Annotated in this window: 53 protein-coding genes and 5 pseudogenes (1 of these 58 running past the window's edge); 27 read left to right on the top strand and 31 right to left on the bottom strand. The window is 71.7% G+C overall.

Annotated features, from left to right (window positions below; translation table 11 throughout):
* The 4 genes and pseudogenes from ACH4E7_RS25220 to ACH4E7_RS25205 all read left to right on the top strand — a co-directional run.
* A pseudogene (locus ACH4E7_RS25220) lies at positions 1-2102 on the top strand (DUF6531 domain-containing protein) (its annotated part extends 79 nt beyond the left edge of the window); the annotation flags it as partial.
* A 220-nt stretch (positions 2103-2322) separates the two neighbouring features.
* Positions 2323-2901 (top strand): annotated as a pseudogene (locus ACH4E7_RS25215) (RHS repeat protein); the annotation flags it as partial.
* 207 nt (positions 2902-3108) lie between these two features.
* Entirely contained in the window at positions 3109-3795 is a 687-nt protein-coding gene (locus ACH4E7_RS25210) for an RHS repeat-associated core domain-containing protein (RefSeq protein ID WP_396251304.1), read from the top strand.
* Positions 3792-4238: a hypothetical protein gene (locus ACH4E7_RS25205; protein WP_396251303.1), complete on the top strand. Its 447-nt coding sequence runs from the start codon at positions 3792-3794 to the stop codon at positions 4236-4238. The genes ACH4E7_RS25210 and ACH4E7_RS25205 overlap by 4 nt, the downstream gene beginning before the upstream one ends.
* A 55-nt stretch (positions 4239-4293) precedes the next feature.
* Here ACH4E7_RS25205 and ACH4E7_RS25200 read toward each other — a convergent pair.
* Positions 4294-4407, bottom strand: a pseudogene (locus tag ACH4E7_RS25200) (LLM class flavin-dependent oxidoreductase); the annotation flags it as partial.
* A gap of 83 nt (positions 4408-4490) precedes the next feature.
* Between ACH4E7_RS25200 and ACH4E7_RS25195 the strand changes: the two are divergent.
* Positions 4491-4706 (top strand): hypothetical protein, encoded by a 216-nt coding sequence (locus tag ACH4E7_RS25195; protein WP_396251302.1) that lies wholly within the window; start codon positions 4491-4493, stop codon positions 4704-4706.
* A 120-nt stretch (positions 4707-4826) separates the two neighbouring features.
* On the opposite strand, the gene ACH4E7_RS25190 is transcribed toward ACH4E7_RS25195, so the two are convergent.
* Positions 4827-7028, bottom strand: a complete 2202-nt coding sequence (locus ACH4E7_RS25190; protein WP_396251301.1) for a hypothetical protein — start codon at positions 7026-7028, stop codon at positions 4827-4829.
* 163 nt (positions 7029-7191) lie between these two features.
* Positions 7192-7962, bottom strand: a complete 771-nt coding sequence (locus ACH4E7_RS25185) for a hypothetical protein (RefSeq protein ID WP_396251300.1) — start codon at positions 7960-7962, stop codon at positions 7192-7194.
* Positions 7963-8264: 302 nt separating this feature from the next.
* Here ACH4E7_RS25185 and ACH4E7_RS25180 point away from each other — a divergent pair, with 302 nt between their 5' ends.
* A complete protein-coding gene (locus ACH4E7_RS25180) occupies positions 8265-8621 on the top strand; it encodes a hypothetical protein (protein WP_396251299.1) in 357 nt (118 codons plus the stop codon).
* 83 nt (positions 8622-8704) lie between these two features.
* On the opposite strand, the gene ACH4E7_RS25175 is transcribed toward ACH4E7_RS25180, so the two are convergent.
* The 7 genes from ACH4E7_RS25175 to ACH4E7_RS25145 form a co-directional block, all read right to left on the bottom strand.
* Entirely contained in the window at positions 8705-9760 is a 1056-nt protein-coding gene (locus ACH4E7_RS25175) for a CorA family divalent cation transporter (RefSeq protein WP_396251298.1), read from the bottom strand.
* Positions 9761-10232: 472 nt separating this feature from the next.
* Positions 10233-10931 (bottom strand): formyltransferase family protein, encoded by a 699-nt coding sequence (locus ACH4E7_RS25170; RefSeq protein WP_396251297.1) that lies wholly within the window; start codon positions 10929-10931, stop codon positions 10233-10235.
* Positions 10928-14068 carry a non-ribosomal peptide synthetase gene (locus tag ACH4E7_RS25165; RefSeq protein WP_396251296.1) on the bottom strand — a complete coding sequence of 1047 codons (3141 nt, stop codon included), beginning with the start codon at positions 14066-14068 and terminating at the stop codon, positions 10928-10930. The genes ACH4E7_RS25170 and ACH4E7_RS25165 overlap by 4 nt, the downstream gene beginning before the upstream one ends.
* 2 nt (positions 14069-14070) lie before the next feature.
* Entirely contained in the window at positions 14071-15108 is a 1038-nt protein-coding gene (locus tag ACH4E7_RS25160; protein WP_396251295.1) for an NAD-dependent epimerase/dehydratase family protein, read from the bottom strand.
* Positions 15105-17075: a fatty acid CoA ligase family protein gene (locus ACH4E7_RS25155; RefSeq protein WP_396251294.1), complete on the bottom strand. Its 1971-nt coding sequence runs from the start codon at positions 17073-17075 to the stop codon at positions 15105-15107. Before ACH4E7_RS25155 ends, ACH4E7_RS25160 begins: the two co-directional genes overlap by 4 nt.
* Positions 17072-18058 carry a 3-oxoacyl-[acyl-carrier-protein] synthase III C-terminal domain-containing protein gene (locus tag ACH4E7_RS25150; protein ID WP_396251293.1) on the bottom strand — a complete coding sequence of 329 codons (987 nt, stop codon included), beginning with the start codon at positions 18056-18058 and terminating at the stop codon, positions 17072-17074. The genes ACH4E7_RS25155 and ACH4E7_RS25150 overlap by 4 nt, the downstream gene beginning before the upstream one ends.
* 2 nt (positions 18059-18060) lie before the next feature.
* Positions 18061-19110, bottom strand: coding sequence for a 3-oxoacyl-ACP synthase III family protein (locus tag ACH4E7_RS25145; RefSeq protein WP_396251292.1), 1050 nt, complete (start codon positions 19108-19110; stop codon positions 18061-18063).
* A gap of 823 nt (positions 19111-19933) precedes the next feature.
* Between ACH4E7_RS25145 and ACH4E7_RS25140 the strand changes: the two genes are divergently transcribed.
* The 3 genes from ACH4E7_RS25140 (at position 19934) to ACH4E7_RS25130 (ending at position 22352) form a co-directional block, all read left to right on the top strand.
* On the top strand, positions 19934-20608 hold the full coding sequence (locus ACH4E7_RS25140; RefSeq protein ID WP_396251291.1) for a DedA family protein: 675 nt from the start codon (positions 19934-19936) through the stop codon (positions 20606-20608).
* Between the two features lie 136 nt (positions 20609-20744).
* Entirely contained in the window at positions 20745-21425 is a 681-nt protein-coding gene (locus ACH4E7_RS25135) for an O-methyltransferase (protein ID WP_396251290.1), read from the top strand.
* Positions 21426-21452: 27 nt separating this feature from the next.
* The gene (locus ACH4E7_RS25130; RefSeq protein WP_396251289.1) at positions 21453-22352 is read left to right on the top strand and encodes a Gfo/Idh/MocA family protein; all 900 of its coding nucleotides are present in this window, start codon (positions 21453-21455) and stop codon (positions 22350-22352) included.
* A gap of 107 nt (positions 22353-22459) precedes the next feature.
* Here ACH4E7_RS25130 and ACH4E7_RS25125 read toward each other — a convergent pair whose 3' ends face one another.
* Complete coding sequence (locus tag ACH4E7_RS25125) at positions 22460-23572, bottom strand: hypothetical protein (protein ID WP_396251288.1); 1113 nt, start codon at positions 23570-23572, stop codon at positions 22460-22462.
* A gap of 177 nt (positions 23573-23749) precedes the next feature.
* Between ACH4E7_RS25125 and ACH4E7_RS25120 the strand changes: the two genes are divergently transcribed.
* On the top strand, positions 23750-25753 hold the full coding sequence (locus ACH4E7_RS25120; RefSeq protein WP_396251287.1) for a transglycosylase domain-containing protein: 2004 nt from the start codon (positions 23750-23752) through the stop codon (positions 25751-25753).
* A 105-nt stretch (positions 25754-25858) separates the two neighbouring features.
* Here the strand turns inward: ACH4E7_RS25120 and ACH4E7_RS25115 are convergent, their stop codons facing one another.
* The 5 genes from ACH4E7_RS25115 to sigJ all read right to left on the bottom strand — a co-directional run bounded on the left by ACH4E7_RS25115 (position 25859) and on the right by sigJ (position 29069).
* Positions 25859-26347: a hypothetical protein gene (locus ACH4E7_RS25115; RefSeq protein ID WP_396251286.1), complete on the bottom strand. Its 489-nt coding sequence runs from the start codon at positions 26345-26347 to the stop codon at positions 25859-25861.
* On the bottom strand, positions 26347-26739 hold the full coding sequence (locus ACH4E7_RS25110; RefSeq protein ID WP_396251285.1) for a hypothetical protein: 393 nt from the start codon (positions 26737-26739) through the stop codon (positions 26347-26349). The genes ACH4E7_RS25115 and ACH4E7_RS25110 overlap by 1 nt, the downstream gene beginning before the upstream one ends.
* The gene (locus tag ACH4E7_RS25105; protein WP_396251284.1) at positions 26736-27821 is read right to left on the bottom strand and encodes a hypothetical protein; all 1086 of its coding nucleotides are present in this window, start codon (positions 27819-27821) and stop codon (positions 26736-26738) included. The genes ACH4E7_RS25110 and ACH4E7_RS25105 overlap by 4 nt, the downstream gene beginning before the upstream one ends.
* The gene (locus ACH4E7_RS25100) at positions 27818-28021 is read right to left on the bottom strand and encodes a hypothetical protein (RefSeq protein WP_396251283.1); all 204 of its coding nucleotides are present in this window, start codon (positions 28019-28021) and stop codon (positions 27818-27820) included. The genes ACH4E7_RS25105 and ACH4E7_RS25100 overlap by 4 nt, the downstream gene beginning before the upstream one ends.
* Before the next feature lie 154 nt (positions 28022-28175).
* Positions 28176-29069: an RNA polymerase sigma factor SigJ gene (gene sigJ, locus ACH4E7_RS25095; protein WP_396251282.1), complete on the bottom strand. Its 894-nt coding sequence runs from the start codon at positions 29067-29069 to the stop codon at positions 28176-28178.
* A 103-nt stretch (positions 29070-29172) separates the two neighbouring features.
* On the opposite strand from sigJ, the gene ACH4E7_RS25090 reads away from it, so the two are divergent.
* On the top strand, positions 29173-29538 hold the full coding sequence (locus ACH4E7_RS25090) for a hypothetical protein (RefSeq protein ID WP_396251281.1): 366 nt from the start codon (positions 29173-29175) through the stop codon (positions 29536-29538).
* A 765-nt stretch (positions 29539-30303) separates the two neighbouring features.
* On the opposite strand, the gene ACH4E7_RS25085 is transcribed toward ACH4E7_RS25090, so the two are convergent.
* From ACH4E7_RS25085 to ACH4E7_RS25070, 4 genes are all read right to left on the bottom strand, one after another.
* Complete coding sequence (locus ACH4E7_RS25085) at positions 30304-30558, bottom strand: hypothetical protein (protein ID WP_396251280.1); 255 nt, start codon at positions 30556-30558, stop codon at positions 30304-30306.
* A gap of 233 nt (positions 30559-30791) precedes the next feature.
* Positions 30792-32030 (bottom strand): hypothetical protein, encoded by a 1239-nt coding sequence (locus ACH4E7_RS25080; RefSeq protein WP_396251279.1) that lies wholly within the window; start codon positions 32028-32030, stop codon positions 30792-30794.
* Between the two features lie 114 nt (positions 32031-32144).
* Positions 32145-32513: a hypothetical protein gene (locus ACH4E7_RS25075; protein WP_396251278.1), complete on the bottom strand. Its 369-nt coding sequence runs from the start codon at positions 32511-32513 to the stop codon at positions 32145-32147.
* Positions 32510-32848 carry a recombinase family protein gene (locus ACH4E7_RS25070; protein WP_396251277.1) on the bottom strand — a complete coding sequence of 113 codons (339 nt, stop codon included), beginning with the start codon at positions 32846-32848 and terminating at the stop codon, positions 32510-32512. Before ACH4E7_RS25070 ends, ACH4E7_RS25075 begins: the two co-directional genes overlap by 4 nt.
* A 137-nt stretch (positions 32849-32985) precedes the next feature.
* Between ACH4E7_RS25070 and ACH4E7_RS25065 the strand changes: the two genes are divergently transcribed.
* The 7 genes from ACH4E7_RS25065 (at position 32986) to ACH4E7_RS25035 (ending at position 39802) form a co-directional block, all read left to right on the top strand.
* Positions 32986-33819: a helix-turn-helix domain-containing protein gene (locus ACH4E7_RS25065; protein ID WP_396251276.1), complete on the top strand. Its 834-nt coding sequence runs from the start codon at positions 32986-32988 to the stop codon at positions 33817-33819.
* Positions 33816-34034, top strand: a complete 219-nt coding sequence (locus ACH4E7_RS25060) for a DUF397 domain-containing protein (protein WP_396251275.1) — start codon at positions 33816-33818, stop codon at positions 34032-34034. Before ACH4E7_RS25065 ends, ACH4E7_RS25060 begins: the two co-directional genes overlap by 4 nt.
* 326 nt (positions 34035-34360) lie before the next feature.
* A complete protein-coding gene (locus ACH4E7_RS25055; protein WP_396251274.1) occupies positions 34361-34876 on the top strand; it encodes a DinB family protein in 516 nt (171 codons plus the stop codon).
* Between the two features lie 266 nt (positions 34877-35142).
* On the top strand, positions 35143-36171 hold the full coding sequence (locus ACH4E7_RS25050; RefSeq protein ID WP_396251273.1) for a phosphotransferase family protein: 1029 nt from the start codon (positions 35143-35145) through the stop codon (positions 36169-36171).
* Between the two features lie 6 nt (positions 36172-36177).
* Positions 36178-37407: an acyl-CoA dehydrogenase family protein gene (locus ACH4E7_RS25045; RefSeq protein WP_396251272.1), complete on the top strand. Its 1230-nt coding sequence runs from the start codon at positions 36178-36180 to the stop codon at positions 37405-37407.
* A gap of 147 nt (positions 37408-37554) precedes the next feature.
* Complete coding sequence (locus ACH4E7_RS25040) at positions 37555-38832, top strand: alpha/beta hydrolase family protein (protein ID WP_396251271.1); 1278 nt, start codon at positions 37555-37557, stop codon at positions 38830-38832.
* 196 nt (positions 38833-39028) lie between these two features.
* Positions 39029-39802, top strand: coding sequence for a polysaccharide deacetylase family protein (locus tag ACH4E7_RS25035; protein ID WP_396251270.1), 774 nt, complete (start codon positions 39029-39031; stop codon positions 39800-39802).
* Positions 39803-40001: 199 nt separating this feature from the next.
* On the opposite strand, the gene ACH4E7_RS25030 is transcribed toward ACH4E7_RS25035, so the two are convergent.
* From ACH4E7_RS25030 to ACH4E7_RS25020, 3 genes are all read right to left on the bottom strand, one after another.
* Entirely contained in the window at positions 40002-40544 is a 543-nt protein-coding gene (locus ACH4E7_RS25030) for a hypothetical protein (protein WP_396251269.1), read from the bottom strand.
* 216 nt (positions 40545-40760) lie between these two features.
* Positions 40761-41240 (bottom strand): ricin-type beta-trefoil lectin domain protein, encoded by a 480-nt coding sequence (locus ACH4E7_RS25025; protein WP_396251268.1) that lies wholly within the window; start codon positions 41238-41240, stop codon positions 40761-40763.
* Between the two features lie 296 nt (positions 41241-41536).
* Positions 41537-41950: a winged helix-turn-helix transcriptional regulator gene (locus ACH4E7_RS25020; RefSeq protein ID WP_396251267.1), complete on the bottom strand. Its 414-nt coding sequence runs from the start codon at positions 41948-41950 to the stop codon at positions 41537-41539.
* 81 nt (positions 41951-42031) lie between these two features.
* On the opposite strand from ACH4E7_RS25020, the gene ACH4E7_RS25015 reads away from it, so the two are divergent.
* Positions 42032-42850, top strand: a complete 819-nt coding sequence (locus tag ACH4E7_RS25015) for an NAD(P)H-binding protein (protein WP_396251266.1) — start codon at positions 42032-42034, stop codon at positions 42848-42850.
* On the opposite strand, the gene ACH4E7_RS25010 is transcribed toward ACH4E7_RS25015, so the two are convergent.
* Together ACH4E7_RS25010 and ACH4E7_RS25005 are read right to left on the bottom strand one after the other, a co-directional pair.
* Positions 42834-43775 carry an ADP-ribosylglycohydrolase family protein gene (locus ACH4E7_RS25010; RefSeq protein ID WP_396251265.1) on the bottom strand — a complete coding sequence of 314 codons (942 nt, stop codon included), beginning with the start codon at positions 43773-43775 and terminating at the stop codon, positions 42834-42836. The two genes, ACH4E7_RS25015 and ACH4E7_RS25010, sit on opposite strands and share 17 nt — an antisense overlap.
* Positions 43776-43828: 53 nt before the next feature.
* Positions 43829-44233 carry a DUF3291 domain-containing protein gene (locus ACH4E7_RS25005; RefSeq protein ID WP_396251264.1) on the bottom strand — a complete coding sequence of 135 codons (405 nt, stop codon included), beginning with the start codon at positions 44231-44233 and terminating at the stop codon, positions 43829-43831.
* A gap of 152 nt (positions 44234-44385) precedes the next feature.
* Between ACH4E7_RS25005 and ACH4E7_RS25000 the strand changes: the two genes are divergently transcribed.
* Positions 44386-45003, top strand: coding sequence for a MerR family transcriptional regulator (locus ACH4E7_RS25000; protein ID WP_396251263.1), 618 nt, complete (start codon positions 44386-44388; stop codon positions 45001-45003).
* 11 nt (positions 45004-45014) lie between these two features.
* Here the strand turns inward: ACH4E7_RS25000 and ACH4E7_RS24995 are convergent, their stop codons facing one another.
* Genes ACH4E7_RS24995 through ACH4E7_RS24985 form a run of 3 tightly spaced genes read right to left on the bottom strand, consistent with a single transcriptional unit; the run spans position 45015 to position 47523 of the window.
* Positions 45015-45986, bottom strand: coding sequence for an NADPH:quinone oxidoreductase family protein (locus ACH4E7_RS24995; protein WP_396251262.1), 972 nt, complete (start codon positions 45984-45986; stop codon positions 45015-45017).
* Complete coding sequence (locus ACH4E7_RS24990; protein WP_396251261.1) at positions 45983-46768, bottom strand: SDR family NAD(P)-dependent oxidoreductase; 786 nt, start codon at positions 46766-46768, stop codon at positions 45983-45985. The genes ACH4E7_RS24995 and ACH4E7_RS24990 overlap by 4 nt, the downstream gene beginning before the upstream one ends.
* The gene (locus ACH4E7_RS24985) at positions 46765-47523 is read right to left on the bottom strand and encodes an SDR family oxidoreductase (RefSeq protein ID WP_396251260.1); all 759 of its coding nucleotides are present in this window, start codon (positions 47521-47523) and stop codon (positions 46765-46767) included. The genes ACH4E7_RS24990 and ACH4E7_RS24985 overlap by 4 nt, the downstream gene beginning before the upstream one ends.
* Before the next feature lie 220 nt (positions 47524-47743).
* Between ACH4E7_RS24985 and ACH4E7_RS24980 the strand changes: the two genes are divergently transcribed.
* The 4 genes from ACH4E7_RS24980 (at position 47744) to ACH4E7_RS24965 (ending at position 51174) form a co-directional block, all read left to right on the top strand.
* On the top strand, positions 47744-48370 hold the full coding sequence (locus ACH4E7_RS24980) for a TetR/AcrR family transcriptional regulator (protein ID WP_396251259.1): 627 nt from the start codon (positions 47744-47746) through the stop codon (positions 48368-48370).
* A gap of 353 nt (positions 48371-48723) precedes the next feature.
* Entirely contained in the window at positions 48724-48987 is a 264-nt protein-coding gene (locus ACH4E7_RS24975) for an ABC transporter permease (protein ID WP_396251258.1), read from the top strand.
* Positions 48988-49005: 18 nt separating this feature from the next.
* Positions 49006-49779 carry a hypothetical protein gene (locus ACH4E7_RS24970; protein WP_396251257.1) on the top strand — a complete coding sequence of 258 codons (774 nt, stop codon included), beginning with the start codon at positions 49006-49008 and terminating at the stop codon, positions 49777-49779.
* Positions 49780-49785: 6 nt separating this feature from the next.
* Entirely contained in the window at positions 49786-51174 is a 1389-nt protein-coding gene (locus tag ACH4E7_RS24965; RefSeq protein WP_396251256.1) for a hypothetical protein, read from the top strand.
* Positions 51175-51567: 393 nt separating this feature from the next.
* Here the strand turns inward: ACH4E7_RS24965 and ACH4E7_RS24960 are convergent, their stop codons facing one another.
* Positions 51568-52290, bottom strand: coding sequence for a TetR/AcrR family transcriptional regulator (locus ACH4E7_RS24960; RefSeq protein ID WP_396251255.1), 723 nt, complete (start codon positions 52288-52290; stop codon positions 51568-51570).
* A gap of 228 nt (positions 52291-52518) precedes the next feature.
* Positions 52519-53142 carry a LysE family transporter gene (locus ACH4E7_RS24955; RefSeq protein WP_396251254.1) on the bottom strand — a complete coding sequence of 208 codons (624 nt, stop codon included), beginning with the start codon at positions 53140-53142 and terminating at the stop codon, positions 52519-52521.
* A gap of 201 nt (positions 53143-53343) precedes the next feature.
* Between ACH4E7_RS24955 and ACH4E7_RS24950 the strand changes: the two genes are divergently transcribed.
* Together ACH4E7_RS24950 and ACH4E7_RS24945 are read left to right on the top strand one after the other, a co-directional pair.
* Positions 53344-53973: a maleylpyruvate isomerase N-terminal domain-containing protein gene (locus ACH4E7_RS24950; protein ID WP_396251253.1), complete on the top strand. Its 630-nt coding sequence runs from the start codon at positions 53344-53346 to the stop codon at positions 53971-53973.
* A 73-nt stretch (positions 53974-54046) separates the two neighbouring features.
* Complete coding sequence (locus ACH4E7_RS24945; protein WP_396251252.1) at positions 54047-54418, top strand: hypothetical protein; 372 nt, start codon at positions 54047-54049, stop codon at positions 54416-54418.
* 119 nt (positions 54419-54537) lie between these two features.
* On the opposite strand, the pseudogene ACH4E7_RS24940 reads toward ACH4E7_RS24945, so the two are convergent.
* Positions 54538-54867, bottom strand: a pseudogene (locus ACH4E7_RS24940) (GH25 family lysozyme); the annotation flags it as partial.
* Positions 54868-54936: 69 nt separating this feature from the next.
* Between ACH4E7_RS24940 and ACH4E7_RS24935 the strand changes: the two are divergent.
* Positions 54937-55055: pseudogene (locus ACH4E7_RS24935) on the top strand (IS607 family transposase); the annotation flags it as partial.

The following is a 55055-nucleotide window of genomic DNA, read 5'->3' as shown; positions in this document are numbered from 1 at the left end:
CGGTGAAGGACTTCTACCGTAAGACCGGCGACAACCTGAAGAAGGTCGCCCACCACACCCGCCAGGCCGAAGCCCAGCACGCCCGCGAGATGGACAAGATCCTCAAGGGCGCAGGTGGAAAGGACGTGCCTCGCCCGCGTTCCGGAGGCGGCGGCGCCCGATCCGGCCGCGGCGGTCGTCGGCCCCGTCTGCGGGACGGTGCGGCCGAGCCGCGGAGGACCGCGGTGCCGTTCGGCAGCCGCAAGTGCCGCAGCGATCCGATCGACATCGCCACCGGCGAGATGGTGCTGTCACAGCAGGACGTGCGCCTGGAGGGCGCACTGCCGCTGGTGCTCTCGCGCACCCATGTGTCCTCGTACCGGTGCGGGGGCTGGTTCGGGCGTTCCTGGGCCTCCACCCTCGACCAACGGGTGGAACTCGACGGCGCCGGAGTGGTGTTCGCGACCGAGGACGGGATGCTCCTGTCGTACCCGGTTCCGGAGCCGGGCCTCGCGGTGCTGCCGGTGGAGGGCCCTCGCTGGCCGTTGGAGTGGGATCCGGCGGTCGGTTCCGAGATACGGATCACCGATCCGGTCGAGGGCGTGACCTGGCACTTCGACGGGCTGAGCACGGCGGCGGGCGCTGCCGGGCGACCGGCGGGCGTGCTGCAACTGCCGCTGGTGGCGATCAGTGACCGGAGCGATCGTCGGATCGACATCCTGTACTCCGAGCAGGGAGCTCCCGTGGAGGTGCGCCACCACGGGGGCTACAGCGTCCTGGTGGACACCGCCGGGTCCCGGGTCACCGGGCTCCGACTGGTCGGGGAAGGGCCCGAGTACGGGGCCCGGCCCCGGCGGCCCGAACGGACAGTGGACCATCTCGGGGACACTGATCCTCTCGGGAGTGCGAAACAGTCGACGGTCGGCCTGGTCGACTTCGGGTACGACGAGAACGGCGACCTCGTCGAGGTGGTGAACTCCTCCGGCCTGGCCCTGAGGTTCACGTACGACGAGGACACGCGGATCACCACCTGGACCGACCGCAACCAGCGCCGCTACCGCTACCTGTACGACCGCGCCGGCCGGTGCGTGCAGACCAGGGGAGACGGTGGCTTCCTGGACGCGGTCTTCTCCTACGACAGCGAGCGGCTGACCACCAAGGTCGCGGACGCACTGGGCCAGGTGACGCTATATCAGCTGAACGAACTCGGCCAGACCACCGCGGAGACCGACCCCCTGGGCCGCACCACCCGCTACACGTGGGACCGTTACGACCGCCTGACCACCAGGACGGACGCCCTGGGCCGGGTCACCGCCTACGAGTACGACCCGGACGGCAATATCGCCGCCTTCACCCGCCCGGACGGAGCCGTGACCAGGGCGTCGTACAACGCCCTGCACCGGATGACCACGGTGACGGAGCCGGACGGCGCCCTCTGGCGCTACGACTACGACCGGCGTGGAAACCCGGTCACCACCACCGACCCGCTCGGGGCGGTGACGCGCTACGGGCACGACGAGTCGGGCTTCCTGGTCTCAGTGGAGGATCCCAACGGCGACCGGACCGTCTTCGGCAACGATCCGGCGGGCCTGCCCCTTTCGGTCACCGATCCGCTCGGTGCCACGACCTCGTGCGTGCGCGACGGGTTCGGTCGCCTGGTGCGGGTCACCGACCCGCTCGGCGGCACGACCACCTACGGCTGGTCCGTCGAGGGGGACCAGCTCTGGCGGACGGCACCCGACGGCGCGACCGAGTCGTGGCGGTACGACGGCGAGGGGAACTGCCTGGAGCACACGGACGCCATCGGTGGGACCAGCTGCTTCGAGTACACCTACTTCGATCTGGTCTCGGTCCGTACCGACCCCTCCGGCGCCCGCCACGCATACGTCTACGACGAGGAGCTGCGGCTCACCCAGGTCGTCAACCCACAAGGGCTGACCTGGACCTACACCTACGACGCGGTCGGTGGTCTGGTCTCGGAGACCGACTTCAACGACCGCACACTCGACTACCGGCGCGACCCGCTGGGCCGACTGACCGGTCGCACCAACGGCGCCGGGCAGACGGTGGGTTACGTGCTGGACGCGATCGGCCGGACGGTGGAGCAGCATTCCGACGGCCAGGTCACCAGGTTCGCCTACGACGCCGGGGACCGGCTCAGCCACGCCGTGGGCCCGGATGCCGAACTGCGCTTCAGCTACGACGCGGTCGGCAGACTGCTGTCCGAGAGCTGCAACGGCAGCGTTCTGACACACATGTACGACGCCGTCGGCCAGGCGTTGTTCCGGCGGACGCCGTCGGGGGGTCGAGAGCAGGTGGACGTACGACCGCGCCGGGAGGCCGCTGGCCCTCGCCTGCGGCGGCGAGCCGATCCGGTTCGGTCACGACCCGGCAGGTCACGAGACCGAGCGCCGGTTCGGTGCGGGCACGGTGGCGCAAGCCTGGGACGCCGCAGGCCGGTTGACCGGCCAGATCCTGGCGCGGGCAGCCGCCGGCGCAGGGCATGCGCAGAGTCCCCTCCAGCACCGGGAGTTCGGCTACCGGCCGGACGGCTTCCTGGCATCCGTCGAGGAGCCGGACGGCGAGGGCGTCGCCTACGTGCTGGACGAGCTGGGGCGTGTCACCGGGGTGTCGGGCCCGGCCCGGTCGGAGCGCTACGCGTACGACCCGGCGGGCAACATCGTCCGTGCCGACCGACCCGCCACGACAGGCTCCGCGGAAGCCGAGCACCAGGGCGAACGCCTCTACGAGGGGACCCTGGTCAGGCGGGCGGGCCGGGTCACCTACGGCTACGACGGCCAGAGGCGGATGGTCACGCAACGCCGAAGGCTGCTGTCCGGCGGCAGCAGGGAGTGGCGGTACAGCTGGGATTCCGAGGACCGTCTCGTCGAGGTGGCCACCCCGGACGGTACGGTCTGGCGGTACCTGTACGACCCGATCGGGCGGCGGATCGCCAAACGGCGACTGCACGGCGACTGGAGCACCGTGGCGGAGAGCGTCACGTTCACCTGGGACGGCGCCCTGCTCGTCGAGCAGGTGCACACCGCGGGCGACGAGGACCTGTCGAGAACCACCACGTGGGACTACGAACCCGGCTCGCACCGTCCGGTCTTCCAGACGGTGCGAGCCGTGCGCCGGGACGGCTCGCGTGAGGGGACCGTCGACGAGCGGTTCCATGCGATCGTGACCGATCGGGTGGGCGCGCCGACCGAACTGGTCGATGCGGCCGGGCAGATTTCCTGGCGGTCCGTCAGCACGCTCTGGGGGAGCCGGTACCACGACACGGGGGCGGAGCCGGTCGACTGTCCGATCAGCTTCCCGGGCCAGTACCGCGACGCCGAGACCGGGCTCCACTACAACCTCTACCGCTACTACGACCCCGAGACGGCCCGCTACGTCAGCCTCGACCCCCTCGGGCTCGGAGGAGGCTCCAACTCGTCCTGGTACGTGCCGAACCCGACGGAGTGGACGGACCCGCTCGGGCTCGCACTCTGCCGGACGACGCCCCGCCTGGAGACGGGGGACCTGAGGAAGGGCTGGATCCACATCGATGCTCGCCACATCACCGGGAACCACCCGAAGGGCCCGGGCGACCTGCTGCCGCCGAGCACCACGAGGGATCATGTGCTGGAAGCCGCCGAGAAGATCGTGGCCAAGGGGAAGCGCGTGTCCGACAATCCGAACGGCAGAATTCAGACCTTTGACAAGAGGATGAAGGTGAACGGGATGCGCGCGGTCTTCCGAGTCAGCGTAGACACGCACGACGGCAACAACATCATCACCTTCTTCCCGGTGGGAAAGAGCTGGAAGCCGTGATCTCTTTTCGTTTCACCCGCAGTCCCGGCCAGGAGCCCGAGAGCGGGTTCGACCTGGGCGACATGGAGATCGACGGGGACCAGGGCAGCCTCACCTCGATCGGGCACTCGCCGGACCAGGGGATGATGATCTTCCTGTCCCTCGCGCTGCTGCTCGGCGGCCTGGCGCGCCTGGAGACCAAGCATCGGGGCTCCTTCTCGTTCGGGGCGGTCGACTCCTCGTTCCAGGTCGACTTTCGGGTGAAGAAGGGAGCCGTCGCGGTCTCCCAGGGGCGGAGGACGGTGGGCCGGCCGCCCCTGACGGAGCTCTACCGCGCAGTGCTGGCGGCGGCCGAGGAGTTCGCCGCCCGGGAGCTGCCCAAGACCCCGATGGACGCGGGGCGGGAGGACCTGGAGCTGTCCCTGTCGGAGTTCCGGCAGTTCCTCGCCGCCCGCGAAGGCTGACTCCGAGACTGCCGCAGCGCGCCCGCGCAGTGCGGGCCCGCTCCGGCCGTAGCCGTCAACCCAGCTGGGCGAGACCCTCGGTGGCGATCTTCTCGAAGACGGCGAGGTCGTTCTCGAAGATCGAGTCCGGGACCGGCCAGTGGATCACCAGCTCGGTGATGCCCAGCTCCACGCGGTTCTCCGCTCACCAGGTGACCCGGCGCCTGCTGACCGAGGAGATCGACGAGAGGACCCTGGAGCAGGCCCCGGGCCGTGTCCCGGCCGTTCTTGGCCGACTACCGGAGGCACCGGGACGCGATGGCGGCTGGCGCCGGCAAGCTCGGCTACCTGTTCGGCCAGCCGACCACCGGGGAGGACCGGGTGAAGGAGACGCTGGAGGCATTCGTCGGGGAGCTGGCGGGCGTGTCCGGCCTGGTCCGGAAGGCCGTCGCGGCGGCCGAAGCCGGCCGGCTCCCCAGGGCCGTCTGAACTCCTGGCGGCCCAAGCCCACGACCAGCCTCGGTCAACCCGAGAAAGTCCTCGGTCACGCTCCCGGGCGGCCGAGCAGCGGGCCGCCCGGACGGCGTCCGGGTACGCCTTCATACCAGGTCAGGCCGTCGGCCATTCCCAGACCTTGGCCTGCAGATCGGTCCTGCGCAGGCCCTTGAGCCGGACGTCCGACACGGGCTCCAGGTCGAGCTTGGTCAACGGGTCGCTGATCAGGGTCAGGACCGGTTTCCCTCCGCTGCCCTCGTTGAGGTGTTCGGCGATGACCAGGACGTAGTTCTCTCCCTGTTCCCACGCACGCTTGTACTCCGCGGCAGTGAGGGTGACGTCGCTCGGTCGGGCGCCGCCGTGTGCCTTGATCTCGTAGTAGCGGCCAGCGCTGTCGACCGCGTCGGCTCCGACGTTCTGCTTTCCGCGCTGGTCGAGGCTGTCCGTGTCCTCCCCGAGCACGGCGGCGAGGGTTCGGATGACGAGGGCCTCCTTGGAACTGCTGTCCTGGTACCCGTGCCGGGTGGACTGCCCACGGGGCACGGCCCCGCCCGGCCTGGGGGTCGACAAGCCGCTTGCTCGGGTACGGGACGGACGCTGCGGCTGAGTCGGGGCCGGTCCCCCAGTGGTGCCGGTAGCCGGCCCGGTCCGGCGGACGGTGGGTTGGCCGAGCCGGTCGAGGCCGACCAGCCGTGGTGGGTCGGGCACGGCGGCGTTGCGCGGCTTCGGCAGTGCTGGCGTGGGTGTTGCCGCTGCTCTGCCGTCGGGGGCCGACCGGGGCGCAGGCACCGGTGCTGCGGGCTTCGCCAGGGTACGGCCCGTCTTCCTCGCCGGCTTCGGGGAGGGGCCGGGCTTCGCGGGCGCCGGCGCGGCCCGCAAGGAGCGGTCGCGCAGCAGTTCTTCCCGTCGCTGTCGTTCCTCGAAGTCACGCTGGCCTGCTGTGGTGAGGGGTACAGCGTGACCGGTGGCGACAGCGTCCTCCTCCCAGAAATCGCGCCAGTGGCGGGCCACCCGGCCGCGGGAGCCTGCGAAGTGGCAGGCCACGGCGGCCCCGGTGCCCAGTCGGGCGGACAGTTCAGCCGGGGCGGAGAGGACCAGGGCCTTGGCGGTCCGGTCGATGTGGGCACCGACGGGGATCTCCAGCGGCTCGCGGTCCTTGCCCGGGTCCAGCCGGACGCGCAGACCCGGTAGGACGCGCACGTCCAGGCCTGCGAGCCACGCCCAGTCCGTGAAGGACTCGGCGGCCGTCGGCTCGTCCCGGACCAGGCGGTCTTGCAGGGCGGTGACGGCCCGTCGGAAACTCTCGGTGAGGCCGGGATCGGATACCGCCGTGTCGGGTTCGACGGCCTCGGCCGAGGCTAGGTCCAACTGCTGCACGCCGAGCGAGCCCAGCAGCCCGGCGAACTGCTCCGCGTCGCCGCCAGGCTGCCAGAGCGGGACGCGGGCGGCCAGGGCCACCTCGACCGACCGGTGGGCGGCCACGGCGTAGACCGGACGCTGTTTGATCCACCCGGCACTGGTCCACAGCGGCAGCCAGCGCAGCTTCGACCTCAGGCCCGGCGTGACGGTCGCGCCCGTACCGCCAACCAGCCTGTTCAGCGACCGCAGCGCCTCCAGCATCAGCCGCTCCCGGTCCCCTCCCGGAGGGGAGCCGTCGGCCGCGAGCTCCTTGAGGGCCTGGACCAGGTCCTCCGGACTCGGCTCCTCGATTCCCAGGACCTGCCAGAGCGGCAGCAGCTCCGGCCCGGGCGGAACGAACGCGCGCATGCCGTACAGGATGGCGGTGCCCCGGAAACAGTCATCGGCACGGCGCCAGCCGAGGTCGGTGAGGACCAGCGCGTCATCGCCCCGCAGCGCCGCCGCGACCCGCTTCTCGACGTGCGCGCGAGGGGTTTCGGCCGGGCGTTCCGTCAGGCGCCGGGCAAGCGCCCGGTAGACCAGGTAGACCTCGGTCTTCAGCTCCTCCGCCTCGGCCCCCGTGCCCAGCGGCCGCTTTCGCAGCTGCCGGGGGCGGCCGATCAGCTGGGGGATGTCGGGGTCGCCCGCCACGCCGAGTGCTGCCAGCACGTCGGACCGGTGGGAGAGCGCGTGCTGAAGCTCCGCGTGCAGGTAGTTCGGTTCGTCCTGTCCGAAGAGCGCCTCGGCGTCGGGGGTGCGCTGCTGGAGCCGGCCGGGCCGACGCAGGACGCCTTTCTCGTCCTCCAGCCAGGCGCTGTCGCGCAGTTTCCAGATCCAGAACGCGGGTACTGGGCCGCGCTCGATCCAGGTGCGTTTGCCCACGGCGGCCTGGACCGTCGCCTCGGGGCCCGTGGTCATGCCTGACCTGCCCAGGGATTGGAGTAGCGCGGCCGTACGCCGCCTCCGCTCGGAGACGTCCCGCTCTGCGGTGATGTTCTTGACGACTCGGTCGAGGTCGAGCGAGGTCTGATCGTTCAGCGTGTGCGTGGCTCCGAGCCGTGCCAGCGCCAGTCAGCGATTCTCAGGAGCCAGCCGCACGTCGCGGGGCAGCCCCACCCGCGTGTCGCGGGACCGCTTGTACGTCTTCCCCTGCAGGAGCGAGAACAGCCGGGGGGTGTCCGTCACGCCCAGCAGGCGGAGGAATGCCGTGGGGCTCAGACCACCGCTCTGCGAGACGGGCAGGAGCGCCTTGGCGTAGGAGCGGTGGGCCCAGAGGAGTGCCGTCGGTCGCCACCGTGACCTGTTCGAGGTCGCGCAGGAAGAGCAGGGAACTGTCCTGCCAGTTCTCGAACCAGGCAAGGAGCTCCTCGGCGGAGAGGACCCCGGGGTCGAGCGGGATGCGGAAGACCGTCCACTCCCGCCCGGAGATGTCCGCCGGCAGGTGCGGCGGGTCGGCCGGGGCCAGGGTGACGTCGGCGAACCGTACGTGGTACGGGTGCCCGTGCACCTCCCAGGAGGTCGAGAGCATCCGGAGCGTCGTCAGGCCGATACCGAATCGACCGGTGCTCCCGGAGTCCAGGCTCTTGCCACTGACCCACGGCAGCCCGAGCCGTGGGATGTCGGCCAGGCGCAGGCCGCTGCCGTTGTGCGCGACCAGGAGCTCGGTCGTCCCCGGCCGGCTCCTGAGGTCGTCGGCGATGGAGCGGGTCGCCCGGGTGTGTCCCTGGTCGGTGAGCACGGTGGCCACGTCCGCGAGGGTGGTGATCAGCGCGCCCAAGTCGGTGAGCGTGTCGGCGAGATCGAACGCTTCGTCGTCGGCGCCCTGTTTCGCGAGGAAGGGTGCCAGGCGCATGATCGGTCCTTCCCGCTCGTCGGGGTCGGACACGGTCGTGAGGATGGCGCAGGCGCGGTGGGCGAGGGCGCCGTCTCGGTCGCCGGCCTGTGCGAGGGTGGCGGCCAGGCCTTCCAGGACGTGGACGCTGCACCGAGGGGCCGGAGGTGTACCTCCTGGGCGTCGCGCCGTCGCCGGTGACCCCGCTCCGGGCCATGCGTCCGGCGTCGGCGGCAGTGCCGCGCCAGGTCCCACGACTCGGTGGTCTCCTGCAAGCCCTCGGCTGGCACGATCAGCTCCTTGGAGCCGCGCAAGGCTTGTTGATGTATCTCCCGCCGGCCCGGGTGCGAGCCCTGATCGCAGGCTGCGCGGAGCGGTTCCCGGGCGGCTCGCTGGTGCTGGACGCCGTGCCGCGCTGGTTCAGCCGACTCACCCTGACCGGGAAGGTGCGTGCCCACGGCTACCAGGCGCCGCCGATGCCGTGGGCGATGGACCCGAGTGAGCGGGACAAGCTCCGCACCGCCAGTCCGGCGGTGGCGGCGGTACGGGACGTCCGGCCGACCGGCGGACGCGGGCTCGTCGGTGCCCTGCTGCCACTTGCACTGACCACTCCGCCACTGGTCACTCGCCGTCCCTCCGTCACCGTCCTGAACATCGCCGAGCGGCCCGAGCAGTCGTAGCCGGGCTTGACGCCCCGACCAGACCACCCGCCCGCCGTCCCGCAGGAGCGATCCGGCTGAGCCCGTGGGGGGATGCGACGGCCTTACTCCGTGGAGGCTCTCGGCGTGCGCCGTACGACGTCGTTCACCCCGGGCACGGGCGGTGCCGTCTGGCCGCGTCGGCGGCGCAGCCAGAGGTAGAGCACCAGGCACGGCAGCAGCAGCCCGACGGCGCTGAGGACGAGAAACGCCGTCAGGCTGCTGATGTGGCTGACCAGCCAGTCGAAGTTCTGCCCGAAGAAGCCGACCACGAAGGACAGCGGGAGGAACACGGTCGCGATGATCGTGAGCCGTTCCATCGTGGCGCTCTGCCTGAGATTGATCTTGTTCTGCTCCACGGAGATCACCGCGATGTTCGCTTCCAGAACGGTGGCCAGCAGATCACGCTGGGCGGCGACCTCCTCGTTGACCAGCAGCAGATGGTCGTGAACGTCGCGGAAGTACGGCAGGAGCTCGCCCGGAGACTGGCCGGGCAGCAGCCGCCGAGCGAGTACGGCGAGCAGCGGGTGTACGGCGCGGTAGAAGTCGGTGGCCTCGCGGCGCAGGAAGTAGATCCGTTCGGTCGGGGCGACTGCGCCGGAGAACACCGTGGCCTCGATCTGCTCGATGTCGCGTTCGAGTTCGGCGACGACGGGCGCATAGCTGTCGACCACCTGGTCGAGGATCGCCCACAGCGTCGAGGCGCTCCCGGTCCGCAGCAGTTCGGGGCGGCGCTCGAGCCGGCTGCGGGCGCCGGCCAGCTCGCTGGCGATGCCCTGGCGAACGGTGATCACGAAGTGTTCGGCGAGGAAGATGCTGATCTCGCCGGTATCGATCTCCTCGCGCTCGTCGTCGTAGCGCGCGGTGCGCAGGATGATCAGCTCCGTGCCGTCCTCGTACTGCTCGGCCTTCGGCCGCAGGTGGAACGCCTGGGCGTCCTCGACGGCGAGCTCGTGCAGCCCGAAGCTCTCGCGTACCTTGGCCAGTTCCTCGGGGGCCGGTTCGAACATGCCGAGCCAGACGAATCCGCCCTGGGTGCAGCGCGCGGCCGCCTCCTCCAGCGGGATCGGGCCCTCGTGCTGCCGGCGTCCGGCGCGGTAGTGCGCGCAGTCGACGATCATGGTCTTCCTCCTTGCGCCCAGCCGGTTGCGCCGCGTGTCGCCCACCGGCGGCGGAGCACGCCGTAGACGGATCACAGCAGTGGACACCCCTCTGATTGACTTGACTCGCCGACACTGCTGAGACGTTCCTCGGCCACGAGGAACGCGAGATCCTCGCCCTGTCCCAGCCCGCAGTGGCGGGTCCTGCGCGCCGAGCCATCGGTTCCGCGTCACGGGTGTCGGGATTCCGCCTGGGTCGTGCCGTGCCGCTCGAGGATCGATGCCCGCCCGGGGCTGATGGCGGGCCTCGGGCACGAGAGTAGTCTGTTCTGTCCGAGCAGGGGATCGCCACCGCGCGCCGGGGCAGCCCGGTCGTCGGTCCGGAGACCACCTCGCAGGTGGTCTGCCCGTCGACCGAGGCGCGGACGACTTTCGCGGTGCAGGCCGACCTCCCGGGTCCGCCGGGCTGTACGGCGCGCCGTGGGGCCGGTCGTCACGCCAGGGCTTCCGCGAGCTCGGGGAGGTATGCGGCGAGGAAGCCCAGGTCGGTGGCGCGGGCGAACCTGGGGTGTTCCCGGTACCGGGGGAGCCGGCCCAGTGCCGTGCGGCCGAAGTAGCCGCCGCTCCGCGCCTCCGGGGAGACACCCGGGGAGGGGGCCGGGTCGCCGGGCCAGTCGGGGTCGGCTGCCACGAGCGGCAGGCACCGCTCGAAGAGCCGGTGACAGACGTGCAGTCCCCGGCGCATCACCACGTGGTACGGCTCCTCGGCACCGATCGGATAGGGCTCGGAGGCCAGGACGGGACCGGTGTCGATGCCCTCGTCGACGCGGTGGAGCGTGGCGGCGAACTCCCGCTCGCCGCCCAGCACGGCGTACACCAGGGCGACTTCGGGCATCCCGCGGTAGGCCGGAAGGGGGCCGTGGTGGACGTTGAGGACACGCAGCCCGGTGGACAGCACCGGAGCACGGAAGATCATCCGGTTATTGACCGACCAGACCAGCCCGTCCGTGCAGGCCGCCGCCAGCTCGCTCGCGACCGCGTTGACGTCCGTAGTGCCCAGGAAGCGGACGCCGGACGGCACCGCGACGGCGCCGTCCGCATCCGGGCCGCAGACCAGGTCCACCGGCAGCCCGCTGTCCAGCGTGTGCCGTACGGCGCGCCACAGCAGCGCGCCCTCACCGACGAAGATCATGCCTCGCTCCGTACGACGTCGACGGCAGCGACGACGCGGCCCAGGGTCAGCCCGCCGCTCAGCGGTCCGAGCCGGTCCAGCAGCCGCCGCTCGGCCGACCCGCCGAGCAGCTCCTCGCCGAGGACCGACAGCATTTCCAGCACGGCGAGCGAATCGCCCCCCAGCGCGTGGAAGTCGGACGAGGCGTCGAGGCCTGCGGCCTCGCAACGCAGAACACGCGACCAGATCTCCGCGGTCACGGCCGCCACGGCGCGATCGGCGCATGCACCGGAGCTCACCCCGCGCCGCTCCGACCCGCCCGGTGAGGCGCCCGCACCCGCCGTGGCGGCGTCGAAGGGATCCGGCAGCGCCTTGCGGTCGGTCTTGCCGCTGGTGGTCTCCGGCAACGCCGGGAGAACGCGTACCACCGTGGGCACCAGGTGCGGCGGCAGCGACCGGGCCAGCTCGGCCCGTACGGCGGCCTCGTCGAAGGCGGTGACGCCCTGGGCGAGGACGACGAACGCGCACAGGGCCCGCACTTCCTCGGTCCGGCCGCGGGCGACCACGGCGGCCTGCGCGATGTCCGGCATCCCGGTCAGCGCCGCTTCGACCTCGGCCGGCTCCACCCGGTGGCCGCGGATCTTCACCTGGTCGTCGACGCGTCCCGCGTACTCCAGCTGTCCGTCGGGCAGCCGCAGCACCAGGTCCCCGGTCCGGTAGGCACGGCGGCCGTCCGGCAGGAGGACGAACCGTTCGCCGGTCAGGTCGGGGCGGCCCAGGTAACCGCGGGCCAGCTGCACGCCGGTGACGTACAGCTCGCCGGGCCGGCCGTCCGGGACCTCGCGCCGCCGCTCGTCCAGCACGCTCACCCCGGTGCGGTGCACCGGAACGCCGATCGGCGCCGATCCGCGCGAGATGCCGTCCTCGACGACGGCGACCGTACAGGCCAGCGTGGCCTCGGTGGGGCCGTAGGCGTTGACGATGAGACAGTTCGCTCCGAAGTCCTCGCGCGCCCGCCGGGCGGTGGCCGCGGTGAGGTTCTCACCGCCCAGCTGCAGCGCGCGGATGCCCGTCGGACGGACGCCGAGCCGTGCCGCGAGGTCGAGATGGGTCGGGGTGAGCGACAGGGTGTTGGCGAGCCGGCCCGAGAACATGTCGCGGAGCTTGAGGTGGTCGAGCTCGCCGGGCACCGGCACGACCGCTCCGCCGTGCAGCAGCGGGGGGAAGATCTGCATCAGCGACAGGTCGAAGCCGGGCGAGAAGGAGTATGCGGCACGGGTCCTCGCGTCGCACCGCATGAGCGGGGCCAGCCAGCCGACGGCGTTGACCAGGCTCCGGTGCTCCACCTGCACGCCCTTGGGCCGGCCGGTGGACCCCGAGGTGTAGATGACGTACGCCAGGTCGTCCGGGTCCGGCGCGGCGGTGGCGAGTGCCTCCCGCGTCCGCGCGTCGAGCGGACCGTCGACGGCGGCGACGTCCTCCAGGAGGACCGTCGTACCGTCGAACTCCCCGGCGAGAGCGGCCCAGGCGGTCTCCGCCAGGCAGAACCGGGCCTGTGCGTCACGCAGCAGCTCCGCGACACGCCGCGCCGGATTGCGGACGTCGATGGGCAGGAACGCCGCGCCAGCCTTGAGGACGCCCCAGACGCCCGCGAGCCCGTACGCCGTTCGGTCGGCGATGACCCCGACGACCTCGCCGCGCCGCACGCCCCTGGCGAGCAGTTCGGCGCAGACGGCGTCGGAGCGCCGGTCCAATTCGCGGTACGACCAGTGCGCGGCGCCGCCGGTCACCGCGGGGGCCTGCGGGGATCGGGCGGCCTGCGCGCGGAACAGCTGGACGGCCGTGGTGTCCAGCGGCGGCAGCCCCTCGGACCCCGGAGCGAGGAGCCGCTCGGCGGCGCCGGGCTCGCGCGGTCGCCGCAACTCCCGCGAACCTGCTGCCCGCAACCCCCTGGAACCCGCCGTCGGTGCGCCCGTCACGAGCGCCCCGGCGATCCGGTCGATCAGCGCGTCGCAGCGCTCACCCACGTCTGCGGCCCCTCGGGCGGAGACCACCAGCTCGGTGTGGCCGGGCAGTTCGAGCAACACGACGCTGAAGGGCACCAGGGGGGCGTGGACGGGCAGGGCGTAGGCCGTCGTCGCGGCGAACCCGTCGGTGCTGAACTCCGCGGGGTCCAGCCGGCCGGCGTGCGAGACGATCGCCGAGGCGAGGTGGCGGTGCTGTGCCAGGCCCGCGGCCCTGGAGGCGCGGACGAGGGCCGCGGCCACGGGCAGCGGAAGCCCGGCGAGCAACGCCTCGGCGCCGGCCGCCAGTTCCCGCCGGTCCGCGAGCGCGTTCAGCAACCGCCGGTGGACGGCGTCCGGGCCCTGGCCGGGTGGCACGTCGAGGAACACGGGCAGGGTGAGGTTCGCCGTGGCGGACGAGGCACGTGCGTGCCGTCGCAGGTCGACCGGCACCATGATCCGGGCCGGGGAGCCGACGGCTTCGGCGAGCGCCGCCGACACCCTCGCGGTCGCTGCCGCCGGCCGGCCGGGCACGGTCCGCCGCCGCCACACGGCGGCCGGGCCCGACCTGCCGCCCAGCGGAGAGCGCTGGTCGAGCCCGAGGCGGGGGCGCTGCCCGGTCCTGCCGAGCGCGGCCAGGAGCCGGTGGTCCGTCAGCGTGTCCGCGGCGTCCTGCGGCGGCTCGCCCCTGAGGGCGCGGAAGACCTCGGCGGCCCAGGTCCGCAGGCCCTTGAGGTCCATCACCGCGTGCGCGGCGCGGAAGACCACGGTGGACGGCTGCCCGGTGAGCAGCAGGACCTCGCACGCCGGCCGGTCCTCGGCCTGCGCCAAGTGGCCGGTCAGCTCCGGCAGCCCGGTCAGCGCGGTGCGGTCGAAGGAGCCGGCGTCCACGACCACGACCCTGGCCGGCACCCCGCTGTCGGTCCACGTCCGGCCGCGGCGCACGACCCGGGAACCGGGGCAGGACCGGGAGGCCTGCGTCACGGCGCGGGCCAGCGACCGGGCACCGATCTCCCCGGCACCTTCGACCACGAGCTGGATCACCATCAGCTCGCCGAGCCTGGCGGCGGCGAGGTAGGACCACTCGGTGGGCGAGACGGGCCGCCGGAACACGCGGGCGCCCGCACTGACGGACCCGGTGGTTGTGTCGTGCATGGTCAAGGCTTCACCTTCCGGATGAACTCGCCGACTCCGCCGATCTCGTCGATCCAGGCCGCCAGCCGGGCCATCCCGGTCTCGTGGTCCACCGCCGGCGCGCCGAGGTCGCGGCGCGCCGCCGAGGTGTCGTACGTGGCCGACCGGGTCAGTAGCGCCAGTGAGTAGCGGGACAGGGACGGGGACGTGTGCCTGGCGAGCGGGGGCAGCTTGCGCGCCATGTCCGCCGCGAAGGCGGCGGCACGCAGCGGTCCGAGGGGGACCCGCCTGGTCGGGGGCGTGCCGCCGAAGCGCTCGGCGAGGTCGGCCAGGGTGCTCCACACCTCCACCGGCTGCGGGTCCGCGATGAAGTAGGCCCGGCCGCCCACTCCTTGGGCCCGGGCAGCCCGGACACTCGCCTCGGCGGCGTTGTCGCAGTGGCACAGCGAGGCGTGGACGGGCCTGCCTCCGGAGAGGTCGGGCAGGCGCGCGGTCATCATCTTCGCCAGCAGGCGCGGCATGAACCCGGAATGGTCGCGGGGGCCCCACACGGCGCGCGGTCGCAGCGCGACCGTGGTGAAGTCCGGCCGGTCGGCGGCCAGGACGAGACGTTCCGCGGCGGCCTTGGTCTCCGAGTACAGGTTGAGGAAGCGCTTCGGGTAGGGCTCGCTCTCGTCGATGCCGAGCCGGTCGCCGTCGCGCACGCCCATCAGCGCGCTGGGACTGCCGATGAAGACGAACCGCCGTGCCCCGGCGTCCCTGGCCGCCGTCATCAGCCGCCGGGTGCCGTCGACGTTCTCGTCGCGGAACTGGGCCCGGGTGCCCCGGTCGGTGACCCGGCCGGCGCTGTGGTGCACCGCGTCGATCCCCTCCGCCGCCGCCTTCAGCGACGCCGGGTCCCGCAGGTCGCCGTAGGCGAACTCGATGCCCGCCACGGTGCGCAGACGGCTGAGGTCGCTCCCCTCGCGCACCAGCACGCGGACCTCGTCGCCGGCCCGCAGACAGGCGTCGACGATGTGGCTGCCCAGGAATCCGGACGCGCCCGTCACCAGGACCTTCACGGCGAAACACCCGACCTGGTGCCGCGGGCCGTCCGCCACCACGTCGCCCCGAAGAGCATCGTGAGGGCGGCGGTGGCCCACGGCCTGCGGCCGGTGGCGAGCTCCTGCTCGGCACGCAGCGCGGCCGGTATCTGCGCCGCGTGGACGACGACGCTGAGGAAGCCGTCGAGCCACCACAGCGCGGTGAGCAGCGGATGGTCCCAGGGCAGCAGCGGCCAGGCGGCCAGGTACGCCCAGCCGGCCAGCGGCACGGCGCGCAGCGCCAGGCCCGCGGCCGTCGGACGCCGGCTCCCGGTGAGCCGGTCCTCGGCCCAGCCGGCCAGCAGCTCCCGGCGGATCTTGGCGTTGTGGCGCACGTCCACCGGGAACGCCGGGTGCGGCAGGAAGTCCGAGATCGGCTTCGTCATGGGGTTGTCCGCACCGAGGGCGCGCAACTCGTCCGAGATGCGCGGCCATTGGTCCCGGCCGATGCCCGGCGACAGCTCCACGCACAGCACCGGCCGCTGCCGCCCGCGCGGCCCGACGCCGACCAGGGCGGTGCGCCTGACCTGCGGATGGGCGTTGAAGACGCTTTCGCAGCGCACCGTGTGCAGGTCGCCTTCGGACGTGCGGACCCGCTGGCTCTTGCGCCCGCAGAACCAGATCCGGCCCGCCTCGTCGATCCATCCGACGTCGCCGGTACGGTGCCAGCGGGTGACACCGTCCTGGATCTTGTGGTCGGCGTCGGCCTGCGCCGTCCGGAAGTAGCGGGGGCTGACGGCCCGCCCGCTCACCACGATCTCGCCCGGCTCACCGGGCGGTACGGCCAGGCCCGGCGCCCACCGGGGCACTGGCCCGTCACTGATCGCGACGGTGCGCACCGCCATGCCCGGCGCCGGGCGGCCCAGGCAGACACCGAGCCCGGCGGCCGGGCCGTCGGCGGGCCCGGACAGCGCCTCACGGCTCTCCAACAGCGCCATGGGCAGGGCCTCGGTCGCCCCGTAGGTGCTGAACACGAGTGCCTCGTCGGGCAGTACGGCGCGCAGTTCGCCCATCAGAGCGGGGCTCACCGGGGCGCCGCCGGAGATGACCAGGCGCAGCGAGGGCACCGGGGTCCCGGTCGCGGCCAGGTGGGAGGCGAAGGGGGCCAGCAGCGCCGGGGAGGCGAACATCGCGTCCACCCCGAAACGCCGGACGGCGTCGGCGAGCGGCGCCGGGTCGGCGGCGCCGACCCGGGCCATGTCCATCCTCGGCACGACCACGGTGCGCCCGGCCACCAGGTCGAACACGCCCATGAGCGGCATGGTGACCAGGGTGGTCCTCGCGTCGTCCGAGAAGTGGCCCTCCTCGGCCCCCTGCGCCATCGCGAGCAGCATGCCGACGGTGACCTCCACCGGTTTGGCCGGACCGGTGCTGCCGGTCGTGTAGCCGATGAGCGCGAGGTCGTCCGGGCCGGTTCGTGCCGGAGGCGGCGTCGGCCGGCCGGCGCCGGCGGCGATCAGCTTGCGCAGGGCGGTGCCGTCCGCGCGGCCCACCGTGACCGAGCTGCGCACCCCGGCGAAGGCGCGCGGGCACAGCCGTCGCAGCACCTGGGCCTTCGGGACACCGATGAAGGCCTCCACGCGGACCCGCCGCAGGCAGTCGAGCATGAGGTCCAGGCCCATGCCGGGGTCCACCACGACCGGCACGGCTCCCACGTGCATCATGGCGAGGACGAGGGTCAGCAGGTCGCCGCCGGGCGGCACCAGCAGGGCCGTGCGGGTGCCGCGGCGGATGCCGTGCGTTTCCAGGCCGGCGGCGCAGGCCGCGACCGTGGTGGCGAGTTCGGCGTAGCCGACCGTGGTGTAGGCGGCGCGGCCGTCCGGTCGGGTGCGCATGGCGTCGGGGTGGATGAGCGCGGTCCTGCCGGGTGTGCGGGCGGCGTGCCCGGCGAGCAGTTCCGCCGGGGAGGCGTGCCGGTCCTGGGGGAGGGAGGCGGTGGGCGTCATCGGGCGGGCCCGTCGCCGGTGTCGGGCAGTCGGTAGAGCGAGGCCGCCGAGGTGAGTCCCGCGCCGACCGCGAGGAAGAGCACCCGGTCGTGTCCGGCGAGCCGGCCGGTGTCCAGGGCCTGGCGGTATCCGTGGACGAGCGCCGAGGTGTGCGGGTCGCCGTGGACGCCTTCGACGGTGACGGCGGCGTCGGAGGCGAGGCCGAGGCGTTTGGCCAGGCGCGCGGCGAACGCGGGTGACGGCTGTGAGGTGACCAGCAGGGTGCGGTCGAGGGCGACGTGCGCCCGGCCGGCGTCCGTGGTGTCCTCGGCGGCCGCCGCGGCGTCCGTACTGCCGACGCCGTCCTCGGCGCTCAGCACGGTGCGGACGGAGTCGACGGCGAGGGCCAGCATACGCTTCAGGACGTCGTCCTCGCGGTCCACGACGATGCTGTTCCGTCCGTCGGCACCGACGTCGGGCAGCGGCAGGTAACCGTTGACCCCGTGCCCGCCGGGCAGGGACCGGTGGTGCACCCGGCCGAAGCCGAGTGTGTCGCCGGTGTGTTCCAGCAGCAGGGCCGCTCCGGTGCTCGCGTACGGGAAGGCGGCCGTGCCGGCGCGGGAGGGGTCCGTCGAGGGGTGGGTGTCGGCGCAGACCACCATCACCCGGCGGGCGCCGCCGGTGGAGAGCAGGGCGTCGGCCGCCTGAACGGCGTTGAGCACGCCGCAGGCCCCGTTCATCAGGTCGAAGGAGAACGCGGCCCGCCGGTCGGGAGAGCGGAGGTAGTCGAGGTTGATGCCGATGCTCTTCTGGATGAGCGCGGCGACGGACGGTTCGACGATGTTGGAGTCGCGGTAGACGCCGACGTTGATGAGGACGTCGACGTCGTCGGCGGACAGCCCGGCCTGTTCCAGGCAGGCGCGGCCGGCCGCCGCCGCGTGGCCGATGGAGCTGCCGGAGCCGTCGGCCGGGCTGGGCGCGGCCGAGGTGATGACGGTGGCCATGGTCACACCTCCAGGGAGGAGACGGTCGCGGACAGGAAACCGGTCACGACGCCCGAGGCCGCGGGCACCATCAGCACCTTCGACCCCTCGGGTATGCGGCCCTCGGCGAGGGCCTGGTGCAGCACCAGGTAGTGCGAGGTGGTCGCGGTGTTGGCCAGCCGGTCGACGACCGAGAGGGACGGCGGCATGAGGGTGGCGAAGCGGCTCTCGCCCGTGGCGTTCATGAAGTCCACGAACCGGGTGCCGACCTGGTGGTGGATGACGAAGTCGTATCCCTCGTCGGCGAACCGGCGTCCCTGCTCGGCCAGCCTGTCCCCGTGGAAGGCCGGCCACAGCGAGAGCCGGTCCTCGGCGTGCATCTCCTTGTTGTCGGTGTACATGGCCATGCCGCCGGTGCCGTCACTGGGCATGCCGAGGCACAGGTGCGAGTACTCCGAGCAGGTCATGAGCTCGATGTCGTGGATCACGTCCCGGTCGTCCGTCGCGCGGTCCATCACCAGCGCGACGGCGGAGTCCCCCACGGACATCGATGCGAACTGCGGGTCCCTGCTGTCCTCCATCTCGCGCGCGGCGGTGAAGGCGATGGGGGAGATGTGCTCCCCGCTCAGCACCAGGCCGTTGCGCACGGTACCGGCGCGGATCATCCGGTCCAGCAGGAGGACACCGGTCATCATGCCCGCGCAGGCGTTGGAGACGTCGAAGTGGACGGCGCGCTCCGCACCGAGCTCCTTGGCGATGCGGTGCGCGAACGAAGGCTCGAACTGGAGGCGCCCGCCGTCGGTCATGCGACTGATGGAGCAGGAGATCACGGCGTCGATCTCGTCCGGTGCGTACCGGGACCGGCCCAGGCAGTCCCGGGCCGCCGAAACCGCCATCGTGAGGCTGTTCTCGGGGTGCTGCGCGGTGTCGTCCGCCACCCGGCGCTCCGTCGTCCCGGTGATCTTGACGAGGTCGAACTCCGGAGCCTTCTCCAGGCGGTCGAGGAGTTCCCCGGTGCTCATCACCGTTGCGGGGAGGTAGGCCCCGATGGCTTCTAACCGAGTCTTGTTCACGACACCCTCTTTCTTTCTCGTACGGGTCCGGCTGATTAAAGCCACGTAAAATCACACGAGGTGAATCGACATCACCTTCGTGCACGCCGGAACTCGATGTGCCCATGGCGACTTCGCGGACTTCTCCCTGGCTGCGGGAGTGCCGCGTGACGTGGCCGCGCCAATCACCGTCGGAGACTATCGCATCACTCAAAGCGACATCACTTCGTGGGTATGTGACGATCGCCACCCGCCATTTCCGGCCTCGGCGCAGCTGTGACAAGGAGCTCGGAGCGGCCGGAGGTCGTGGATCCCTTCTGTTCGGAGGCGCTGGGGCGAACAACCGCTGCGCTGGCGGAAATGGATCGGTCGTCGGGAAGGCCGGCGAAGGGGGCCCGATCCGTCCTGGGATTCGGAGCCGTCTGTGAAGAGGGCCGCCTCGGGGCGCCCGCCGTCCTCTCTGTACGGATGGTTCGGACCGGCGGGCGGGTGATCCGGCAGGGCAGGGAGCTGCCTTTCTTCTCGCGAGGTGTACCCGGAGGGCGGGCGCGGCCTGGTGCGAGCCCTGCTGCCGTTCGCGCGCCGGATCAAGCAGCGGCCGTCGGTGGTCGCCCTGCATTTTGCCGAATCTTGAAGAAGTGCTGGTCGGCCTGGAACCATGGCCTCGGGGCGTACGTCGTAACGACGGGTGATCGGCCGGGGGACGGGCCGCCCGGCACGTTAGGCTGCGCCCCGGGGAGACTTGGGGGGAGCGGCCTGGTGCCGCCATCGGACAACCGCCGGGACGGCATGCGGCTCCTGTGAGGGCCGGGACCGGTCCCGACCTGCCACGGAGGTGCTGGCCTTGCACATCGACGCCTGGATCGAGAGCGTTCCGCCGACCGCGGTGTACGCCCTGATCGGCCTGATCATCGGGATCGAATCGCTGGGCATCCCGCTGCCCGGTGAGATCGCGCTGGTCACGGCGTCCCTGATGGCGGTCAAGGGTGTGGTGAGCCCGTGGGGGATCGCGGCCTGTGCGGTCGCGGGGGCGATCATCGGTGACTCGATCGGCTACTCGATCGGCCGCAAGGGGGGCAAGCCGCTCTTCGAGAAGCTGGGACGGAAGTTCCCCAAGCACTTCGGGCCCTCGCACCTGGCGACCGCCGAGCGCTCCTTCCAGAAGTGGGGCATGTGGGCGGTGTTCTTCGGCCGCTTCATCGCCCTGCTGCGCATCTTCGCCGGTCCGCTGGCGGGCGCGCTGAAGATGCCGTACTGGAAGTTCCTGATCGCCAACGTGCTGGGCGGCGTGATCTGGGCCGGCGGCACGACGCTGCTGGTCTTCAAGGTGGGCAAGGCCATCGAGCCGTGGCTCTCCCGGTTCTCGTGGGCGGGCCTGGCGGCGGCGGTCGTCGTCGGTGCCACCTCGGCCTGGGTGATGAAGCGCCGGGCCGCCAAGACCCACGCCAAGATCGAGGCGGAGGAGGCGGCCAAGGCCGCCGAGGCGGCGCAGGCCGTCAAGGCTCCCGTCGCGGAGTAGCGGCGTCACCGTGCAACGGTGTCACGGAACGTGGCGAGTGGTCGCCCGGAACGTAGCGAGTAGTCGTCCCGGCGTTGTCGGGCCCCGGGAGTAGCATCGGCGGGAACCTGCCGATCTCGCACCACTGGAGGGCCCGATGACGCAGCCGACGCAGCAGTCCACGTGGGACGCCGTGGACGCGTACTTCTCCGAGCAGCTGGTCGGGCACGACCCGGCACTGGAGGCCGCGACCGCCGCCGCCGACGCGGCCGGGCTGCCGAAGATCGCGGTGGCCCCCAACCAGGGCAAGCTGCTGCACCTGCTGGCGCTGGCCCAGGGCGCGCGCCGGATCCTGGAGGTCGGCACGCTCGGCGGCTACAGCACGATCTGGCTGGCCCGGGCGCTGCCCGCGGACGGCACCCTGATCTCCCTGGAGCTCGACCCCAAGCACGCCGAGGTGGCGCGCGGCAACCTGGCCCGCGCCGGGCTGGAGAAGGTCGCCGAGGTGCGGCTCGGCCGGGCCGCCGACTCGCTGGCGGTGCTGGTGGAGCAGGGCGCGGAGCCCTTCGACCTGGTCTTCATCGACGCGGACAAGCCGAGCAACCCCGAGTACTTCCGCCGGGCGCTCCAGCTGACCCGGCCGGGCTCGCTGATCATCGTCGACAACGTGGTGCGCGGCGGCGCGATCGCCGACGCCGCCAGCACCGACCCGGCGGTCGTCGCCACCCGCGCCCTGCACGAGCTGATCGCGGCCGAGCCGAGGGTCACCGCGACCTCGGTGCAGACGGTCGGCAGCAAGGGCTACGACGGCTTCACCCTGGCCCGCGTACAGGGCTGAACCAGAACCAGAACGAGCGGAGACATCGTGCGGATCGGACTGCTGGGCACCGGCACCTGGGCGGAGCGGGTGCACGCGCCCGTGCTGGCGGAGCACCCCGGGCTGGAGTTCACCGGCGTCTGGGGCCGCCGACCGGAGGCGGCCGAGGCACTGGGCGCGGCGCACGGCGTGCCCGGGTACGCCGACCTCGACCGGCTGCTCGCCGAGGTGGACGCGGTCTCCATCGCGCTGCCCCCGTCCGTCCAGGCCGGCCTGGCGGTGCGGGCCGCCGAGGCCGGCTGCCACCTGCTGCTGGACAAGCCGGTCGCGTTCGCCGTGCCGGACGCCCGCGCGGTGGCCGAGGCGGTGCGCGAGCACAAGGTCGCCTCGGTGGTGTTCTTCACGGTGCGCTTCGGCGGCGAGCAGATCCCGTGGATCGAGCGGCAGACCGAGTTGGGCGGCTGGTTCACCGGCCGCTCGGACTGGCTCGGCTCGGTGTTCGCCCCGGGCAGCACCAGCCCGTACGCGGCCTCGCCGTGGCGCCGGGAGAAGGGCTCGCTGTGGGACGTCGGCCCGCACGCGCTGTCCGTCCTGCTGCCGGTGCTGGGCGACGCGACGGAGGTCACGGCGGTCGCCGGTCCGCTGGACACCGTCCACCTGGTGCTGCGGCACGCCGGCGGTGCCTCCAGCACCCTCGCGCTCAGCCTGACCGCCCCGATGGCGGGCGGCGGCGTGGCCATGGAGCTGCGCGGCGAGCACGGCGTGGCGCACCTGCCCGAGCGCGGCGAGGGCCCGACCGCAGCCCTGCACCGCGCCCTGGACGCCCTGCAGTCCTCCGCCGCCTCGGGTGAGCCGCACCCCTGCGGGGCGGACTTCGGCCTGCGGGTGGTGGAGATCCTGGCCGCCGCCGAGCGCTCCCTCGCCGACGGCGGCCCGGTGGCGGTCTGAGGCCGCCCCCGTAGGTTCTCGATCTTCTCCACGTCGACCAGCACGGTTCGATCAGGGGGCATCGGCCTCGTCGGTGGCACCCCGCCGGCAGGCGTCGGCGGGCCCGGTCAGGCCGGCGGCAGGGTGGGCCGGGGCGCGTCCGGTCGGCGGTCGGTGGGGCGGGCCGGGGGGATGACCGGGGCGTGGAAGTCGCGCGGGCCGGTCCACAGGGCGGGGACGGCGTCGCTGCGGCGGGCCAGTTCGTAGGCCAGGGCCTCGTAGTTGACCCGCCAGCCGTGGAAGTGCCGCCAGGCGTCCTCGACCGGGCGTTCGCGAGGGAAGCCGGAGGCGTTGATCATGGCGACCGCGCCCAGGTACTCGGCGTAGGTGAGGCGGATCGGGGTGGCCGGGTCCGGGTCGACGTCGAAGTCGACGCGCAGTGAGCGGGCGATGTCGCGCATCGCGGTGAAGCCGGCCCGGAGCACCAGCCGGGCCTCGGCCGGGGCCGAGCGCGGGCAGAGGGCGAGGTGGAGGGCGGCGGCGTCCATCACCGCGATCAGGCCGACCACCCAGCTGCGGTTGGGCTGCGGGGAGCGGAAGGAGAGCAGCACCGGGTAGTTGGAGTGGCTCTCTCCGATGTCGGCGGCCAGCCGTTCCCAGTCCCGGTAGAGCTGGGGGAGCGCCGTCTCGGTGTCCACCAGGGACTGGCGGGCCAGCAGCTCCGGGCCCCAGGCGGGCTCGCCGGCCCGGGACTGCAGCAGCGTCACCTCGGTCTCGCGCCGCTGGTAGGCGGCGTAGAGGGTGGGCAGGTAGGAGATCTGCAGGGCGATCACCAGCGGGCCGCTGGCCGCGGCCATGAAGTCGATCGCGGACAGCTGCAGCCGCTCGCCGCTGGCGAATCCGAGGGTGAAGAGGCTGGACCCGGCTTCCCGGATGGCCGTCGACCAGTCGATCCCGGACGTGCCGTGCAGCAGCAGCGTGTAGGCGAGCAGCATCCCGCTGAGCCACACCGTGAGCATGCCGAGCAGCACCAGCGGTGCCAGCCAGGTCAGCGCGCGGTCCTGCGCGTGGTAGCCACCGCGGAACGGCGTGGCCCAGAGCCGCAGCGCGATGCGCAGTGCCGCCCAGAGCCGGTGCACCAGAGCCGAGTAGAGCCCGCGCGGGACGACCAGGGTGCGCAGGATGCTGCCGACGACCACCAACAGGACGAACACGCCGAGCAGCGTGTGGATCAACCTCATGGCGCCATTCTGGCGGTCGCGGGGAGCGGTCGTGGGGCCGGGCGCCGTCGACGGCGGCGCGGCGTACGGCCGTGGTACGCGATATGACCATGATCACACCGGTTTCGGGCCGTCCTCGGACGGCCCGAAACGCGTCTATCTGAGTGGAGGGGTCTGTCCCACGAGATCGGAGACCGGATGCGTGCACACCAGGGTGGGGAAGCCGCGGAGGAGAAGCCCGGACGCCGGCGATGGCGTTCGCTGCGGCGGATCGACTATCCGCGCAGAGGACGGCGCGGGGTCCGCCGCTGGCTTCCGTCCTGGCGGCAGCTGCTCCTGGTGTCCGGGGTCGGGACGATGGTGCTGACCGGCCTCGCGGCCTGGTTCTACACGACCACCGAGGTGCCGGAGGACCTGAACGCCTTCGCCACCCAGCAGAACAACGTCTACTTCTGGGCGGACGGCACCGAGATGGCCCGGATCGGCGAGACCAACCGCCAGGAGGTGCCGCTCGACCGGGTGCCGGAGTCGGTGCGGTGGGCGGTGCTGTCCGCCGAGAACGAGACCTTCTACTCGGATCCGGGGATCTCGCTCACGGGCATCGGCCGGGCGGTCTACGAGATGGCCTCCGGCGGCGACACCCAGGGCGGTTCGACGATCACTCAGCAGTACGTGAAGAACACCTACCTGAACCAGCGCCAGGACGTCTCCCGCAAACTCAGCGAGGTCGTCATCGCGATCAAGCTGGACCGGAGGATGAGCAAACAGGACATCCTGGCCGGCTATCTGAACACCAGTTGGTTCGGGCGCGGCAGCTACGGCATCGAACGGGCCGCGGCGGCGTACTACGGCAAGGACGTCTCGCAGCTGAACCCGAGCGAAGGGGCCTTCCTGGCAGCCCTGTTGAAGGGGGCCGGGCAGTATGACCCGGCGATCAGCGCGGACAACCGCGCGCGGGCCGAGGAGCGGTGGTCCTGGATCCTGGACCGGATGGTGAAGGTCGGCAAGCTGTCCGCCGCCGAGCGCGCCGGGTACACGGTGTTCCCCGAACCCCGGCCCCAGCCGAAGGGAGCGGGGCTGGGCGGCCAGGTCGGCTACCTGGTGGACATGGCCAGGACGTACGTGGAGGGCCACACCGACATCACCCCGGCCCAGTTCGACCTCGGTGGCTACCAGATCCACACGACCTTCGAGAAGCCGAAGGTCGACGCCCTGGCCGCCGCGGTGCAGGAGGCCACCAAGGGGATCGACCCCGACGGCCGCGAGGCGGACAAGCTGCTGAAGGTCGGCGCCGCCTCGGTGGCCCTGGACGGGCGGATCGTCGCGCTCTACGGCGGGCCGGACTACCGGAAGCAGGGCTTTAATAATGCCAACACCTCGACGGTGCCGATCGGTTCGGCCTTCACCCCGCTGGTGTACGCGGCCGGGCTCAGCCAGGGCGTGCAGCGCGAACGGGGCGGCAGCCGTACCCCGGTGGCGCCCACCACCACGTACAACGGCGACAACGGTGTGAACGTGATGACCCCCGAGGGGCCGTACTGGGGGCGGGACGGGAAGATCGTGAAGACCGCCAACGACGGCAAACGGAACTGGGGCCCGATGAGCCTGCGGAGCGCGGTGGAGCAGTCCGTCAACGGACCGATGATGCAGCTCGCCATGGACATCGGCTTGGACAAGGTGCAGCAGACCGCCGCCGACCTGGGCATGCTCCCCAGCAGCATGGGCGAACTGGTGCCGGCCTTCGGCGTCGGGAACTCCACCCCCAGCGCGATCAGGGCCGCCGACGCCTATGCCGCCTTCGCGGCCCGAGGAAGCCACACCGACCCCTACTCCGTGCTGCGGATCACCCGCAACGGCGCGCCGCTCCCGCTGCGGCTGCCGACCGCCGTCCAGACGCTGAGCGCGGCGGCCGCGGGGGACGTCGATGCGGCGCTCAAGGGCGCGGTCCGCGGCGGGAGCGCGCGGGCGGCGGCAGAGGCCGGCCCGGACCTGGCGGCGAAGCCCGGTACCACCGCGGACCGTACGGCGGGCTGGTCCGTCGGCTACAACGGGAAGTTGTCCACGGCGGTCACGGTCTTCCGGGCGGACCTGAAGGACATGAAGCTGCTCTCGCTGGAGGGGGTCGGCGGAGCCGCCCCGGACACCCCGGACTCCGAGCTGCCGACCCGGATCTGGACCTCGTTCATGAAGGCGGCCGGATAGTCGAGCCGGACCCGGACCCGGACCCGCCCGGCGCCGTGCACCGGGCGGGTCTTCGGCTTCCGAGCCCTGGCGGAACGCCCCTTGCGGCCTTCGGCCCGGGGCGGATCAGTGGACGGTGACCTGGATGCTCTTGGTGACCTCGCCGCACCGGGGGGTCGGATGCGGCGCCGGACTGGGAGGGCAGGCGCCTCGGTCCTGGAACTCCCAGGTCAGCGTGGTGGTGCCGGGGGCGAGGGCGGTGAAGGTCTGGTCGATGCCTGGGGAGCAGCCGGTCCCGCCCCCGCAGGGGTCGATGACGACGTCCGGGCCCTGACGCAGTACGGCGCCATCGCCGGTCGAGGTGAGGGCCCAGGTCCAGGCCGTCATGCTGTCGACCCCTTTGACACCGAACCGCTGCCCGACGGCCAGGGTCACCGTGCTGGTCGGGTACGGGGTGGTGGCTTTCCCCGCGTCCACGAGGATGGGGAGGGCCACCTCCGTCTCCGGCCGGGTGACGGCCGGGGTGGTGGGCGTTCCGGGGTCGCCGGTGCAACCGGCGAGGAGGGGAGCGGCGGCCAGGAGCGCAGCCGCTACGGCGGTCGGGGTACGGCGCATCAATGGTTCCCGGCCTCTCGGACTCGGCGGCGCATGGTGATGAGCAGGGCGACGGACGCCAGCCACCGGGCGAACAGGACCTCACGTTCGACGTCCACCCCACTGGCCGCTGCCGCGCGCAGCCACCTGCGGACCAGCTCGCTCGCCTCGCGGCCGATCACTGGTTCGGGCAGGTCGAGTGCGGCGGTGAAGCCGCCGGCGCGGACGTACCGGGCCAGGAATCCCAGCGGGTAGGGCCCGATGTGAAGGGCCTCGGCTTGGTAGGAGGCGGCGATCGCGGCTTCGCCGAAGAGTACGCGGCGCGGGCTGCCGCCGATCAGCAGCCCGTGGGTGAGGGCGGCCTTGACGTCGTAGCCGGTCATCAGCTCGGCGTCCGGAAGGATGGTCGTCACCGCGGCAGCTCCACGCCGTAGGCCTTGTCGAGGTGTGAGTCGTTGGTGAGGCGTCCGTCGTTCAGATGGCTGTGGATGAACTGGTCCTCCGTCACCCACTCGGACCAGCCCCAGGGGTTCCAGACCTGAAGCCGGTCGCCATCCCGGGCCGTGATCACCATCTCGTGGAAGCCCGTGCCGTCACCGGTGGCGAGGGGCACGGGCTTGCCCTCGTCCAGGGCCTTCTCGATTCGGACGAGGGCCGCGCGCCGGTCGTCGTCGGTCTTGAGGCTGACGTTCTCGTACGTGTCACCCGTGGCGGCGAGGTTCTGGTCGACCACCAGCCTGGTCCCCTTGTCGCCGAGCCCGCCGCCCCCTCCGGGTAGGGCTTGCTGCCATCGGCCAGCTGGCCCTGCTGGAACCGACCGATGTAGAAGTCCTGGAGGCGCTGGCTGAAGTCGGACGGTGAGTCTGCTCCCGGGACCTAGCGCGGCCAGCGGGTCGAGCGAGCCCTGTCCGGCACGTTCGGTGCCGGCCTTGGCGGCGAGCTGGTTGAGCGCGCTCGCGGCGCGGCCGCCGCTGCTCTCCGCCCGCCGGGCGGCCGATATCCGGGTCGCCACGGCGGTGTTGGCGGGTTCGATCGCGGCGATGGCCTTGTCGGTGTCGAAGATGTCGTGGGCAAGCGACTTTTGCACGTTCTCCAGCGCAGTCATGCCCTGAGCATCGGTGCTCTGCGCCCCTTCCAGGTCGTCCGCCCAGGCGTTGAGCGCGGTGGAAGTCTGCTCCAGGGTCTTCTGGGAGACAGCCAGTTCGTTCGCCAGCGCCTGGATGGCCTGGGTGGCGTGCTCGGCGACCGATCCGGTCCAGGCGTTCGCCAGCTTGTCGGTGGCGACCGTCGCGAGATCGGTGGACGCCTTGCCGTAGGCCTTGGCGGTCTCCGCGTACGCCTTGGCCCGCTCACGGATCGTGGCCGGGGCGCCGGTCGGTCCGGCCACGGCCAAGGCCTTGTTTATAGCGTCGAACAGTTCGGTGCCGACATAGAAGGAGGAGCCGGGGTGGGTGGTGGCCTGCTGGGCCTTCTGGAGGTCTGCGACCTTGCTCATCGGGACTGCTCCGGGGTCAGCGGGCCGGTGGCCTTGTGCTCGGCGGTGCGGTAGTTGGCGCTGGCGGCTGACATCTTCTGCACCTGCGCGGCGTAGGCGACGTTGGCCGACGACAGGTCGGTCACCACCTGGCCGAGTGTCCCGGCGGCGCCGTCCAGCCCGTCGAGATGGACCGAGTATCCGTCAGGCTTGTTCCCCATAGACCGGCTTCCCCCTGAATCCCCTATAGCTCGCCGTGATCGTGCGAGTACGGCCAACGAGCATAGACGCCGCCGTAGGGGGCGTGGTTGCCGGGTCAGTCCAGCCGGTCGAGCCTGGCCGCGCAGCTCCCCTCGGTGCTCCGACCGTCAGGCTTCAGCGTGCCCAGGGCCGGAGCTTCTCCGGGTTGCGGACCGCCCAGATCCGGGTGACGCGGCCGTCGGTGACCTCGAACGAGGCCACCGTCATGACGACGCCGCCTCGCTGGGCCACCAGGCCCGGCGCGCCGTTGACGGAGCGCTCCAGGAGTTCGAGCCCCGGGGCCTTGTCGGCGATGGCGATCATGTACTGCGCGATGCGTGCGCCGCCCTCGACCGGGCGCAGGACGGTGCCGACCAGGCCGCCGCCGTCGGCGGTCATCACGGCGGCCGGGTCGAGGAGGGCGACGAGGGTCGCGATGTCCCTGGTCTCCCAGGCCTCTTTGACGCGCCGCACCGTGTCGGCCTGCCCGGCTGACGTCATCGGGGCGGGCGCGACGTCCACCCGCCGTCGGGCGGAGGAGGCCAACTGCTTGCAGGCCGCAGGGGTGCGGCCGAGGACGTCGGCGATCTCGGCGAAGGGATAGCGGAAGACGTCGTGCAGGACGAAGGCCACCCGCTCGGCGGGGGTCATCGTCTCCAGGACGACGAGGAAGGCCATGGTCACCGACTCGTCCTGGATGATGTGGTCGGCGAGGTCGCCATCCCGCTCGGCGTGGTCGGGCAGGGGCTCGGGCAGCCAGGCGCCGACATAGCGTTCACGCCGGGCCCGCGCCGAACCGAGCAGGTCCAGGCAGATGCGGCCGGTCACCGTCGTCAGCCACGCGCCGGGGGAGAGGATCTCCTCCTGTCGGGCCTGCGGCAGCGCGTACCAGCGCGCGTAGGCCTCCTGGACGGCGTCCTCGGACTCGGCCAGCGAACCGAGCAACCGGTAGGCGATGTTGAGTAGTTGGCGCCGTTCGCCGGCGATTCCGCCGGCTGTTCCGTCGGTGCCCGTATCAGCTGGTGCCATGCCCCCGACCGCCCCTCGCCTTACCTTTCGCAGGCCCGCGTCGTCGGGCTGGTGAGACCTTATCGATCCACTGCCCCCACCGGGCGGAAAAGAGGACCGTGGCATGGCCACCCAGGCGACGACGGCGCAGCACAGCTTCCCGTTCCTGCGGGTCGCGATCACCCTGCAGACCCTGACCATCTTCCTGCAAGCGGTCTCCGCCGGACTGCTGCTGACCTCGTCCTACGGGGAGACGCTGCACAGCGTCGGAGCCCGCGTGATGTACGGGGCGTCGATGCTGTACGTGCTGGCGGCGGTACTGGCGTGGAAGCCGGGCGGGGGCCCGTTCCGGTCGGTCTGGCAGGCGTCCGGCTTCCTGGTCCTCGCCTCGGTGCAGGTCGTGCTCGGCATCGCGCACGTACCGGCGGTCCATCTGCCGTTGGGCGTGCTGATGTTCGGGCTGAGCGTGCTGGCGCTGGCACGACGCTGAAGTGAGCTGCCATCGAGATTCGCGACTCGACGCGGCCACTGGTGGCGACCGCTCGCGGGCTGGCCGTCCCCGCCGGCCCGCATGACCGCAACGTCAGCGCCGGGTGCCATGGTCGTCAGGCGCCGCCGGCAGATATTTCAGCTTCTATGCGAAAGTGCAGGCGCCGACCCGTCCGGCTCAAAGCCGGGCGGGTCATCCGGCCCTGTCGGTATCGATACGTCCGGGATACCGTTGTCAGTGAGCAAGAGAGGAAAAGGTAGAAGGATCAACGGATACGGTATCTGAAATGAACGGCAAACCCATACGGCACTCACGAATGCGGCGAGCGAGCGGTCTAACCGCCGCCGCCCTTATGGGGGTTGTGACGCTTCTGGGAAGCAGTGGAGCGGCCCTTGCGGACTCTGCTCCGACCACGCTAAGTGCCCCCCGGTACATCGAGCAATCGAACCCGCCCCAACCGAATAGCTATTACGCCGGCTATGCGGTTGGCTGGCAACTCGGGAAGCAGACGGCCGATACCGACTTCAAGCACGGCCAAATGAGCCGCGCATTTCTGAAGAAACCCGCGGTGTCAAGCAGTGACCCGATCTACAACTATCAAGACGGGGTATTGCAAGGGACAAAAGCGGGATATACCCACGAAGTATACATTCTCCTCGGTGGTGCGGTCGGGCCCGCTCTACCCCACCCTGAACAGAATACCCCCGAGAACCCGTACTATCCGGGGCCGGCGGAGACGCCATCTCCGGGCTGCTCTTCGTGCGCTCATAGCCCCAACACGACCAGTCCCAACACGAATAGCCCGAACACGAATAGCCCGAACACGACCAGCCCCAACGCGAATAGCCCGAACACGGGTGGCTCGTCCGAGACCAGCCCGAACACGAATAGCCCGAACACGGGCGGTTCGTCCCAGACCAGCCCGAACACGAATAGCCCGAACACGGGTGGCTCGTCCGAGACCAGCCCGAACACGAATAGCCCGAACACGGGCGGTTCGTCCGAGACCAGCCCGAACACGACCAGCCAGTCCCCAACGGGACCTGTACAGCCAGTGGTGTAACTCGTGTGGTGTGAGTCACCGGCGACCGTTGAAGAGCCGGCCGTCGAAGGCAATGTTGAAAGCTTGGGGGCGGGCTTTCCGTGCATGGTCCAGCGTTGCGACCGGCAATGCGATCAATGATCATCAACTTTGCCGTGCCGCAACCGTAGTCTTCCGGGTGGCTGCGGGGCCCGCAGCCACCCGGCAAAGGTCACTTGACCAAGCGCGACCAGTCGCCCGGCTGCCCCGGGTCCAGCTGGCGCAGCTTGTCGAGGACCTTCGGGTCCTGGGCGTCCAGCCAGTCGGCGACCTGGCGGAACGAGACGCAGCGGACGCCGTCCCGCTTGCAGACGCTCTTCATCACGTCCTCGATGGCCTGCATGTAGATTCCGCCGTTCCAGTCCTCGAAGTGGTTCCCGATGAAGAGCGGGGCCCGGCTGCCGTTGTAGACCCGCTCGAAGCCGGTGAGATAGCTCTCCCGGGCCTCCTTCTCCCAGGCGGCGTACTTCTTCGGGTCGCCGTTGGTGCTGCTCCCGGACTGGCCGGCGAGGAAGTTGAAGTCCATCGAGAGGCCCTGGGAGGACTTGGCGGGGAAGGGCAGCATCTGCAGCGGGAAGTTCCAGATGCCCTCCTTCTTGACGGGCCAGACCTGGAACTCGCCCGGTGAGCTGGCGTCGTACCGGAAGCCCGCCGCCTTCTCCGCCGGGAGCAGGGCCTTCTGGCCCTCCAGGCAGGGGGCGCGGCCGCCGACCAGTTCCTTGGTGTAGTCGAAGGGGAGGGGAGGGAGGTTCTTGAAGCCGGTGTTGGTCTTCCAGTTGGTGACGAAGGAGACCGCCTGGTCGAGCTCGCTCTTCCACTCCTCGGTGCTCCACTCGCCGCCGCCCTTGGCGTGGCAGAAGTGGCCGTTGAAGTGGGTGCCGATCTCGTTGCCGTCCTGCCAGGCCAGGCGCAGCTGCTCCAGGGTGTCCTTGATGTGGCCGTCGGTGGCGAAGTCGATCGAGGCGGCGCCCGGGTCGTGCTGGGGTGGGTGATAGAGGGCGCGCTTGGACTTGGGCAGGGTGTAGATGCCGCTGAGGAAGAAGGTCATCTGGGCGTCGTTCTCCACGCCGAGCTTGCGGAAGCGGGAGAACAGGTGGTCGTCGCCCTCCAGTGCGCCGTCCCAGGAGAAGACGACGAACTGCGGCGGCTTCTCGCCCGGTTTGAGCTTCTCGGGCGTGGGCTGCTTGGGCTGGGGGCCGGTGTAGGAGGTGGAGCCGTCACCGAGCACCTTCACCTGGCCGTCCCAGGTCGGCGTCGCGGCCGGGGTGGGGGAGGGGGTGTTGTCGTCGGTCGGGCTGGCTTCGGGGCTCGCGGGAGTGGTACCGGCGGCGGTGGGTCTGCCTTGAGAGTCGGGCCCTCCCGTGGCCAGGGTGAGGGCCGCGAGGACCCCCACCGCCAGCAGACCGGTCATGCCGCGAGCATTCCGCACAGTACCTCCGTAAATAGCCCTACAGTTCGATCGGTGGATCACTTAGTCCGATGACTGAGGGGGCGCATTAGGTTGCACCGGCGGCTGTGAACTCTTCTACGTTTCACGATGCCTGAGATGCCGTTCGAAGGCCTCGGCGCCGGCACGGGTGTAGAAGCGCCGGATCCGGTGGGAGGAACCGGGCATGCGCAGGTAGTCGTGCCGGTCGAGGTCCCAGAGTCCCCAGCACTCCAGCTGGAGGAAGTGCGGGCTCGTGGAGTCGATGAGACGGATCTCGTACTCGGCGCGCGGCTCGTTCTTGCGGATCCAGACCAGGGCGTGGGTGTAGGAGTAGAAACGCAGCGGCTCGTCGGCCGGGGGCAGCGCCTTGACGAGGAGGCTGGTGCTGCGGTCACGGATGACCCAGGCCTGGTACGAGGCGCCGTGCGGGGCCTCGGCGGGGACGGCGGTGTATCGGCTGGTCATCGGCGGGTCGCCACCTGGATGAAGCCGGAGGCCTTCTCGACGCGCTCGGCGAACTCGTTGAACTCGCCGTCGATGGGGGAGATGGTCGCCTTGCTGGGGATGAGGATGGCGCCGGCCTGGTTGTCGAGGAGGCGCTGCAAGGCGGCCTGGAGCATGGGGCGGTGCTCGGGCCCCTTCGCGTTGACCTCGTCGTCCACGACGATCAGCGAGACGTCCCAGTGGAAGGCGTGGGCGTAGGCCTCGCACTGGCGCAACTCACGCTCGGGGAAGCGGGAGTTGGTCTTGGCCAGGTACGTGACGACCCGGAAGTTCGGGGTGGGGGTGTTGGGGGGCATGGCTGTCTCCATGGTTGCGCATCGCATCCGGATTCTCACCGGGTGTAGCCATGGTGGCGTGCTGCGGCCTACTATCGGAAGGCTTTCCCACTTGACAGTCTGCGCTGTGGGACTCGGGCGGCAGTGGAGGTCTGATTATGCGTGAGACTGAGCTTGATCCTTCGGCCTCCCCGCTTGAGGCATTCGGCGCTCAACTCCGCAAGGCGCGCAAGGCGGTTGGCATGACTCAGGCGGAGCTTGGCAGGCTCACCTCGCTGAGTGACAGTCAGATTTCGAACCTCGAAAGAGGTACACGCAGTCCCACACTCGACTGGGTGGTCCTGGCTGACCGCGTCCTGGACACCGGTGGGACTCTGGAGCTGACGTATTGGAGCCTCAGCGGTGGCGGGTCTCTTCTGGAGGGCTTTCCGGAGTTCGCGGCGCAGGAAGCGAAGGCCGTTGAGCTGCGGCAGTTCGAGTTGGGCGTTGTCCCTGGGTTGTTCCAGACCAGGGCATATGCGGAGACGCTGGCGGCGGCCGATGTGCGGCGAGGGGCCATCACGGACGAGGAGGCTGAGGCGCGGGTCTCATACCTCCTCACGCGTCAACACCGGCTCGAACGCAAGGATGTGTCGCTCGTCCATGCGGTGCTGGACGAGAGCTGCATCCGAAGGCTGGTGGGTGGCGTCACGGTCATGAAGGAGCAGCTGGATCGCTTGGCGGAGTTGTCGGAGCGCCCGCGGACCATCATTCAGGTGGCGCCGTTCTCGATGGGCGAGCGCAGATCTCTCGCCCTGCCGGTGGTGCTGCTGACCATGGCTGACCGCAGCATGCTGGGATACTCGGAGTCGCAACAGCGAGGCTTTCTCACCAGGGAAACTGAGACGGTCACGGCGTGGGCCAGGGACTACGATCGGCTTCAGGTGGGAGCCAGTTCGGATGTGGCGTCCCTCGAAATGATCCGCGCAGCTCGGAAGGACCTCCGATCATGACTCGCACCGACCACGCACTTCTGAACGGCGCCGTCTGGGTCAAGTCCAGCTACAGCCAGAACGGCGGCAACTGCATCGAGGTGGCCCCGGACTTCCCTGGCGTGATGCCCGTCCGTGACTCCAAGGATCCCGAGGGGGCTGTGCTCCTCTTCCCGGCCGAGGCGTGGGCGTCCTTCGTCGCCGCGACCGCCGCCGGCGAGTTCGGCGACATCTAGGGAAAACAGGAAGCCGTATCAGTCGGCGTCGCCCCCGAACCCCTCTCCGTGAGGCCGCCATCCTGCAGGGTCGGCGGCCTCCGTCGCTTTCTCGAGGCCGCAGCGGCGTCGCGCCGACACGGGCCGGCGGCCCGGGGCTCGTTCCTGACCTCGGTGCCGGGGAGAGGGGTTCCTGGGTGGTCTTGGTCTCCGGCCATCGCTCCTCACGGCGCCCAACCGCCCCGAATTAGTCAAAAACTCGATGTGCGCCCCGCGATGGCCATGGAGCCATCGACAAACGGAGAGTTCTCCGGGGTGTCGGCCCGCGCAGTGGCAGACTCGGGGCCATGACTTCCGCCATCCCCGAGCCGGACCAGCAACTCTCCGATCCCAGCGCGCTGCTGCTGGACTATCTCGACTACTACCGGTCCGTGATCGGCGCCAAGATCGAGGGAATGTCCGACGCGGAGCTGCGCGTCAGCCGGCTCCCTTCCGGGTGGACCGTGCTCGAACTGCTGAAGCACCTCGTGCACATGGAGCAGCGCTGGCTGCGTTGGGGCTTCCGGGCCGAGCCGGTCCCGGCGCCCTGGGGCGACCGAGGCCCGGCGGACCGCTGGTACGTCGGCCCGCGGGAGACGGCTGCCGATCTGCTTGCCGCGCTGCACGCGGGTGGCGAGTACACCCGAGCCGTTGTGTCGGGTACGCCGCTGTCCACCATCGCCGAGGCCGGCGGCCGCTTCCCGGACGACGGCGCCCCGCGGCCCACCCTGGGCTGGATCCTGTTCCATGTCCTGCAGGAGTACGCCCGTCACGCGGGCCACCTGGACATCGTCCGAGAGCTCACCGACGGCGTCACCGGCTAGCAGTCACTGGCTGCTGTGCGGTTCCGATGGTGCCTCCGCTCCGCACGGCAGCACGGTGTTGTGGCTCGCTGGGGTCCTGTCGGACCGCGGGGCCATGCCTTGTCCGATCACAGCCGAATGCCGGCCCAGCCGCCTCGGCCTGCCCGACGAGCCCCCGAACCACACGGTTCGGGGGCCCGTCGCGTGCAGGGTGCCATTGACAGGGGTCTCCAGCGGCGGAATGCTAAGCAAGCGCTTAGTCACTCAGGATCCCGAGGAGTCGCCCGATGCCCGAGACGCCCGCCGACCCGCCCGGCCTGGATCTGGCTCGCCTCCGCACCCACCTTGGCCGCGAGCTGCCCGGTACCGTCCAGGGCCCGCTGCGGGCCGACCTCATCGAGGGGGGCCGCTCCAACCTCACCTACGTCCTCACCGACGGCGTCTCCCGCTGGGTCCTCCGTCGCCCCCCGCTCGGGCACGTCCTCGCCACCGCCCACGACATGGGCCGCGAGTACCGCGTCATGTCGGCCCTGCGCGGCACCGGCGTACCTGTTCCCCGGATGCTGCTGATCGACCAGAGCGAAGACGTGCTCGGCGCGTCCTGGTGCCTCATGGAGCACGTCGCCGGCGCCGCGCACCGGGACGTCCACACCCTGGCCGAGCTCGGCGAGGACCGGGTGCGAGCGCTCGGCCGCCGCCTGGTCGAGACCCTCGCCACCCTGCACCGGATCGACGCCGCCACCGTCGGCCTCGCCGACTTCGGACACCCCGACGGCTACCTGGAGCGCCAGCTGCGCCGCTGGTCCAAGCAGCTCGCCGCCTCCCGCAGCCGCGACCTGCCCGAGCTCGACCGGCTGCACGCCCTGCTCGTCGAGCGACTGCCGACCTCGCCCGCGACCGCCCTGGTGCACGGCGACTACCGGCTGGACAATGTCCTGGTCGACGACAACGACACGATCACGGCGGTCCTCGACTGGGAGATGTCCACCCTCGGGGACCCGCTCACCGACATCGGCCTGCTGGTCATGTACACCGAGCTCGCCGGCGTCGGCGGCGGCATCATCCCCTCGGCCATGACCGCCCCGGGCTTCCCGAAGCCCGACGAAATCGTCTCCCTCTACGCCGAGTTGACCGGCCGGCAAGCCGCCGACCTGGACTGGTACGTGGCCTTCGCGTCCTTCAAGCTCGCCGCCGTCGCCGAGGGCATCCACTTCCGCTTCCAGCAGGGCCGCACCCTCGGCGCGGGGTTCGAGCGCGCGGGTGAGATGGCCCCGATCCTCGCCCGGCACGGCCTGAGCACCCTCAAGGAGAGCTGAGAACTGATGGATTTCGCCTACGACGCCCGGACGAACGAACTCCGCGAGCAGCTGCTCGTCTTCATGGACGAGCACGTCTACCCGGCCGAGGCCGTCCTCGCCGAGCAGCTGGCCGACCCGGCCCGCGAGCCCTGGGTCGTCCCGCCGGTGATCGCCGACCTCAAGGTCGAGGCCCGCAAGCAGGGCCTGTGGAACCTGTTCTTTGTGGACAAGCACAGCATCCCCGGTGAGCACGGCGCCGGGCTGACCAACCTCCAGTACGCCCCGCTGGCCGAAATCACCGGCCGCAGCCCCCAGTTGGCCCCGCCCGCGCTCAACTGCGCGGCGCCCGACACCGGCAACATGGAGTTGCTCGCCGAGTTCGGCAGCGCCGAGCAGAAGGAGCGCTGGCTGCGCCCGCTGCTGGACGCCGAGATCCGCTCCGCCTTCGCGATGACCGAGCCGGAGGTGGCCTCCTCGGACGCCACCAACGTCGCCACCCGGATCGTCCGCGACGGCGACGAGTACGTGATCAACGGCCGCAAGTGGTACATCACCGGGGCGATGAACCCGGACTGCAAGCTGATCATCGTGATGGGCAAGACCGACCCCACCGCCGAACCGCACCGCCAGCAGAGCATGATCCTCGTCCCGCGCGACACCCCGGGCGTCACCTTCAAGCGCGGCATGACGGTCTTCGGCTACGACGACTCCGACCACGGCGGCCACGCCGAAGTGCTCTTCGAGGACGTCCGGGTGCCGGTGGAAAACCTGATCGGCGAGGAGGGCACCGGCTTCGCCATCGCCCAGGCCCGGCTCGGGCCCGGCCGGATCCACCACTGCATGCGCGCCATCGGGATGGCCGAGCGGGCGCTGGAGCTGATGTGCCGCCGAACCGGCGCGCGGGTCGCCTTCGGCCGTCCGCTGTCCGACCAGGGCGTGATCCAGGACTGGATCGCGGAATCCCGGGTCCGCATCGAGCAGTTGCGGCTGCTGGTGCTCAAGACCGCCTGGCTGATGGACACCGTCGGCAACCGCGGCGCCCACACCGAGATCCAGGCCATCAAGATCGCCACCCCGACCACGGTCGAGTGGATCCTCGACAAGGCCGTCCAGGCCCACGGCGCCGGCGGCACCGGCCAGGACACCCCGCTCGCCCAGCTCTGGGCCGGCGTCCGCAGCCTGCGCCTCGCCGACGGGCCGGACGAGGTGCACAAGCGCTCGCTGGCCCGCCGGGAGCTCAAGAAGTACCGCTAGGGCGCGGAAGGGCCCGGCCCGGGCACCAACGGCAACGGATGTCATACCTGGGTACTCATGGGTGAGTTGGCTCCCCGGTATGACGGCTTCGGCCCGTCCCCGCCCGTAGCGTCTCCTTCGTCAACGGATCAGAACGAGGAGGCGGCAATGGGCAGGCGTGGACGGGCCGTGGCGGCGGTACTGCTGGCGGCGACGGCGGCCCTGGGCGTGGCGGGCGCGCCCGGGGCGGTGGCGGCACCCGAGGCCACCGGCGGCCAGCGGCAGGCCACGGCGTGGCTGCCGCGGCCGACCGGGCCGTACCCGATCGGCACCACCTCGTTGCACCTGACCGACCAGGACCGGGAGTACCCGCTGAAGCCGGGGAAGCCCCGCGAACTGATGATCAGCTTCTGGTACCCGACCGCCCGCCCGGCCACCGGCGGCGACCGCGCCCGCTACATGGAGCCCGCCGCGGCCGCGCACTTCGGCAGCGCCGAGAGCGTCGGCCGGGCGAACTACGGCTTCGAAGCCGGCCGCACCGACTGGGCGGACGTCCGCACCCACGCCCGCGCCGACGCGCCCGCCCTCCCCGGCGGCAAGCGCCCCGTCGTGCTGTACTCGCCCGGCCTCGGCGACCCGCGCACCTGGGGCACGGCCCTGGTCGAGGACCTCGCCTCGCGCGGCTATGTGGTCGTCACCGTCGACCACACCTGGGAGGCCTCCGAGGTCCAGTTCCCGGGCGGCGACCTGGCCACCTCCGTCTTCCCCGAGCTGATGGGCAAGCCCGACCTCGACATCGGGGCGGTGCTGCGCACCTCGCTGCAGACCCGCGTCGACGACACCCGCTTCGTGCTGGACCGGCTCGCCGGGCTGCGCCGCGACCGGAGCCTGCCGGCCGGGCTCGCCGACTCGCTCGACCTCGACCGGATCGGCATGGTCGGCCACTCGGCGGGCGGCTTCACCGCCCTGCAGACCATGCACGACGACCCGCGGATCGCGGCCGGGATCAACCTGGACGGGCAGCTGCACTTCCCCGGGCCGGACGGCAGGAACGGTGTCTTCCTGCCCAGCGTCGCGAAGGACGGTCTGGACCGGCCCTTCCTGCTGATGGGCACCCGGAGCGACGACTCCGGCAGCTACCACCAGCAGCCCGGCTGGGACGCCCTGTGGCAGCACAGCACCGGCTGGCACGCCGACCTGACCATGGACGGCTCCCGGCACGGGTCGTACACCGACGCGCAGTCCCTGCTCCCGCAGCTCGCCCGGCAGGGCGCCGTCAGCCCGGAGAAGCTGGCCGAGGACGTCGGCGACGTCCGACCCGACCGCGCCGAGCTGGCCACCCGCAGCTACGTCGCCTCCTTCTTCGACCGCTGGCTGCGCGGCCACGACGACCACCTGCTGGACGGCCCCTCGGCGCGCTTCCCGGAGATGGTGTACGAGCGCTAGTGGGCTTCTGCTGGGACGCGACTTCTGGCCCGAGATCACAACAGCGGGTGGCCACCGATCCGCTACGCGCGTTGAACTGACGGAACCCTTTCGATTCGGTTCACGTCATGGACCTCGGAGGACATGCAGTTGTCATCGGGGGGAGTGGTCGTTGATGGACTTCAAGGCGCGTATGGGAAGGGGCAACCGTTCGCGGGTGGCCGTCGCCGCAGCGGTCGTCGCCGTGGCGGCGACCGCCTGGGCGGTTCCGACGGTCGCCGGGTCGATTTCCGCCCACCATCAGAACGTCGCACATGAGGGGGACGCGACCGCGGACGGCGCCCAGGGCAACGGTGGCGGCACGCAGCAGGGGCACATACCGGACGGCATAGCCCACGCCTCCGAGGCCGGAGGCAACGCCGTCAACATCACCATCGACGACGGCCCTGACCCCGTCTGGACCCCGAAGGTCCTCGATGTGCTCAAGGAGTACGGCGTGAAGGCGACGTTCTGCATGATCGGACCGCAGGCCAAGGCCCACCCCGACCTGGTCAAGCAGGTCATCGCGGCCGGCCACCGGCTCTGCGATCACACCGTGGACCACGACACGTCCATGGACAAGAAGCCCGTCGCCTACCAGGAGAAGGAGATCCTGGACGCGAAGAAGATGATCGAGGAGGCCGCGGGCGGCGGCGCCAAAGTGCTGTACTACCGGGCTCCCGGCGGCTCGTTCACCCCCGACAGTCGACGCATCGCCGCCGCGAACGGCATGCGTCCGCTCGGTTGGAACGTCGACTCGAAGGACTTCACCAAACCCGGGACGGCTGCCATCGTCGACACGGTCAAGAAGGAGATCGGCCTCGGCCCGACCATCCTGTTCCACGACGGCGGCGGCGACCGTCAGCAGACCGTCGAGGCCCTCGGCCAGGTGCTCGGCTGGCTGAAGGAGCAGAACCGCCCCACCGGCTTCCCGGTCCAGACCACCCCGTGACACGCCGTCCGACGGCGATCGGCCGATGGCTACCGGGAACGATGCGAGCCGGACAGGTCGAATCGTCGCAACGGTCCGGCGAAGGCGAGCAGCCGGGTGGCCGGCGCTGAAGACCATCGACCGGGCCGGTCGTGCCCCTGGGGAGGGAGGCGCAGCCGGCCCGGTCGAAACGCGATGAAGGTGAACGTGAAATACCGGATCAGCCTTGGTCCGCCTCGGACAAGGCATCCGCGATCAAGCGCGTGGCGAAGCTGGGGTCGTTGCTGCCGGACACCCGGTTGACGTGTTCCGCGAGCAGGGCGGCCGTGGCCTCCAGGGGATTCATCTCGGCGGCGGTCCACGGGCCGTACTGCGCGCGCCACAGGTTCGGGCTCAGACCGATACCCGCGGCGATGAGCAGGCCGGCCATGGTGGGGATGACCTCGGGGCGGTAGGTCTTGGGCATCATGCGCATCGTGGCCACCAGGGTGGGCACCACGTACTCGACGACGTCCTCGTCGTGCTGCTCGAACGCCGACCGCAGCCAGCTCATGTGCATGTAGATGAGCGTGCACGTACCGTCCAGGAGCTCGCTGAGCCCGGCAGCACCCATGGACGCGGCGAACTGGTCGACCATCCGCCGCTGTTCCGGGTCCGTTTTGCTTCTGCGGTCGTTGACGGCCTTGAGCCGGGAGTCGATCATCATGAGCGCTGCGCTCACATCGCCGGCGGGGGCGTACTGAGGGTCACAGGGCGATGACATGGGACTCCTTCTCGAGCGGATACGATACGTAGCGCGACATGTTCGCAGGGTAGTCGGTCCGATCGGATGGCGTCCGGCGAATCTGATGGACAGTCATGCGATGAGTCATGCGATGGTGGCGCGTGGAAGTCCCCGGCGAGGCCCACGGTGCCATGGCGCGGCCCTGCGCGGGAAGTCGGCCGGCCGACTTCCCGCGCAGGGCGCGGCGGAGGGGTATCAGGCGAGCGCCAGGCTGATCTGGTCGTTGAAGACCACCCAGTGCTGCCCGGGGTCGGTGACGTTGCACGGCTTCGTGCCGACGTTCGGGGTCTGCCAGGCGTTGGCGAGGCAGTAGGACGGGGCGAAGGTGAGGGAGATCTGCTCGCCCTCGATGGTCCAGTACTGCCCCTGGTCATTGGGGTTGCACGGCTTCACCGAGACGCTCTGGGTGCCCCAGCTGTTGGCGAGGCAGTAGCCCCGCGCGTTGCTGAGGGAGATCTGCTCGCCCGAGACGGTCCAGTGCTGGCCGTGGTCGCCGGAGTTGCACAGCTTCGTGGAGACGCCCGGAGTCTGCCAGGTGTTGGCGAGGCAGTAGAGGCCCGGGGTGCGCGTGGCCGGGTGGGCGGTGTCGGCTGCCCCCGCCTGGCCGGCGGGCAGGAAGGAGGCCGTCAGCGCCAACGTGGCGAGGGCGAGCGTCTTGCGGATGGCGATTGCCATGAGGCAGTTCCGTTCTAGCTGCGGGCCGTGCGGTTGGCGCACGACCATGGTGTGGTGTCACAGCTCAGGCCTGAGTGCATGGCAATTGGAGCATTGCTCGTCGGCGAACTAATGGCGCCGTGCGGTGCATTCATCCGAACGGGCCATCATGGGCGATCTGGCGTTTATCAAGTGGAGTGCCCCAGGTCACCGCCATCGTCGGAACGGCCCCGGGCCGCTACCGCTCCGGTCGCCAGAGCGCCGCCCACGCATCTCGGCCATCGGCTTGACCATGCGAGGCCTCGCCGGTCACGGAGCTAGCGAAGCTCAGAGCCCGGGTTGGCCTCGTCCCAGGCTCGGCGCGAGTCGACGATCGCGTCGTGGTGGTCGTAGGACCAGTCCGCCATCGCCCGCACCAGGTGGGTCAGGCTGTGCCCGAGCGGCGTCAGCTCGTACTCGACCTGCGGGGGGACGGTCGGGTGGACGGTCCGCGACACCAGGCCGTCACGTTCCAGCCGGCGCACCGTCAGGGTCAGCATCCGCTGGGAGATCCCCGGCAGTGCCCGTTGCAGCTCGCGGAACCGTCGTACGCCCTGGGCGAGTTCGACCACGGCCAGCACCGACCACTTGTCGCCGAGCCGGTTCAGCAGGTCGCGGATCCCGCAGTCCACGCCGTCCTCGCACCAGACGACGGGACGGGGGGTGGTTACCGCGGTGTGCCCTACTGACATGGAAGTGCCTCCTTACGCCCGGCGCCCAGGCTATCGAGGATGGTCGCGTAGCCAACGGCCTATCATCCCTGGAGGGGAACCATGCTGCTCATCACCGGTGTCAACGGAGGGCTCGGCGCCCTCGTGCTGGAGCGCCTCGCCGGGCGCGGGGGCGTCGTCGCCGGGAGCCGGACGCCCGAGCAGGTGCCAGCCGAAATCCCTTGCCGCCTGGTGGACTTCGACCGGCCGGAGACCCTGGCGGAGGCCTTCGTCGGGGTGACGACCCTGCTGCTGATCTCGGCCGGTGCCGCCGAGGACGACGTGGTGGTCGCCCGGCACGGTGCGGCGATCGAGGCGGCGGAGAAGGCGGGCGTCGAGCACGTCGTCTACACCAGCCTCTGCGGCGACGGGGACCACCTGCCGTACGCCCTCGCGCACCGCTGGACCGAGCGCCGACTGCGCGAATCCGCCTCGCTGCGCTGGACGGTGCTGCGCAACGGCCTCTACGCGGAGCTCCTGGCCGCGATCGCCACGCCCGGCCCGGACGGGGTGATCACCGCGCCGCTCGGCGACGGGCGGCTGGCGGCGGTGGCCCGGGCGGACCTCGCCGAGGTGGCGGTGAACGTCGCCCTGGCGCCGGCCGCGCACGTGGGCCGGATGTACGAGCTGGTGGGGGAGCGGGCGTTGGGCGGCGCGGAGGTGGCCGAGGTGCTCGGCGCCGAGTACCGCCCGGGTCGGCTGGGCGAGGCCCGGGCGGCGGTGGCGGCCTCGGACGCGCCGGACCTCCAGGTGCCGATGGTGGTGGGCACCTACTCGGCGATCGCACACGGCTTCCTGGCCGGGCCGGGCGGGCCGGGCGACCTGGCGGCGCTGCTCGGCCGCCCGCCCCGCCCGGCCCTGGAGGTCATCGCGGGGCGCTGACCTCGGCGGCGGCTTTCGCGACCCAGTCGGGCAGCGGTTCGCGACAGGCCAGCCAGACCTGGGGCACCCGCGCCAGTCCGGTGCGGGCCGCCACCACGCCGCCGGTGATGGCGCAGGTGGTGTCCACGTCGCCGAGGCCCTCGGCGGTGGTCCACAGCGCGTCGGTCAGGCTGTCCAGGTGGTGCGCGGCGGACCACAGGGCGAAGGGGACGGTGTCGCCGGCCATGATCCGCTGTCCGTTGCCGAGGAGGTCGGCGGCCCGCCAGGGTTCGGTGTCCGCGGGCAGCTCGGCGGCGCGGTGCAGCCCGTCGCGGACGGCGCCGGCGGGAGTGCGGTCGGCCACCGCTGCCAGCAGCTCGGTGCCGGCGGGTGCGGGGCCGGTGCGGCCACGGGCGGCGAGGGCCGCCGCCAGGGCGACGGCGACCGCCCCGGCCACGCCCTGAGGGTGTGCGTGGGTGACCTCGGCGGACAGCGCCGCCTGCTCCGCCGCCTCGTCGAGGTCCGCGCAGAACCAGGCACCCAGCGGTGCCACCCGCATGGCCGCACCGTTGCCGAGGCTGCCCTGACCGTCGAACAGGTCGCGCGCCGCGGTGCGCCAATTCCCGGGCTGTTCGGCCAGCTTGGGCAGCAGCAGGTGCATGCCGTACCCGTAGCCGCGGCCCTGGTCGGCCAGGTAGGAGGCCCCGAAGGCCTTGGCGAGGCTCTCCTGGTGCACCGCGTCGAAGGCGGTGAGGACCCCGTACACCGACAGCGCCATCGCGGTGTCGTCGGTCCAGTGCCAGGGCCCTTCCTGGGGCGTGCGCCGGGCCCGGATCTGGTCGAACGCCTCCCGGGGCGTCCGGAAGAGGGGAAACCAGCGCTCCCCGAATCCGTCCCCGAGGGCCAGGCCCTCCAATGAGTCGCGAGCGGCGGAGAACGATGTCATCCCGGCATCCTGGCAGGAGCCGACGCCCTCGCGCAGCGGGATTTCCGGCGGTGTCAGGACGGCTGGGCGGTGCGCTGGGCCTCGATCCGGGCGTGGGCGTCCGGCCAGGGGAGGGGGAGCTGTTCGGTCGGGACCTCCCAGAAGGTGAAGGTGGAGTCCGGCATGGTGGCCCGCAGACCTTTCACGACGCTGCGGTGGGGTTCGGCGGCCGCGAAGGCGTTCAGCGCCTCGCGGCTCTCCCAGGCGGACAGGGTGTAGAAGGTCCGCTTGAGCGGCCGGGCGATCAGCGAGGCGCCCAGGGCGCCGGGCGCGGTGCGCAGTTGGCGCCAGATGGCGAGCGACTTGAGGAAGAAGCGCGGGACGTCGGTCAGCGACCGGACCTCGAAGCGGGAGGCCATGACGACCGCGTCGGTGCCGGGGGTGGCGGGGTTCGGGGTGATCCAGGGCAGCGTGGGCATGGCTGAGCTCCTCGTCGGCCGGCGGCGCCATATTGGGTAGCGGCACTATCTATGTTAGACAGTGCTGGTATCCAAAAGCCAGACGAAAGCGCCGGACAAAGGCGCCGGACAAAGGCGCCGGACGAAAGCCCCGGACGAAAGAGAGGGTGGGAGTGCGCATCTCCGAACTGAGCCGCCGCAGTGGGGTCCCGACCGCGACCATCAAGTACTACCTGCGGGAGGGGCTGCTGTCGCCCGGCCGTGCCACCGCGGCCACCCAGGCCGAGTACGACGAGAGCCACCTGCGCCGGCTGCGCCTGGTGCGTGCGCTGATCGGGGTGCGCGGGCTGAGCGTGAGCGCCACCCGCGAGGTGCTCGGCGCGGTGGCCGCCCACGCGGGGGAGCGGCACCAGGTGCTCGGCCTGGTGCTCGGCGCGCGCCCCGTGGACGAGGAGGCGGAACCGGCCCCCGCGCCCGGGGCCGCCGAGGTGGACGCCCTGATCGGCGAACTCGGCTGGGAGGTCTCCGAGCGCGCGCCCGCCCGGGCCGTGCTCGGCGAGACCCTGGAGACCCTGCGCTCGCTCGGAGCGGAGGTCTCCCGGGGCACCCTGCGGGGGTACGCCGAGCTGGCCGAGCGGACCGCGGTTCTCGACCTCGACCAGCTCGACCCCCGCGCCGACCCGCTGGAGCAGGCGGAGCACGCCCTGTTGCGGACCGTCCTGATGGAACCGGCCCTGCTGGCGTTGCGGCGGCTGGCCCAGGAGAACGAGTCCGCCCGCCGCAACGCCTGAACCCGACGGGCCTACTCGCCGAGGACGGCGATCCGGCCGGTGCTCAGCCCGTCGGCGACCCGCTGGACGGCCTCCGCGGCGCCCGCCAGCGGCACCCGGGCGCTGACCAGCGGCCGGACCACGCCCTGCTCGGCGAGCTTGGTCAGCTCGTCGTGCGCGGAGCGGACGGCGCGCGGGTCGTGGGTGTTGTAGAGGCCCCAGTGCAGGCCCAGGATCGAGTAGTTCTTCACCAGGGCGTGGTTGAGCGCCGGCGCCGGGATCTTTCCGGCGGCGAAGCCGACCACCACGATCCGGCCCTCGAAGGCGACACACTTGGCGGAGCCGGTGTAGGCGTCGCCGCCGACCGGGTCGAAGACCACGTCCGCGCCGCGCCCGCCGGTGGCCTGCTTGACGGCGGCGACGAAGTCCTCGGCCGTCCGGTCCACCACCAGGTCGGCGCCCAGCGAGCGTGCCGTGTCCGCCTTCGCCGCGCCGCCGACCACGGCGATCACCCGGGCGCCGGCGGCCCGGCCGAGCTGGACCGCCGCGCTGCCGACCCCGCCGGCCGCCGCGTGCACCAGCAGGGTCTCCCCGGCCCGCAGCCGCGCCCGGCGGTGCAGCGCGAACCAGGCGGTCTGGTAGCCGATGTGCAGTGCGGCCGCCTCGGCGTCGTCCAGCGCCGCGGGCGCCGGGAACGCGGCCTCGGCGTCCAGCAGCGCGTACTCGGCGAAGGCGCCGTGCGGCAGCACCGGATTGCCGATCACCCGCTCGCCCCGCCGGGAGCCGTCCGCGACCTCGCCGCACAGCTCCACGCCGGGCGTGAACGGCAGCGGCGGGCGGACCTGGTAGTGCCCGCGCACCATCAGCGCGTCCGGGAAGTTCACCGCCGCCGCCCTGACCCGGACCAGCAGCCGGCCCGGCCCTGGCACCGGCCGCGGCACGTCCCCGGCGAGGCGCATCACCGCGGCCGGCTCGCCGAGCTCACCCACCTGCCAGGCCCTCACAGCGCCTCGCTCCTCTCCAGCCCCTGCTGGAGCCGGTTCATCCCGGCGATCCAGCGCTCCGGCTCGGTGGCCCGGACGCGGTAGTACTCGGCGACCTCGGGGTGCGGCAGGATCAGGAAGCGTTCGTGGCGCAGCGCGTCCATCACCTCCTCGGCGACGTCCTCCGGGTCCAGCGCGGTCGGCGCGAGCAGTGCCTCGCCGACCGGGCCGGTCGAGGTCAGCATGTCGGTGCGCACGCCCTGCGGACAGAGTGCGTGCACCTTGACGCCCCGGTGGCGGTAGGTGGCGGAGAGCCACTCGGCGAAGGCGAGCGCGCCGTGCTTGCTGACCGCGTACGGGGCCGAGCCGAGCATGGTGAGCAGCCCGGCCGCGGAGACGGTGGCCACGAAGCGGCCGTTGCCGCGCTCCAGCCAGCGGGGGAGCAGCAGTTCGGCGGCCCGGACGTGCGCCATCACGTTGACCTCCCAGGCGCTCGCCCAGGACGCGGCGGAGGCGTCGGCGCCGCCGACCGGGGCGACGCCCGCGTTGGCGCACCACACGTCGATCTCGCCGAGTTCGACGCGGGCCCGGCCGACCAGGGTGGCCAGGCCGGTGGCGGAGGCGGCGTCCCCGGGCAGGGCGGTGCCGCCGCACTCCTCGGCGACCTTGCGGGCGGCCTCGGCGTCCAGGTCGTTGACCACCACCCGGGCACCGGCCTCGGCGAAGGCCCTGGCCAGGGCGGCGCCGATGCCCCGGCCGGCGCCGGTCACCACCACGCCCTGGCCTTCGAGCGGATTCGTCACAGGCCACCGCCGAGGGTGACGCCGCCGTCCACCACGAGGGTCTGGCCGGTGATCCAGCCGGCGTCGGACGAGAGCAGGAAGGCGACCGCGCCCGCGATGTCCTCGGGGACGCCGAGCCGGCCCAGCGGGTAGGCCTTGGAGACCTCGTCCTCCCGGCCCTCGTACAGGGCCTCGGCGAACTTGGTCTTGACCACGGCGGGGGCGACGGCGTTGACCCGGACGCCCTGCGGGCCCAGCTCGGCGCCGAGCTCGACGGTCAGCCGGATCAGCGCGGCCTTGCTGACGCCGTACATGCCGATCCCGGCGGAGGAGCGGATGCCGGCGATCGAGGCGACGTTCACGACCGCGCCGCCGTGCTCGCCCATCCATGCGGCGTGCGCCCGGCGGGTCCAGGCCAGCGGACCGAGCACATTGACGGCCATGATCTTGGCGGCGGCCGCGTCCTCGGTCTCCAGCGTCGGCCCGTAGATCGGGTTGATGCCGGTGTTGTTGACCAGATGGTCGAGCCGGCCGAACGCCTCCAGGGTGCGGGCGATCGCCTCCTCCTGGTGGGCCGGGTCGTCGGCCTTGCCCGCGACGGCTATCGCGTTCTCCGGGCCGCCCAGATCGCGGACGGCCTCGGCGAGCGGCTCCGGGTTGCGGGCGGTGAGGCAGACCTTGGCGCCGCGATCGACCAGCTCGCGGGCGATGCCGAGGCCGATGCCCCGGCTCGATCCGGTGACGACGGCCACCTGGCCCTTGAAGGAGTGCACCACGGAGGGTCCTGCCTTTCGCGCGAGGATCCTGAATCCTGAATCCCGGATCCTGGGGACGGTCGCTGACTAAGCGCTTGCTCAGCATGCTGTCGGTGCGGGAGCCTGTCAACAGTCGGCGGACGCGGCAGCCCGACGGTCCACCGGCCCGACGGTCCACCGCCGACGGCCCGCCGAACGGTCGGCGGGAATGCCTGTGCGAGTTCTCTGGGAGGATGACGCCATGACCAGCACGCCCATCGCCGACCTCTGGCCGACCCTGCCCGGCGCCGACACCCGCCCCGAGGCGGCGTACCGGCTGCTCCAGGCGGCCGTCGAGTCGTTCGCGGAGCGCGGCTTCCACGCCACCACCACCCGGGACATCGCCACCGCCGCCGGGATGAGCCCGGCCGCGCTGTACATCCACTACCAGTCCAAGGCCGCTCTGCTCGCCGAGATCAGCCAGGCCGGGCACGCCGCCACCCTCGCCCTGGTCCGGGCGGCGGCGGCCGGGGACGGCGGCCCGGCCGAGCGGATGCGGCGCCTGGTCGACCAGTTCACCGTCTGGCACGCCCGGGCCCGGACCGTCGGCCGGGTGGTCAACTACGAGCTGCACGCGCTTCCCGAGGACGCCTACGCGGTCGTCGCGGCGCTGCGCCTGGACATCGAGCGCGAGGTCAGCGCGCTGATCGAGGAGGGCGTGACGGCGGGCGAGTTCCAGGTCTCGGAGGTGCGCACCGCGGCCCGCGCCGTCACCTCGCTGGGCATCGACGTCTCCCGCTGGTACACCGAACGCTCCTCCGAGAGCCCGGAGGAACTCGGCCGCCGCTACGGCGAGTTGGTACTGCGGATGCTCGGCGCCCGGGTCTGACCCGGGCCCGCTCCGGGCTCGGGCCCACCCCGCCCTTGACCTGCCCCGGAGGGTGCGAGGAGACTCGTGTACGAAGTACGTGTGCCTCGTAGGCGTACAGTGCCGACCCGCGGCCCGCGGTCGACACCGCGGTCCCGCTCGGCGCACTCCCACCGCGGTCCCGACACCGCGGATCGAAGCGGAGAACCCCTCCCGCGGCGACCACGCCACCGACCGGCGGCGCCGACGGGAGCACACCCTCGACCCGGGCCGGACCGGCCGGGTCGTGCCGCCGCCACCGCGCGTCGGCACGGGGACGGCGCGTGCCGCGCGTCGCGGCGCGACCCGGGCGGTTGGAGGAGGGAGGCGCAGTGATGCCCTTCCCGCAATCGAGTCCGGTCTCGCCCCGCTTCTGGCTGGAGACCGTCCTCGGAGCCCTGTCCGGGCTGTTGTTCCTGATCACCGTGGTGTGGCCGGCGTGGATCGAGACCGTGTTCGGCCTCGACCCCGATGCCGGCAACGGAGCCGCCGAGTGGCTGGTCGTCGCGGCGACGGCCGTCGTCACCGCGGTCTGCGCGCTCGGCGCGCGGATCGAGTGGCGCCGGACGCACCCGTCCTCGGCCCGTGCCGCGCGGTGACGGGATCGGAGGATCGTCATGACAGACACGACTCCCGCCGCCGCATCCGACCAGCTCACCGAACTCGTCCGGCAGGCGCCGTTGAGCTTCCTGGGCACGGTCACCCGGATCGGCGGCACCTCGCTCGCCGCCTTCCCCGCCGACGCCCGCAACGAGCGGACGACCGTGGTCCGGGTGGACCGCGTGCTGCACGCGCCGGACGCCTTCCGGCATCTCGCGGGCAGTGAGGTCACCGTCCAACTGGCACCCGAAGCCGACCTGTTGAAGGTCGGCGACACGGCTGCCCTCTTCACCCGGGGCCTCGTCTACGGTGAGAGCCTCGGATTGACGGAGGTGGGCCGACTGCCCGCCGAGGCCGTCCAAACGCACGTCTCGCTCGCGGCGACCACCGCCGACGACATGCCCTTCTCCTCGGTGCAGCGCAAGATCCGGAACCAGGAGATCGCCGCACACGCGGAGGAGGCGGACGCGGTGGTGGTCGGCACCGTGGTCGGCCTGGAGGACCTCGGCCTGCCGGCGTACTCCGAGCACGCCCCGTACTGGTGGCGTGCCACGTTGGACGTCTCGCACGTCGAGGCCGGTCGAGTCGACGCCGGGCGGACCGACTTCATCTACCCGGGCAGCGGGGACGTCCGCTGGCGTCACGTCCCCAAGCCGACGGCCGGGCAGGTGGGTCTGTGGCTGCTGCACGCCACGCTGGACGGCCTGGCCGCGCAGGCCCCGTACCGACTGCTCCATCCCGACGACTACCAGCCGGTGCAGAAGCTCGCTGCGCTGCGGGAACGGAGGTGAGCCGACATGGCCACCATCAAGGTCGTCGACATCACCCCCAAGGCGAAGAGCGGCGACGCGAACCTGGACGGTGAGCCCAACCTCGCGGTCAATCCGGAGAATCCGCTGCAGATGGTCGCGACCGCCTTCACCCCCGGCCCGCTGAACGAGCCGTTCGCCCCGGTCTACGTCTCGACCGACGGCGGGGACACCTGGGTGCTGAACAACGTGGTCCCGGGCAACGCCGGCGACACCGGCACCGGGGACATCAGCGTCGGCTTCGCCGCGCGGGGCGGCACGCTCTACACGGGCATCCTCAACGGCGACACCGATGATCTGCAGATCCTGCGCGCGCCGGACATCACCTCGGTCACGCCGATGGAGGTGCTGGCGGACGTGCCCGCGCAGGACCAACCGGACCAGCCCTGGGTGGTCACGGGCCCCGCCGTCGCGGGCGGCGCCGGCCAGGACGTCGTGTACGTCGGCAACAACGTCATCGGAAACCGGCCCCGGACCGCCATAGTCACGGTCTCGGCCAACGCCCGTACGGGCTCGGGCGGTTTCACCGACGCCCATGTCGACCGGCGCCCCGGCACGGCGTCGAACGACGGGCCGCCGGTCCGGCTTGCCGCGCACCCCGACGGGACGGTCTACACCGCGTTCGAGAGCTGGACCCGGACACAGGGTTCGCTCGTCACCTTCGACGTCGTGGTGACCCGCGACGACAAGGGTGGCCTCGGCCAGAACCCGTTCGAGGACCTCCGGGACTCGACCGACGGCGCCATCGGCCAGCGGGTGGTCAGTGGGCGGACCGTGCGGTTCGACTCGCATGCGAAGACGCTGGGCCAGGAGCGCACCGGTGCGGACCTGTCGATCGCGGTCGACCCCGAGGACTCCAACAGCGTGTGGATCGCCTGGTGCGACGCCGTCGGTGGAACCCTCCCGACCGACTACGTCCTGCACGTCCAGCACTCGACCGACCGGGGGCAGAGCTGGTCCCCCGCCCGCGCGGACCTCATCGACGGCAAGAACCCTTCGCTGGCGGTCAACTCCGACGGGCTGGTCGGGTTGGTCTACCAGCAACTCGCCGACAACCAGTGGACGACGGCGCTGGAGCTGACCTCGGACGGCTTCACGACCGTGGTGACCAACATCCTGCATCAGGCCCCCGGCGACGTGCCGTCGGCCGGGCCGCACCACTTGCCGTACCTGGGCGACTACATCCGGATGCTCACGGTCGGAAAGGACTTCTACGGCGTCTTCGTGGGCAACAACACGCCGGACCGGGCCAACTTCCCGGTCGGCGTGACGTACCAGCGCAACGCCAACTTCACGACCCACCAACTGTTCGCTCTGGACGGTGTCACCCAGGTGCAGGTGTCCCTCGACCCGTTCTTCTTCCACTGGGCCGCCTGAGCGCAGCAGTCCGGGCGCCCGCCACGACCGTTCGTGGCGGGCGCCCTGCTGTCGGGCACTGTGGCTTGTGGGTGGTTCGGGCGGTGGACGACGGATCGCCCGTAGGGGCGAGGCCGCGTGGACGGCGGGGCGTCGGTCATACGTCCCGGAGTCGACCTGACGGCAACTCTCGGACGCGGGAGGCCATGCGGCAGTCGGCCGCACGCCGCCCGCAAGCCCGGACCATCAGGCCGGGCCGTGTCGACGGACGACATGACGGAACCCCCGGCACGGGCCGCCGACTGGCGACCGCGCCGCGCGGGACCGCGGCGGCGAAGCGGTCACGGGTGCCGACATCGGCCCGGGCGGCGCCGTTCGTCTGAGCGGATATGTCCGACGCGTACCTCGTATACCTCAGGATGTGCCGCCGCCGTAGAACGCGTCAAGAGGTGGAGCGGGTATCCCGTTCAGCAGGCTGTCGAGGCCGGCGAGCATCTCGCGCTCGTCGTCGAAGTCGGCGAAGCGGGGCACTAGGGCGCGCAGCCGGGGGTACTCCGCGGCGGGCAGCCGGTGCAGGCCCAGCCGCAGCATGGGGTCCGGCTCGTCCGGGTTGTCGACGACCTGACGCTTGTCCACCAGCGTGCAGCCGAGGTTCCACGCGACGAAGGTGCGGTAGGCGGTCAGTGTGGTGGCGTCGTCGAAGCCGGCCCGCCCGAGCACCGAGAGGATGTGCTCGGTGAGTTCGAGCACCGGTGCGGGCCGGCGGGCCATCGGGACGGTGAGCGGGCGGGTCGCCACCAGCGGCAGGATCTCGGGGTGGGCGTGCGCGGCGGCGGCGAAGGCCCGGGCGATCCGGTGCAGTTCCAGGCGCCACTCGGGTTCCTGGGGGGCGGTGTGGGCGCTGGTCCGCAGCCGGGCGTTGACCTCGGCGAAGTAGGCCTCGATCAGGCCGTCGAGCACGCCCTCCTTGCCCGGGGTGTAGCGGTACAGGGCCATCGACTCGACCCCGAGCTCGGCCGCCAGTCTGCGCATGGTCAGCGCGGCCAGGCCCTCGCGGTCGACCAGCGCCACGGCGGCGTCGAGCACCAGCGGCCGACTCAGGCGTCCCCGTTTCTCGGGGCCGTCCCGCTCAACCATGTCCGCGCTCCTCCGGGTCGGTGCCAACCCCGTCGGCCGTGCCTGGGCCGGTCGGGCGGATAGGCAGGCAACGCAGCGGATACAAAACCAGGATACAAGGTATGAATCGGGCGCAAACAGGCGGTGACCGGGGCGTGGTCGGTGACGGAGCGCAATCAGCGGTGGCGGTGGTCGGCGGTGGCGCTGGTCGGCGGCGGCGCCCTGGGGCGGGTCCGGTCGGTCACGGGTTCAGCCGAGCAGCAGCCGGACGGCGAGCCCGCCGACCAGCGCGGCCGAGCCGAGGGCGGTGAGCAGGCGGCCGCCGGGACCGGTGAGCGCCCGGCCGAGCAGTGCGCCGCCGGAGGCGAGCAGCAGTTGCCAGCTGGCGGAGGCCGCGAAGGCGGCGGCGGTGAAGACGGCCCGGGCGAGGGGGCCCGAGACGGTGCCGTGCTGGCCGCTGCCCAGTACCAGGGCGGCGAAGTAGAGCACGGTCAGCGGGTTCAGCAAGGTGATCCCGAGCAGGGTGAGGTAGGCCCGGAGGGGCCCGGGCGGCGCCTCGGCGGCCAGGGTGGCGGCCGTACGGCGGCTGCGCAGGGCGGTGACGGCGGTCCGGACGGCGAGGGCCAGCAGCACCAGGGCCGAGGCGAGCTGCAGCGGCCGGGCCACCGGTGCGAGCAGCGGCGCCAGGCCGGTGCCGCCGGCGGCCGCGAGCAGCGCGTACAGCCCGTCGGCGGTGGCCACGCCGAGGGCGGCGCAGGCGCCGGTGCGCAGCGAGGTGCGCGCGGTGAGCGATACCAGGTAGGCCCCGACGGCCCCCACCGGTACGGCGACGCCGTATCCGGCGAGCAGCCCCGCGACCAGCGCGGCGCTCACGCGTGGGCGCGGTCGGGCCTCCGGGGACGGCCGGGCTGCTGCTGGGTCGGGGCGGGAAGGGCGGCGGTCACGGTCAGCGGGCGGGCGGGGGTGTCGGTCATGGGCCGATGGTGGGGGCCGGTGCGACACCCCCGCAACCGGTTTTCCGGCGCTGCCGGGTAGCGTGGGGAGCTCCGGTGGTCACCGTTCCGAGGAGAGCCGATGAGTATTCAGAACGACCCCGTGCGCGACCTGTTGGCCGAATCCTGGGCTTCCTGGGGGGAGCGCGGCGCGGCCCTGGACGCCGAGGACTGGGGCCGGGCCACCCGGCTGACCGATTGGACCGTCCGGGAGCTGTACGCCCATGTGGCGCCGGTGCCGGAGATGTTCACCGGGTTGCGCGCGGCCGTGCAGGACGGGCCGGCCGAGGTGAGCAGCGGGGCCGGCATCCTGCGGGCGTACAACCGACCGGGCGGGATCGCCCACACCGCCGCCGGGCAGATCGCCGAGACGGCCAAGCAGACGGCCGAGGCGGCCGAACCGGCTGTGCTGATCGCTCGGTTCGGCGTCGAGGGTCCGGCCGCCCTGGCCGGGCTCGCGGACCTGCCACCCGACACGGTGGTGGCGCACCCGCTGCTCGGCAGTGTCACGGTGGGGGCGCTGGGCGAGGTGGCGCTGATGGAGGCGACCGTCCACCTGCTCGACCTGATCGCGGCGGTCGGCGGTCCGGCGCCGGCCGCGGGGGCGCTGAACTTCACCCGGGACCTGCTGGCGGAGGTCGCCGATCCGGTGGCCTTCATCGAGGTGGCGGCGGGCCGCAGTTCGGCGCCGGTGCTGCCGGTGATCCGCTGACCCCCGGCGGCGGCCGTTCGTGCTGGTCAGTCGTATGATCTGCGCCAGGAATCGGTAGCAGTGGGGGGCGTCAGTGGATTCGTTGTGGAACCTGTGGTGGTTGGTGCCCGCCGTGCTCTACGGCAGTGGGTCGGTCACCGCGAAGGTCCGTCGGTCCCTGAAGGTCCGCCACGAGCGCAAGTTGGAGCTGCTCGACGCCGCCCAGCGCCGGCAGCTCGCCCTGGAGGCGGCCAGCCGCCCGCCGGAGCCGGTCTGCGGCTGCACCCACCACCTGGCCAAGCACGACAAGCAGGGCCGCTGCCACGAGGTGGTCGAGACGCCCACCGCCTGGGACGCCGACCGCCGGCCGCTGAGCTACGAGCCGCGGCCCTGCAACTGCCAGCAGTACGTGGGCCCCGAGCCGTTGGGCACGGTGTTCGCCCCGGAGCTGGTCGACCCGCGCTGAGCGTCGCGCCGGGCGGCTCCCCGCACCCACCGGGGTGCGGGGAGCCGCTTCGGTTTTGCGGCCGAACGAGAGGGCGGCGCCGGCCGAGTACGAGCGACGCGGCGGCCGAGTGTGAGTCTTCAGCCGAGTGCGAGTGCGCTCAGGCGGTCGGAGGCGCCGTTGAACAGGTCCTGGTCGCCGGGGAACGTGCCGGTGTCGGAGTACTGCCAGAAGGTCTGGTAGCTCCAGCCGTTCGGCAGGGTGCCGACGGTGGAGGAGTAACGGGCGATCCACAGGGGGCTGGTGGCGCCGAAGCCGCCGTAGTCGCCGGTGCAGCTCGACCACCAGTTGGTCGTGGTGTAGATGGTGGGGTAGCGGCCGGTGCGGTAGTGGACGGTGTCGCTGAAGGACCGGATCCAGCTGACCATGGCGCTCTGGCTGAGGCCGTAGCAGGTGGCGCCGTAGGGGTGGTGAACTGTTGACGTCTGACTGTGCGTAAGTGTGCATGAGTGTAATCCAGTTGCATTATGATCGCGTTCATGAATCTGACGGAGTGGGCGCGGGCGCAGGGGATCAGTCCCCATACCGCTTACCGCTGGTTCCGTCAGGGCACTCTGCCGGTTCCGGCTGAGCGGGTGGGGCCGCGCACGATCCTGGT

Origin of the sequence: Kitasatospora sp. NPDC018058 (genome assembly GCF_044327205.1) — a bacterium.
Classification (GTDB): domain Bacteria; phylum Actinomycetota; class Actinomycetes; order Streptomycetales; family Streptomycetaceae; genus Kitasatospora.
The sequence above is the reverse complement of the archived record's forward strand: the minus strand, read 5'-3'. Positions and strand labels throughout refer to the sequence as shown.

Coding starts and splice junctions, on each gene's coding strand:
- sigJ (WP_396251282.1), bottom strand. CDS start 29,069: ATGGCACCAGCTGATACGGGCACCGACGGAACAGCCGGCGGAATCGCC.
- ACH4E7_RS25125 (WP_396251288.1), bottom strand. CDS start 23,572: ATGAGGTTGATCCACACGCTGCTCGGCGTGTTCGTCCTGTTGGTGGTC.
- ACH4E7_RS25115 (WP_396251286.1), bottom strand. CDS start 26,347: ATGCGCCGTACCCCGACCGCCGTAGCGGCTGCGCTCCTGGCCGCCGCT.
- ACH4E7_RS24965 (WP_396251256.1), top strand. CDS start 49,786: ATGGCCACCATCAAGGTCGTCGACATCACCCCCAAGGCGAAGAGCGGC.
- ACH4E7_RS25030 (WP_396251269.1), bottom strand. CDS start 40,544: ATGTCATCGCCCTGTGACCCTCAGTACGCCCCCGCCGGCGATGTGAGC.
- ACH4E7_RS25185 (WP_396251300.1), bottom strand. CDS start 7,962: ATGCGCCTGGCACCCTTCCTCGCGAAACAGGGCGCCGACGACGAAGCG.
- ACH4E7_RS24950 (WP_396251253.1), top strand. CDS start 53,344: ATGAGTATTCAGAACGACCCCGTGCGCGACCTGTTGGCCGAATCCTGG.
- ACH4E7_RS24970 (WP_396251257.1), top strand. CDS start 49,006: ATGACAGACACGACTCCCGCCGCCGCATCCGACCAGCTCACCGAACTC.
- ACH4E7_RS25090 (WP_396251281.1), top strand. CDS start 29,173: ATGGCCACCCAGGCGACGACGGCGCAGCACAGCTTCCCGTTCCTGCGG.
- ACH4E7_RS25020 (WP_396251267.1), bottom strand. CDS start 41,950: ATGTCAGTAGGGCACACCGCGGTAACCACCCCCCGTCCCGTCGTCTGG.
- ACH4E7_RS25075 (WP_396251278.1), bottom strand. CDS start 32,513: ATGACCAGCCGATACACCGCCGTCCCCGCCGAGGCCCCGCACGGCGCC.
- ACH4E7_RS25040 (WP_396251271.1), top strand. CDS start 37,555: ATGGGCAGGCGTGGACGGGCCGTGGCGGCGGTACTGCTGGCGGCGACG.
- ACH4E7_RS25015 (WP_396251266.1), top strand. CDS start 42,032: ATGCTGCTCATCACCGGTGTCAACGGAGGGCTCGGCGCCCTCGTGCTG.
- ACH4E7_RS25155 (WP_396251294.1), bottom strand. CDS start 17,075: ATGACGCCCACCGCCTCCCTCCCCCAGGACCGGCACGCCTCCCCGGCG.
- ACH4E7_RS25170 (WP_396251297.1), bottom strand. CDS start 10,931: ATGATCTTCGTCGGTGAGGGCGCGCTGCTGTGGCGCGCCGTACGGCAC.
- ACH4E7_RS25080 (WP_396251279.1), bottom strand. CDS start 32,030: ATGACCGGTCTGCTGGCGGTGGGGGTCCTCGCGGCCCTCACCCTGGCC.
- ACH4E7_RS25005 (WP_396251264.1), bottom strand. CDS start 44,233: ATGCCCACGCTGCCCTGGATCACCCCGAACCCCGCCACCCCCGGCACC.
- ACH4E7_RS25055 (WP_396251274.1), top strand. CDS start 34,361: ATGACTTCCGCCATCCCCGAGCCGGACCAGCAACTCTCCGATCCCAGC.
- ACH4E7_RS25150 (WP_396251293.1), bottom strand. CDS start 18,058: ATGGCCACCGTCATCACCTCGGCCGCGCCCAGCCCGGCCGACGGCTCC.
- ACH4E7_RS25190 (WP_396251301.1), bottom strand. CDS start 7,028: ATGACCACGGGCCCCGAGGCGACGGTCCAGGCCGCCGTGGGCAAACGC.
- ACH4E7_RS25070 (WP_396251277.1), bottom strand. CDS start 32,848: ATGCCCCCCAACACCCCCACCCCGAACTTCCGGGTCGTCACGTACCTG.
- ACH4E7_RS25175 (WP_396251298.1), bottom strand. CDS start 9,760: ATGATCGTCGACTGCGCGCACTACCGCGCCGGACGCCGGCAGCACGAG.
- ACH4E7_RS25165 (WP_396251296.1), bottom strand. CDS start 14,068: ATGCACGACACAACCACCGGGTCCGTCAGTGCGGGCGCCCGCGTGTTC.
- ACH4E7_RS25120 (WP_396251287.1), top strand. CDS start 23,750: ATGCGTGCACACCAGGGTGGGGAAGCCGCGGAGGAGAAGCCCGGACGC.
- ACH4E7_RS25010 (WP_396251265.1), bottom strand. CDS start 43,775: ATGACATCGTTCTCCGCCGCTCGCGACTCATTGGAGGGCCTGGCCCTC.
- ACH4E7_RS25105 (WP_396251284.1), bottom strand. CDS start 27,821: ATGAGCAAGGTCGCAGACCTCCAGAAGGCCCAGCAGGCCACCACCCAC.
- ACH4E7_RS25060 (WP_396251275.1), top strand. CDS start 33,816: ATGACTCGCACCGACCACGCACTTCTGAACGGCGCCGTCTGGGTCAAG.
- ACH4E7_RS25180 (WP_396251299.1), top strand. CDS start 8,265: ATGTATCTCCCGCCGGCCCGGGTGCGAGCCCTGATCGCAGGCTGCGCG.
- ACH4E7_RS25050 (WP_396251273.1), top strand. CDS start 35,143: ATGCCCGAGACGCCCGCCGACCCGCCCGGCCTGGATCTGGCTCGCCTC.
- ACH4E7_RS25045 (WP_396251272.1), top strand. CDS start 36,178: ATGGATTTCGCCTACGACGCCCGGACGAACGAACTCCGCGAGCAGCTG.
- ACH4E7_RS24960 (WP_396251255.1), bottom strand. CDS start 52,290: ATGGTTGAGCGGGACGGCCCCGAGAAACGGGGACGCCTGAGTCGGCCG.
- ACH4E7_RS25135 (WP_396251290.1), top strand. CDS start 20,745: ATGACGCAGCCGACGCAGCAGTCCACGTGGGACGCCGTGGACGCGTAC.
- ACH4E7_RS25025 (WP_396251268.1), bottom strand. CDS start 41,240: ATGGCAATCGCCATCCGCAAGACGCTCGCCCTCGCCACGTTGGCGCTG.
- ACH4E7_RS25065 (WP_396251276.1), top strand. CDS start 32,986: ATGCGTGAGACTGAGCTTGATCCTTCGGCCTCCCCGCTTGAGGCATTC.
- ACH4E7_RS25100 (WP_396251283.1), bottom strand. CDS start 28,021: ATGGGGAACAAGCCTGACGGATACTCGGTCCATCTCGACGGGCTGGAC.
- ACH4E7_RS24975 (WP_396251258.1), top strand. CDS start 48,724: ATGCCCTTCCCGCAATCGAGTCCGGTCTCGCCCCGCTTCTGGCTGGAG.
- ACH4E7_RS24980 (WP_396251259.1), top strand. CDS start 47,744: ATGACCAGCACGCCCATCGCCGACCTCTGGCCGACCCTGCCCGGCGCC.